The following is a 57,531-nucleotide window of genomic DNA, read 5'->3' as shown; positions in this document are numbered from 1 at the left end:
CCGTCGGCGCCGACGGCGTCATCATCGACGTCCATCCGCACCCCGAGCAGGCACTCTGCGACGGCCCCCAAGCGCTGGTCGACGGCGACCTCGAGGAGCTTGCGCGCGTGATGCGCGACTTCCCGCCCCTCATGGGACGCCTCCCCGCCGCCGCGCTCACCCCCGTGGCCTAGTACGCGGGCGCGGGGAGGAGCGCGGGCCGCGTTCTTCCCCGCACGGAGGCGACGGGAACAAATGTGTTGACGGCGGCGACGCCACTGGCCACGATCCGGGCATGGACCTGCACATCAGCACGCTCGCGGAGCGACCCGAGCTGGGACCGGCACTCTGGGCCATGGCCGACAGCTGGCCGCCGTATATGAAGGAGGACCCGGCCGCCAACCTGTACTACCCCATCGCGGAGACGGAGTTCGCGGAGTTCGTCCTGGTCGCCGTCGACCGTGACCAGCCCGGCAGCCTGGTCGCCCGTGCCTTTTCCGTGCCGTTCCTGCTCGGCGAGGAGGACCTGCCCGACAACGGCTGGGACGGCGTCCTGTGGCGTGCCACCCGGACGCGGCGGCGCGGGGACATTCCCGACACGGTCTCGGCGCTGGAGATCACCATCCGGCCCGACCTGCAGGGCAAGGGGCTGTCCGCGCTCATGCTCGGCGCGCTGCGCGACCAGGTCGCCCGGCTCGGGTTCGAGCAGCTCCTCGCCCCGGTGCGCCCCAACGGCAAGCACCTGCAGCCGTGGATGCCCATGACCGAGTACGCCGGGCTGCGCCGGGCGGACGGCCTGCCCATGGACGCGTGGCTTCGCGTGCATGTACGGGCCGGCGGGGTCATCACCAAGGTCGCCCCTCGGTCGATGGTGGTCGCGGGCAGCCTCGCCGAGTGGCGGAGCTGGACCGGCCTTCCCTTCGACGAATCGGGCCAGGTCGAGGTGCCTGACGCCCTGGTGCCGGTGCACTGCGACGTCGGCCAGGACCACGCGGTGTATGTCGAGCCCAACGTCTGGGTACGCCACTCCCTGCGCTAGCCGGGCGCCGCGGCACGAGACGCCCCGCGGACTCCCGGCCGGAGGTCAGTCTTCGAGCTTGTACTCCTGGATGGAGTCGGCGAGCTGGACGGCGAGCTCCTCGGCGTCGAGGCGCTTCTCGATCTGCCGCAGGTCCGCGATCTTGGCGTGGGTCTCGGCCCGGCGCGGGGTGAGCAGGGTGCAGCAGTCCTCGTCGGGCAGCTCGGAGATCTGGAGCGTGCCGATGCGGCGCGCGTCGGCCATGATCTCGGTCTTGTCCATGCCGATGAGCGGCCGCAGGATGGGCAGGCTCACGGCGTCGTCGAGCGCGGTGATGTTCTGCAGCGTCTGGGAGGACACCTGGCCGAGCGAGTCGCCGGTGACCAGCACGCGGCGCCGCAGGCGGTGGGCGACCTCCTCGGCCGTCTTGAGCATCAGGCGGCGCTGGGCGACCACCTGCAGCCGGTCGGCGCCGGACGCCTTGAGGGACTGCTGCGCCTTCCCGAAGGGCACCACGAACAGCCGCGCCTTCTCCTGGAACTTGCTCAGCGCCCGGACCAGGGCGTACGCCTTGTAGATCGACTCGGAGGTCGTGAACGGGATGCCGGAGAAGTGCAGGAAGTCGACCTGCAGGCCGCGGCGCAGCATGCGGTAGGCGGCGACCGGTGAGTCGATGCCGCCCGACATCAGCACAAGGCCGCGCCCGCTGGTGCCCACCGGCAGCCCACCCTGGCCCGGCAGCCCGTCGGTGAAGACGAAGACCTCGTCCCTGTCGACCTCGATGTGCACGGTCAGCTCGGGGTTCTTCAGGCGCACCGGCAGGCCGTACTTGTCGTTGATCTCACCGCCGACCATGCGGTCGAGCTCGTTGGAACGCAGGGGGAACCGCTTGTCGCGCCGGCGGGAGCGCACCGCGAAGGTCGCCTTGCGCTCGACCTCGGGGCGCCCGGCGACCAGCTCCAGCGCCGCCGCGGTGACGGCGTCGGGGTCCTTGGCGACGCGCCAGGCGCGGTGGATCCACACCAGGCCCATCACGTCGGTGAGCCGGTGGGCGAGGAGGTCAGCGGTCTCCACGCTCGTGCCCTCGGGCAGCAGGATGGCGATGACGCCGTGCCGCTGCCGGACGTCGACCTTCACGCCGAAGCTCTTGAGGGCGGCCTTGATGTTGAACTGCAGCTGCCGCTCGAACAGCTCGCGGTTCTTGCCCTTGAGCACTACCTCGCCGAGTTTGAGCAGCAAGCAGGGCTCGCCCAGAGCTGATGGGGGCAGGACGGACATGGAGTTGCCTCCGGGCGCTGGTCGGGGTCGGCGGCGTGCCGGGCGGAAGGTCGTTCCAGCACGCGGCACCCCTCAATTTATCCCGGATGGCGGGTTCCCGGATCCCCCGTGCCCGATCGGGTCCGTGGTGGAGGCGCTTCGACGGCATTCCGCCCGTCCATGGCCGAGGCGCTCCGACGGCATTCCGCCCTTCTCGCCCGAGGCGCTTCGACGGCATCTGACCCGTCCATGATCGAGGCGCTTCGACGGCATTTCACCTCGGCGTCACGCTTCGTTTCCTGGCGGCCCTTTTCGGTTTTTATGACAATTTCGGTCAAGTATCCCCGACATATAGATCATCACCGAATGGAGCCTTGGAACGCTACTACGTGGGATAACCTGCCAAGCCGAACATCGTTCGAGTTTCTGCGAGGAGAGCACGTGTCCCCTATCGACCACTTCTCAAACGGGGCGTTCACCCCCGTGCTCTCATATGTGATGTCGGTCGTCGGATCGCTTCTCGGCCTGGTGCTCGCCTCCCGGGCCCGCGGCGCGCAGGGCGCCGCCAGGATCCGGTGGCTGGCGGTCGCGGCGATCTCCATCGGCGGCACCGGCATCTGGGTGATGCACTTCATCGCGATGATGGGCTTCAGCGTGCGAGGTGTGGGGATCCGCTACGACGTGCCGCTCACCATCGTCTCCGCCGTCGTGGCGATCGTCATGGTCGGCGTGGGACTGCTGCTGGTCTCACGCGGCGGCGAGCGCCTCGTCCCCCTCGCCCTCGCGGGGCTGCTCACCGGGCTCGGCGTGGCGGGCATGCACTACATGGGCATGGCGGCCATGCACATGCCCGTCACCACCGGCTACGACCCCCTGCTGGTCGCCGCTTCGGTGCTGATCGCGGTCGTGGCCTCGACGGTCGCGCTGTGGTTCACCCTGCGGGTCGAGGGCGCGCTCGCGACCACGGGCGCGGCCCTGATCATGGGCCTCGCCGTCTGCGGCATGCACTACACCGGCATGTTCTCGCTCAGCGTGTCCGCCATGCACCCGGCGGACGGCGACGCCCTGGAAGGCGTCCCGGCGATCAGCTTCCTGCTCCCGATGCTCATCGGGATCAGCCTGCTCACGCTGGTGCTGCTGCTGACGGTCATGCTCTCGCCGTCCCGGCGCGAGCTGGAGACCGAGGCGATGCTCCTCGCCCAGCTGCGGGATGGGGGCACCGGGCATGCGCCCTCCACCCCGGCGCCGCCCGCCACCCCCTCGATGTTCGACAGTCGCCGTCCCGGCGGGTCCTGACGCGGCTCGGGAAGTAAGGCCCCCCGAAACGAACCGCACCGCCCCCGGCGCCAGTGCGGCCGGGGGCGGTGCGGCGAGGCGGGGACGGTCAGCCGAAGAAGACCTCGGCCTCCTGGTAACGCGACGGCGGCACGGTCTTGAGCTCGGAGGTCGCGGCGTCCAGGCCCACCCGGACGATGTCGGTGCCGCGCAGCGCGACCATCTTGCCGAAGTCGCCCTCGTGCGCCGCGTCGATGGCCTGCAGGCCGAAGCGGGTCGCCAGCACCCGGTCGTAGGCACTGGGGGTGCCACCGCGCTGCACGTGGCCGAGCACGGTGGTGCGGGCCTCCTTGCCGGTGCGCTTCTCGATCTCGTGGGCGAGCAGTTCGCCGATGCCGCCGAGGCGGACGTGACCGAAGGAGTCGAGCTCGTTGGCCTGCAGCGCCATCTGGCCCTCGATCGGGTGCGCGCCCTCCGCGACCACGATGATGGGCGAGTAGCGGATCTTGAAGCGGCTCTCGACGTACTCGCAGACCTTGTCGATGTCGAACGGCTTCTCGGGGATCAGGATGACGTTGGCGCCGCCGGCCATGCCGGCGTGCAGCGCGATCCAGCCGGCGTGACGGCCCATGACCTCGCAGATCAGCGCGCGGTGGTGGGACTCGGCCGTGGTGTGCAGGCGGTCGATGGCCTCGGTGGCGATGTTGACGGCCGTGTCGAAACCGAAGGTGTAGTCGGTGGCGTTGAGGTCGTTGTCGATCGTCTTCGGCACGCCGATGACGTTGACGCCGAGGTCGTACAGCTGCTTGGCGACCCCCAGCGTGTCCTCGCCGCCGATGGCGATGAGCGCGTCGACGCCGCCGTCGGCGAGGTTCGCCTTGATGCGGTCGACGCCGCCGTCGATCTTGATGGGGTTCGTCCGTGAGGAACCGAGGATGGTGCCGCCGCGAGGCAGGATCCCCCGCACCGTCTGGATTTCCAGCGGCATCGTGTCGCCCTCGAGCGGACCACGCCACCCGTCGCGGAAGCCCACGAACTCATGGCCGTAGACGGTCACACCCTTGCGGACGACCGCACGGATCACCGCGTTGAGCCCGGGGCAGTCTCCGCCCCCTGTCAGTACACCAATACGCATGGCGGGTTCCTCCCGATGGGATACAGAGTCAGACTATGTCGAGTCGCGCGGCCTCCAGAATGCGTTCGCGCATCCCCGATGTGGCCGCCACCGCATGGCATTGTGCCGCAGGTGCCAACATTGGTCTAGACCAAGTGTTCAGAGCGCCTTCGCCCCCGAGCCGGAGAGCGCCGCCGAGCGGGTCTACACCGCCACGGCCAGCACGCACGAAGGGCTGCCGACCTTGAAGGTCTCCCCCGTGGGCTCGGGCACCCCGTCGCGCATCAGCAGCGTGGCGACCGCGTCCGAGCGCTGGTTGGCGACGTACATGTGATCGCCCGCCACGGCGAAGTGCCGTGGCCAGAGCCCGCCCGAGCCCACCTCGGCGACCCGCGACAGGCCGGTGCCGACGCTCTGGGACTCCTGCTCGCCGTCCACCTCGAAGACGGCGATGGTGTCGGGCCCCCGGTTCGCCACGTACAGGTGGCGGCCGTCGGCGGACGGCTCGATGTGGGACACCTGGTTCGGGCCCATGGCGGCGCTGGCGGGTGTGCGGCCGAGCTCACGCCACTCGGCGTCGTAGACCGCGATCATGCCGTCCAGCTCGCCCGCGACGTACCAGCGGCCCTCCCGGTGCGCCATGTGCCGGGGTCCGCTGCCCGGCGCCAGCCGTACCGGGCCCTCGGGGTGCAGGTCGGGCTCGGTGCCGAGCAGGTAGCGGCGGATCTCGTCGGTGCCGAGGTCGGTGACGTGCAGCGCCCGGCCCGGGCCGAAAACGGCCTGGTGGGCGTGCGGCTCGGCCTGCCGCGCCGGGTCGGGCCCGTGTCCCCGGTGGGGGAAGAGCCGGGGCCGGCCGTCGAACAGGCCCGAGCTGCCGAGCCGGTACATCGCCAGCGTGCCGTCGCCGTAGTTGGTGACCGCGAGCCAGGTGCCGGTGGGGTCGACGGCCAGATGGCAGGGGTAGGACCCCCCGCTCGTGCCGTCGGCGAGCAGGCCGGGGCCGTACGGGTCGGCGGAGTAGGCGGCCACTCCGCCCTCCTCGCACTCCAGGACCGCGTACAGCACGGGCAGCCTCGGGTGCAGGGCCAGGAAGGACGGGCCCGGCGCGGCGCTCTCGGCCAGCGCCTTGAGTATCCCGCTTTCCTCCCTGCGGACCACCGTGAGCCCGGCGCCGGACCCTCCGGTGCCGGGTGTGTATCCGCCGATGTAGAGCACGTCGTACCCCGAAGTCATGTGATCGACAATAGCGCCACCGACCGGCTCCGATCTTGCTGCGGGGTACCGAATATCGCAAGTCCGGGTGAGCCGCGTCGAGTGCCGCACGCGGCGGGTCCCCACGGACAGGTCTAGATCTTCGGCCGGAACAATGCTTGACTGAGGCAAGGAATTAGTTGATTGGAGCAACGATGGACGACCTCGTCACCGACGTCCGCGCGTTCAACCGCTTCTACACGCGTGTGATCGGCGTGCTCGGCGCCGGAATGCACGACACCCCGTACTCGCTCACCGAGGCAAGGGTGCTGTTCGAGCTGGACGCCCGTGGCGAGATGGAGACCGCCGAGCTGCGGCGGCTGCTCGGCCTGGACGCCGGATACCTCAGCCGGATGCTCGCCCGCTTCGAGGCGGACGGGCTCGTCACGCGGGCACGCTCGGCCTCGGACGCCCGGCGCCGGCTCGTCCGCCTCGGCGAGAGCGGCCGGGCCGCCTACCGCACGCTCGACGAGGCCTCGGCGTCCGCGGTGCGCGACATGCTGGCGCCCCTCACGGAGGAGGACCGCCGCCGGCTCATGTCCGCGATGACCACCATCCAGGAGATCCTCGGCGAGGCCCCCGAGCGGGAGCCGTACGTCATCCGCCCGCCGCGCGCCGGCGACCTCGGCTGGATCGTGCACCGGCACGGGGTGCTGTACGAACAGGAGCACGGCTGGGACGAGACGTTCGAGGCGATGGTCGCCCGCATCGTCGCCGACTACGTCGAGGGCCACGATCCGAAGCGCGAGGCGGGCTGGATCGCCGAGGTGGACGGCGAGCCGGTCGGCTCGATCTTCTGCGTCCGCGAGGACGACCGCACGGCCCGGCTCCGGCTGCTCCTGGTCGAGCCGTCCACACGCGGCATGGGGGTCGGAGGCCGCCTCGTGCGGGAGTGCCTGGCGTTCGCGAGGCGGGCCGGGTACGAGCGCATCGTGCTCATGACCGTCGACGTGCTCACCGCCGCCCGGCGGATCTACGAGAAGGCGGGCTTCCAGCTCGACGAGCGGCACACCGAGCACAGCTACGGCACCACGGTCACCTTCCAGACCTGGTCCCGCGATCTGTGACCAGCGGCAAAGACCTGGCAAAGGGTGACAGGGCGCGTCCGCGCCCATCCGGGGACGGGCCCGCGATCTGGAAGCATCGTGCGAGCGCCGTATGCACGGCCCCGGCGGCCCAGGGGCACCGAGCCGGGCGCGCCCGGCCACTGGAGCCCGCCGATGACCTCGATGATCGTGTCCACCCCACCCGCTCCGACCATCAGAACGCGCAAGGCCCTGGTCTTCCTCGACCGCGAAAGCGGCGCCGGCGCCACGGGCGGGGCCGACCGCAGGCTCGTCCACGCCCTCACCGCCGAGGGGTACGCGGTCGAGACGGCCGAGTGCGACGCGGCCGACCACCGGCGCGTCGGCGCCTTCCTGGAAACCGTCGAGCCGGGCGACCTGCTCCTCGTCCGCTGGTCCACCGAGTCGGGATGGGGGCGGCGGGAGTTCGGCGCGCTGATGGACGAGTTCGCCCGGCGGGTCGAGCGGTCGGACGGCGCCGCGCTCCTGCTGATCGTCGACTTCGGGTGGCTGGTGACCGCCAACCCCGACCGGCCCCACGCGGCCGTGAGCCGCCTGCGGGTCAGGGGCGAGCCGGTGGCCGCCGCCGCGGCGCTCACCACCAGCGCGACCATGCCGGGGGTACGGCCAGGCCGCGCCGTCTCGCTCACCGCGATCCTCGCCGACGGCATGCTCTCGGGCGACGCGGACCTCGACCGTGACGGCACCGTCTCGGTGGGCGACCTCTACCGGTACGCGGAGGAGCGCTGCGCGGAGCTCGGCGCCGACCGGCGGCCCTGCCTGCTGACCTACGGAGAGGGCGAGCTGATCGGCGTCGCCTCGGCGAGGCGCTCCGTCCAGGACCTCGGGCTCGCCTTCGGGACGGCGCTCGCCCGCCTCGCCGTCGTCGGCGACGCGGTGCCCCCGTCCTCGGCCGGGGAACTGGTGAGCCGCGTCTACGAGGTCCACCTCGGGCAGGACGCGAGGGAACTGCTGCGCCGGGCGACCCTGCTGGCCGAGGACGAGCCGCTCACGCCCGAGGTGGCCGAGTTGCTCACCGAGGGCGCTTCGGCGGGTGAGGCGGTCCGGGAGCTGACGGCGTGGGGCCTGCTCGGGCAGGGAGCCCCGTTCGCCGACCCCGCGATCCGGCGGGCGGTCGCCGGGCGCCTGGACCCCGACGAGCTGTCCCATGTCTCGGCGCTGCTGCGCCGGTGGCGCGCCACCCGGCGGGCCGTGCCGCCCCGCACGCGGCTGACCGGTGACCGCTGGACGATCCAGGACAGGCTCGGCCACCGGGTGCACGCCGAGGCCATCGCGGCGTTCATCCGCCACCCCGACACCCGGCCGCCGCTGACGATCGGCATCAAGGGGCCCTGGGGCGCGGGCAAGACCTCGCTGATGCGCATGGTGCAGGACCTGCTGGACCCCGGCGCCGCCGAGGAGAGGCCCGCCGAGATCCATCTCAGCCGGCTGCGCGGGAGCTCGGCGAAGGTGACGAACGCGGAGGTGCTCGCCCAGGCCGGGGTGCAGCAGGACGGCGGCGCGGAGTACGCCGTCCCCGGAGAGCTCCCGCTGCGGCACGCCGACTGGCGGCCGACCGTCTGGTTCAACCCGTGGATGTACCAGAGCGGCGAGCAGGTCTGGGCGGGCCTCGCCCACGAGATCATCAGCCAGGTCACCGACCGCCTGCCCCGCGGCCAGCGCGAGCGCTTCTGGCTGGCGCTCAACCTCGCGCGCATCGACAGGGAGGCGGTGCGCAGGCGGGCGTACCGGCTGGCCGCCACCCGCCTGCTGCCGGTGGCCCTGGCGTTGTGCGCCGGCCTGCTCTTCACCGCCGCCGCGCTGGCCGCCGGGGCCCTGGTGCCCGCCCTCGGCTCGGTGCTTCGCGGTACGGCCGCCGCCGTCGGGTCGGGCGGCGCGGTCATCGCGGTCGCCGCCGCGGCCGTACGGCTGGCGCGGTTCCTCGGCGAGTCGGCCGACACCGGGTTCCGCAAGCTGGTCCGTCCTCCCGATCTGCTCGGCGTGTCACCCGAACTGGTCAAGGAGCTGACGCCCGACCCCGGCTACCGGTCGAGGACCGGGTTCCTGCACCTGGTGCAGACGGACATGCGCCATGTGCTCGGCATGGTCGCCACCGAGGAGCGGCCTCTGGTGGTGTTCGTGGACGACCTCGACAGGTGCTCGCCTGGCACGGTCGCGCAGGTCATCGAGGCGGTGAACCTGTTCCTCGCCGGAGAGTTCCCCAACTGCGTGTTCGTGCTGGCGATGGAGCCCGAGGTCGTGGCCGCGCACGTGGAGGTGGCCTACCGCGACCTGGCGCGCACGCTGCCGTCAGCCATGGAGGAGCGTTCCGGTCTCGGGTGGCGGTTCCTGGAGAAGATCGTGCAGCTCCCGCTCAGCGTGCCGCTGCTTGACGACGGCGAGCGCATGCCCGCCTACCTCCGTACGCTGCTCGACGTTCCCTCGGCTCCGCACGGCGGCCGGTCCGGCGAGCAGGCGGACCCCGAGCGGGCGCGGGCCCCTGCTCCACGGCTCGATCCTGAGCTGGTCGACCGCATGGAGGCGGCCATCAGAGCCCTGGGCCCCACGGCGGACGACCTCGACACGGTCGCGCGACGGGTCCAGCGGACGTTGGGCGACGCGATTCCTCCCGGCGGCGGGAGGGCACACGGCCCCTCCTCCGCGCCCGCGCCGCGAACCCCGGGCGACCCCAGCGCGATCGCCGCCGCCGACGACGCCATCGGCGGGCTGTCGGCGGCGGTGCGGCTCGCGGCCGACCGCGTCTACGACGACCTGTACAGCGACCAGAACGCGTACGCCGCCATCGAGCGCACGCTCCCCGCGCTGACGCTGAGCAATCCGCGGGAGCTCAAACGGTACGTGAACGTGTTCCGGTTCTACTCCTTCGTCACCTACCGGCGCGCTCTCGCGGGTGCGCCGCGGGCGACGGACGAGGAGGTGGCCAAGCTGGCGGTGCTGACGATCCGCTGGCCGCATCTGCTGTCCCTGCTCTCCCGGGAGCGGGACGCCCTGGGGCCGCCGCTCGCAGGGTCCCCGGACGGGGCGGACGCGGGCGGGGCGGGAGGGCCGGGACGCGCGGCCGGCGGTCAGACGGTGCTGGAGAGGCTGGAGCGGGCCGCGACGCGCCCCGACGAGTGGGAACGCGCGCTGATCGAGGCCGGCCTGCTGAAGAGGGCCGGGACGGCCCGCTGGGACGCGCTACGCGTCCTGCTGTCCGCCCGGCCCTCGATCGCGTACCTGGCCCGCGACCTGCTGTGAGGCCCGGTCCCGCGCCGGGACCCGCGCCCCGTCGCTCAGCGCTGTGCCTGGATCATCCAGTGCTGCTTCTCCAGGTCCTGGGTGATCTCGATGAGCAGGTCCTGCGACACCGGGTCGGCCTCTTCGGTGACGTCCACCCGGTCACGCATACGCGCGATGATCTCCCCGAGGATGTCGGTGAACGCGGCGACGACCTTGCCGTCCTCGATGTAGCCGGCGTCCAGCTGGTCTACCTGGGAGGCGCGGGCCACGGTGGCCGCACGGCCGTCCGGGTTCACCCCGAGGGCCACCGCGCGCTCGGCCGCGTCGTCGGCCCGGGTCCGCGCGATGCTCACGATCTCGTCCAGCTGAAGGTGCAGTGACCTGAAGTTGCGCCCGATCAGGTTCCAGTGGGCCTGCTTGCCCACGAGCGAGAGGTCGATCAGGTCGACGAGCGCGCCCTGCAGAGCCTCACCGGTGATTCTCTGATTGTCGCCTGACAGAGGGCTGGTGATCTGGGCCATGAACGGTCTCCCCCTCAAGAGTTTCTGGCCTCCTACCTACAACGCCCTAACCGGTCTGAACCGCTCCTAAACGTTGACACTGTAATGATTGCAGTGTCAGTATCGGACTATGAGCGACAGCTGGACGATCGGCGAGCTCGCGGAACGGGCGGCGAGCACGCTCGGCCCCACCTCGCAGCGGCCCAACGGCCGGGTGCGGGACGTGCCCAATGAGCGGGTCATCCGCTGGTACACGACCATCGGGCTGCTCGACCCGCCGCTGACCCGCCGTGGCAGGATCGCGCTGTACGGCAGGCGCCACCTCCTCCAGCTCATCGCCGTCAAGCGCAGGCAGGCCGACGGGCGTTCGATCGCCGACATCCAGGCCGAGCTCGCCGGCGCGACCGACACCACGCTCGAAACGATCGCCCGGATCCCCGCCGAGACCATGCGCGCACCCGGCGGCGCCGAGTCCGACGGCGATCACCGGGCCGCGGCCGTCGCCGCGCTCCCGCCCGCGCGGCCACGCTTCTGGGCGGAGCGACCGGCGGTCGTCCCCTCCCTGGCCCGCGACGGCTCCTCCCCGGGGCCCCATCCCGCCGGGCTGGTGCACGGTCTGCGGCTGGCGCCGGGCGTCACCTTGATGCTCGAAGGCCGGGCCCCCTCATCCGACGACATCGCGGCACTCCAGGAGGCCGCCGCACCGCTGCTGGCCGTGCTCCGCGACCGCGGGCTCTCCGGCCCGCTCCACCCCGATCTCGACCGATCCCCGTCCGAAGGGATGCAAGCATGACTGTTCAGATCACGTCGTTGAAGCCCGGTGAGTACACCCCGCTGCCCGACGCGGGGCTGGGCGCGCTGCGGACCGGCAAGGGAAACCTGCCGCTCGAAAGCGTCGAGGTGGACGCGCGGATCACCGCCCTCACCTCCGGCGTCGAGGTCGCCCAGGGCTTCTGCAATCCGTACGACGTCCCGCTTGAGGCGACATACATCTTCCCGCTGCCCGACCGCGCCGCGGTCACCGCCTTCCGCATGGAGGCCGACGACCGGGTGGTCGAGGGCGTACTCAAGGAACGCGGCCAGGCCCGGCAGGACTACGACCAGGCCATCGCCGAGGGACGGCGGGCCGCCATCGCCGAGGAGGAGCGGCCGGACGTCTTCACCATGCGGGTCGGCAACATCATCCCGGGTGAGCGGGTGACGGTACGGCTGACGCTCAGCCAGCCGCTCCCGTACGAGGACGGCGCGGCGACCTTCCGCTTCCCGCTCGTCGTGGCGCCCCGCTACATCCCCGGCACGCCGCTGGACGACCGGTCCGCGGGCGACGGCGTGGCGCCCGACACCGACGCGGTGCCGGACGCCTCGCGGATCACTCCCCCGGTGCTGCTGCCCGGCTTCCCCGACCCGGTACGGCTGTCGCTCACGGCCCGCGTCGACCCGGCCGGGCTCGACCTGCGGGAGATGAGGTCCAGCCTGCACGTGGTCACCCAGGAAGAGGGCGTCGTCCGGCTCCAGCCCGGCGAGCGCCTCGACCGTGACTTCGTGCTCCGCCTGGACTTCACCGCCTCCAGTTCGCTGACCCTCGTCCCGGACCGCGAGCGGACCGCCGGCGGCGAGGACGAGCACGGGCCGGGCCAGGACGGGACGGACGGCGAGGGCACCTTCACGCTCACGGTCCTGCCGCCGGCGCCCGATGACCAGGCCACGCGGCGGCCGAGGGACGTGGCACTGCTCCTCGACCGCTCCGGCAGCATGACCGGATGGAAGATGGTCGCCGCGCGGCGGGCGGCGGCCCGCATCGTCGACACGCTCACCTCGGCCGACCGGTTCGCGGTGCTGTCGTTCGACACCGTCGTGGAACGCCCGGAGACGCTGGACGCCGGGCTCGTTCCCGCGACCGACCGCAACCGCTACCGCGCGGTCGAGCACCTCGCCCGGCTGGAGGCCCGGGGCGGCACCGAGATGCTCCAGCCGATGGAGCAGGCCCTCGGCCTGCTCGGCGATTCCGGCAGGGAGCGGGTGCTCGTCCTGGTCACCGACGGGCAGGTCGGCAACGAGGACCAGATCCTGGAACGCCTCGGCACCCGGCTCTCGGCCGTGCGCGTCCACACCGTGGGCGTCGACCGGGCGGTCAACGCCGGGTTCCTCGGCAGGCTGGCCGGGCTGGGCTCCGGCCGCTGCGAGCTGGTGGAGTCGGAGGACCGCCTGGACGAGGCGATGGAGCACATCCACCGCCGGATCGGATCCCCGCTGGTCACCGGCCTGTCGCTCAAGCCGGACCTGCTCGAGGTGCTGCCGGGCACCGTGACCCACCTCGGGTCGCTGTACTCCGGCGTTCCCCTGACCGTCTCCGGCAGGTTCCGTGGCCGGGCTCGGGGCGCGATCACCGTCCACGGCCTCGGCGCGGACGGGAAGCCGTGGGAGCGGCGGCTCGAAGGCACCCCCGCGGAGGGCCCCGCACGGGCCATCTGGGCCCGGGCTCACCTGCGCCGCCTGGAGGACCGCTACGCGATCGGCGACCACCACCTGGAGCGGGAGATCGTCGACACCTCGCTCCGGCACGGGGTGCTGTGCCGGTTCACCGCCTTCGTGGCCGTCGACACGCGTGTCGTCGCCGAGGGCGGGGCGAGCCACCGGGTCGTGCAGCCGGTCGAGATTCCGAGCGGCTGGGACATGTCGGGCCCGCCCATACCGATGATGGCCGCCGCCCCGGTCGCGTACACCACCGCCGCCGCACCGGCGATCTTCAGCGTCGGCCGGCAGAACGATCTCATCGCCGGTGGGCCGATGCCGGTCCCGGGCGGGCTGGCGGGGCCGGTGGGCGCCACGGACGCCGGGCCCTTCCCGGCGCCCGAGGCCATGGCCCCTCGGGGAAGGCTCTTCGCCCGGTCCGCGGCCGCGAAGATGGCCCCGCCCGCGCCGCCGGTGCCACACTCTGTGGACCTGGTCCGGCCGCAACTGGTGGAGGAGCTGGCGCGGCTGCACGCGCGGGCGTCGCTGCCCGGTCCCGAGCGGCTGCGGTACCTGGCCGACCTGGGCAGCCGCATGGCCGCCCTCGCCACCTACGTCGGCGGCGAGAACCAGCTGTCGGCCCTGGCCCGCGAGCTTTCGGCCTGCGAGAGGCCGGACGCGGACGTGGACGCCCTGTGGCTCCGCGCGGTGACGGTGCTCACCGAGCTGACCGGCGGCCACGGTGGCGTGCCTGGCGGCCCGGATGAGTCCGGCGGCCCGGGGCCGGGGGCAAAGGACCGGCCACGCGGCCCGAGACCCTCCTTCTGGAAGCGCTCCTCCTGACGCCGGAGGGGTGGCCCGACACGGCAGGGGCTCAGGCGCCCCGCCGGAACGTACCGCTAGGGCCGGGGACCCAGCTCGCGGTAGGCGGGGCGGAGGATGTCCATCAGCGGGATGTGCCGGACCTTGATCGGCGGCGGCTCCAGGGCGCGCAGCAGGAGCTCGGGAGGCGCCGCCGGGGTGACGGCTCGTGGCCGCAGGCGGCTCAGCGCGACCGTGGCCGAGTAGAAGTCGTTCACGCGCTCGCCGAACGGCACCTCGTCGACGTGCAGCGGGTCCACGGGCTCCTCATCCTTCTCCGGCATCTCCCGAAGGGCGTCCAGCAGGTCCTCCTTGACCCGGCCGCGCCAGGCGAGCACCAGGAAGGGGTCCTTGTCGAACGCCTCGGCCAGCAGGTAGAGCACGGCCGACAGGTGCTTGCACGGCAGGCCCCAGTCGGGGCAGGAGCACTCCATGTCCAGCTCGGCGGGGAAGAGCGGCAGGCCGAGCGCGTCGAAGACCTCCACGATCTCCGGCGGCATCTCACCGGCCAGCAGCTTCGCGCGGTACAGCGCCTGCCCCGCCAGCGACTCCTGGACCCCCGCCCAGTCGGACTCGCCGTACGCCGCGATCCTGACCTCCAGCAGGTAGGGGTCGGGCCGTGACCCCTGCACCCTGGCCTTGACCAGGCCGGGCGACAGATCGATCTCCAGCACCTGGCCCTTCCTGGCGTACGAGCGGCCCCGGCTGAGCCGTCCGGGGTCGCAGACGCTCTCCAGGATGTCGATGAACCGGCGTGACCACCACTGCTCGCCGATCGACCCGCGCTTGCTGCGTGCCTGTATGCCCCCCTCCACCCGGATGGGCGCGGAAGCCTCGAACCAGCCGCCCTTCCCCACCGGCATCTCAGCTCACCGCCTCGGGGCTCAGCCGGAACAGCTCGCGAAGCTGCTCGGTCGACAGGCCGGTGATCCAGTCCTCACCGGTGCCGACGACGCTTTCCGCCAGGGCCTTCTTGCGCTCGATCATCTCGTCGATCCGCTCCTCCAGCGTTCCCACGCAGATGAACTTCCTGACCTGCACGTTCCTCTTCTGCCCGATGCGGAAGGCCCGATCGGTGGCCTGGTCCTCCACGGCCGGGTTCCACCACCGGTCCACGTGGATCACGTGGTTGGCGGCGGTGAGGTTCAGGCCGGTGCCCGCCGCCTTGAGGGACAGCAGGAAGATCATCGGCTCGTCGTCGTTCTGGAAGCGCTCGACCAGCGCATCGCGCTTCTTCTTGGGAAGCCCGCCGTGCAGCCAGAGCACGGGACGGTCGAGGTGGGCGGCAAGGTAGGGCTGGAGCAGCGAGCCGAACTCGGCGTACTGCGTGAAGACCAGCACCTTGTCCCCCTCCTCGACGATCTCCTCGGCCAGTTCCTCCAGCCGGGCCAGCTTTCCCGAGCGTCCTGCCAGCCGGGAGCCGTCCTTGAGCAGGTGGGCGGGGTGGTTGCAGACCTGCTTGAGCCGGGTCATCGTCGCGAGCACGTTGCCGCGCCGCTCGATGCCCTCGCTGTCGTCGATCCTCGCCATCATGTCGCTGACGACGGCCTGGTAGAGGCTGGCCTGCTCGGGCGTGAGCGTGCACCAGACCTTCATCTCCAGCTTCTCGGGAAGGTCGGAGATGATCGTCTTGTCGGTCTTCAGCCGTCGCAGGACGAACGGCCCGGTGGCCCGCTTGAGCGCCCTGGCGGCGTCCTGGTCGCCGCGCGCCTCGATCGGCTCCTGGTACCGCTCCTTGAACCTCTTGGCCGGTCCGAGCAGGCCGGGGTTACAGAACTCCATGATCGACCAGAGCTCGGCGAGGTGGTTCTCCACCGGGGTGCCGGTCAGCGCCAGCCGCGTGCGCGCCGGGATGGACCGTACCGCCTGGGCCTGCCGGGCGGCGCTGTTCTTGATCGCCTGTGCCTCGTCGCAGACGACCCTTCCCCAGGCGAATCCCGCGAGGATCGCGGCGTCCCGCAGGGCCGTGCCGTACGTCGTGACGACCAGGTCGGTCTCCCCCACCACGGCCACCAGTTCCTCGTCACGCTTGCGCGTGCCACCGTGGTGGACGTAGACGCGCAGCGAGGGCGCGAACCGCGCCGCCTCCTTCTGCCAGTTGCTCACCAGCGACATGGGGCAGACCAGCAACGTGGGCGGCACCGGTCCACCGGCACGCTCCTCCAGCATCAGCGACAGGGTTTGGGCGGTCTTGCCCAGTCCCATGTCGTCCGCCAGGATGCCGCCGAGGCCCACCCGGGACAGGAAGCTCAGCCACGACAGGCCGCGTTCCTGGTAGGGACGCAGGCTGCCGTTGAACGTCTGCGGGGTACGAAGGGCGGTGAGGCGGCGGTCGGCCTCGCCGGAGAGCAGGTCGCCCAGCATGCCGTCGGCGTCCACCTCGACCAGCGGCAGGTTCTCGTCGCCGCCGCTCACGACCTCCTGGATCACCTCGGCCACGGTCATCTGGCCGGCCCGGCGCCGTTCCATGGCCGACAGGGCCGCCTTGAGCTGGCGATCGTCCAGCTCGACCCACTGGCCGCGCACCCGTACGAGGGGGACCTTGAGCCGGGCCAGCTCCTCCAGTTCCTCCTCGCTGATCGTGTGATCACCGACGGCCAGATCGACCTTGAAGTCCACCAGCGCGCCCAGGCCGAACCCGTGGTCCGCCGCCGAACGGGCCGCCGTGGCCGTATGGGACCGGGTGGTCAGCTTCAGGCCGAGCCCCTTGCGTCCCGCCCACGCCGGGAGCCGGACGCCGTACCCGGCGGCCTGGAGCAGCGGCGCCGCACGGCGCAGGAAGCCGAAGGCCCAGGCCGTGTCCACCAGCATGCTGGACGGCCGCGCGCTGTACAGGGCCGTGTGCAGTTCGGGGCACAGCCGTACGGCCCGGCCGAGCCCGGCGAGGAGCGTCTCGTCGGGGCGCTTCGGCAGGCCGGGGATGCGGCCGCCGTCCCAGAGCATCGACGCGGGCACGTACAGGCTCGGGTCCTCGACCGACTGCAGCGCGAACTCCAGCTCCCAGGTGTCCTCCTCGCCCTCGGGCTCGATCAGGCGGAAGCAGACCCGGATGGGCCCGTCCATCTGGTGTGCCGACTCCATCCAGCCGTCGAGTGCCCGGATGAGCGGCTTCGCCTCTCTGGGGTCGACCTCGGGGATCACCGGCTCGTCGCCGGTGAGGGCGAACAGCCAGCGATCGGCCAGCAGGCTCTTCGGGCCCGCCCGGTTGCCGAGCAGCAGCCTGCCGGGCAGCGCGCGGCGCACCGAGGCGTCGGCGATGCCCGCGAGAGCCTGACGCAGCACATGTGCGGCGGGGCGTTCCTCTCCCGCGCCACCTCCGTCACCTGTGGTCACGGCCCGGCAGACCGGGGGCATCGCGGTGGCGAGCTCCCTGAACGCGGTGGCGTCCGCGCCGGCGAGCACGGGAAGCCAGCGGGCGGCGTGAACGCCGTCCTCGACGACGAGCTGGGGCAGCACGCGTCCGCGGCGGACCAGCGAGCGGGAGTGCTCGGCGACCACCGCGAGATAGCGGAGCGAGGTGCCCGGCCCCCACTCGGGCGCCCCCGGTGCTCCGGCGGGCGGGGCGGATAACGCGTCCAGCAGGCCGAGCGCCTGGGGGGAGTCGAAGAGCAGCACCGGGACGCGCCAGGGAGAGATCTTGTGAGCGCGGCCCACGCTCGGCAGGCCCGACTCGGGCGAGGGCAGCGGGCCGCCGCGCGCCGAGCCGGGAAGCCGGAAGATCAGCTCCGCCGCCACGGCCTTGGCCGCGAGCTCCCCGAGCGCCGCGGCCAGAACGGGCGACGGCGCGGCGAAGGGATGCGGGTGAGGAGCGCCACGGGCGGAGGAAGCCCGCCGCGGCGGGAGGGCGCCGGGCCGAGACGCGGATTCCGGAGGCGGTGGGTTCCGCGGCGGCGGTGAGGCGGTGTCCGTCGGCGGTAGGTTCCGCGGCGGCGGTGAGGTGTCCGTCGGCGGTGAGGTGGTGTCCGTCGGCGGTAGGTTCCGCGGTGGCGGTGAGGTGTCCGTCGGCGGTGAGGCGGTGTCCGTCGGTGGTGAGGCGGTGTCCGTCGGTGGTGAGGTGTCCTCGGCCCACAGCGCCAGCCGGGCGTCCATCCAGGCACCGTGAACCACGAGCACGCAACCACCCCTGTCTGCCGACGCCGCCCGACCGTTGCGAGATCGGCCGTCCCCCGCCGCTCCGTTACACGGCACCGGGTCCTTTCCCGCCCCTGCACGGTACCGGCACCCGAGCACGCGCACTCCGCGACGAGCCGGGCCGGGGGCGGGACGCCGGGTGGTGGCACGCGCGCGATCCTCGGTGCCGCCGGGCATCTTCCATGGTCACCGGAGTGTGGCCGGGGCTCCATGGACGGGTCGTGGGCACTGTCCGACCTGACCGGACGGTGGACGTGGACACTGTCTGGCCTGACCACACATAGGGTATATGCGTGAGTTCCCAGCCCGAAGAGACCGATGTCATGATCCTTGATGGCGGCCTCGCCACCCACCTGGAGGCGCTCGGCTGCGACCTGCGTGACGAGCTGTGGTCCGCCAGGCTGCTCATGGAGAACCCCGAGGCCATCCTCCAGGCCCACCTGGACTACTTCGCCGCCGGCGCCGACGTGGCGACCACGGCGAGCTACCAGGCGAGCTTCCCCGCGTTCGTCCGGCGCGGCAGGGTGGAGCACGAGGCCCAGGCGCTGATGCAGCTCTCCGTGGAGCTCGCGAAGGAGGCGAGGGACCGGTCGGGCGGGGGCATCGTCGCCGCCAGCATCGGCCCGTACGGCGCCTATCTCGCCAACGGCGCCGAGTACACGGGTGACTACGACCTGGACGAGGACGGTCTGGTCGACTGGCACCGGCCCCGCTGGGACGTGCTGGCGAACAGCGGCGCCGACCTGCTGGCGTGCGAGACCATCCCCTCCTACCCGGAGGCGAGGGCGATCGCCCGCCTGCTGGAGCGGACCCCGCACGTCAACGCCTGGGTGAGCTTCTCCTGCCGCGACGGTGAGCACCTCAGCGACGGAACCCCGCTGCAGGAGTGCGCCGCCCTGTTCGCCGGCAATCCGCAGGTCGTGGCCGTCGGGATCAACTGCACGGCTCCCAGCCTCGTCAAGAACCTCATCGGCCACATCGACGGTTCCCCCATCGTGGTGTACCCCAACTCCGGCGAGATCTGGGACGCCGAGAACCACCGCTGGCTGGGCCTCGCCGACCCGGTGGAGTTCGGCGCCGCCGCGCGTGAGTGGCGCGACGCCGGGGCCTCGTTCATCGGCGGCTGCTGCCGCACCACTCCCGAGCACATCCGGCAGATCCGCGCCAGCCTCGAAGCATCCGCGCCGACCGGCACCGGTGGGGTGGCAGGGGACGAGATAGTGGCCCGCGAGTAACACCGCGGTCATCCACGAGCACCATGGCGGCAACATTGTCGCGGTTCACTCCTGACAGACACCGATCCACGGCTGTCAACGGGAGGCGCGATGACGTCCCTGCCGCTTCCGCCCGACCAGCGGGCCGGAAGGCAAGGGGGACTCTCCGGCGCCGGGGTGATGGTGGACGCCACCGCCCTGAGCACCCGGGAGATCAACCGATCGCTTCGGGCGCTGTCGTACGGCAGCGCCGTCGTGATCAACCCTGCCGGGCGGCACAATCTCGCGGTCGGACTGGACGCGCCGGTACGAGTCGAGATCGACGGGCCCGCGGGCTTCTACGCGGGCGGTCTCGGTAAGCAGGCCCACGTCACCGTGGACGGGACGGCCGGATGCGGCGTGGGCGAGAACCTGATGTCAGGCCATGTCCACGTACGCGGATCGGCGGGCCAGAGCGCCGCGGCCTCCGCCCGGGGCGGGACCGTGGTGGTCGACGGCGGATGCGCGCCGCGCGCGGGGATCTCGCTGAAGGGCGCGACGCTGGCGATCGGCGGCGACGCCGACTCCTACTGCGGTGTCCTGGCCCAGTCCGGTGTCATCCTGATCGGTGGCGACGCCGGGCCGTGCCTCGGGGACTCGCTGTACGAGGCGGTGCTCTACGTGGGCGGGAAGATCGCCGGGCTCGGGGCCGACGCCGTCGTCGATGAGATGACCGACCACGACGTGAGGTTCGTGAAGGTCCTCGCGGACGAGTGCGGTTTCGACCACGTGTCCCCGGCGGACGTCACCAAGGTCATCTCCACGCGACGGCTCTATCAGCTTCACAGCCACGACCACGGGACGTTCTGATGAGCCATACCTTCCCAGCCGAGGTCATCGCCCAGATCCAGGAGCGGGCCAGGCTCGGCGGCGGCGAGGTCCGCGGCTGGGGCGCCAGACGGGTGGTCCCGGGGTTCGACGACCTGCTCATCCTGCCGGCGAGCCTCTCCCTGGCCCCTCTGGAGGGGTACCGCGAGCGGTGCGAGACCCGGACCGTCCTCGGCACCAGGCACGCCGAGGAGCCCGTCGTACTGGACATCCCGATCACGATCGCCGGCATGTCGTACGGCGCGCTGTCCGCCGGGGCGAAGGAGGCGCTCGGCCGGGCGGCGACCCTCACCGGCACCTCGACGACGACCGGCGACGGCGGCATGGCCCCAGAGGAGCGGAACGCCGCGAAGACGCTCGTCTACCAGTGCCTGCCCTCGCGGTACGGCTTCGACCCGGACCACCTGCGCTCGGCCGACGCCGTCGAGGTCGTGCTCGGCCAGGGCGCCGCGCCCGGCGGCGGGAGCGTGCTGCTCGGCCAGAAGATCACGACGCCGGTGGCCTTCATGCGCGACCTTCCTGAGGGCGTGGACCAGCGCTCCTCGAGCCGCCACCCCGACTGGAGCGGACCGGACGGCCTGCGTATCAAGATCGAGGAGCTGCGCGAGGTCACTTCCTGGCGCATCCCGGTGTACGTGAAGATCGGCGCGTCCCGGGTGGCGCCGGACGTCCGGCACGCGGTCGAGGCGGGCGCGGACGTGATCGTGGTCGACGGGATGCAGGGCGGCACCGGGGCCGCGCAGGACGTCTTCATCGAGCACACCGGCATCCCCACGCTCGCGGCGACCCGGCTGGCGGCCGACACGCTGCGCCGCCTGGGCGTCGAGAACGAGATCCAGCTCGTGATCTCCGGAGGCGTCCGCAGCGGCGCCGACGTGGCCAAGGCGCTGGCGCTGGGCGCCGACGCGGTGTCCGTCGGGGTCGCCGCGCTCATCGCCCTGGGCTGCAACTCCACCTCCGACGACACCGGCGCGGACGTGAGCCTCGGATACCGCGCCCTGGGCACCGTGCCCGGCTCCTGCACGGCCTGCCACACCGGCGGTTGCCCCGTCGGCATCGCCACCCAGGACGACATGCTCGCCGACCGCCTCGACCCGGACTTCGGCGCGGAGCGGGTGGCCAACTACCTGCGCGCCCTCGCCACGGAGGCGGCGATGCTGGCCCGGTCGTGCGGCAAGTCGTCCGTCCACCGGCTCGACCCGGACGACCTGGTCGCGCTGACCGTGGAGGCCGCGGCGATGGCCCGGGTACCCCTCGCGGGCACCTCCTGGATCCCCGGCGTCCCCGAATGACCCGGCATCCCCGCTCGAAACGACGGACGCCGCGCGCGACCGCCTTCTGCGCCCGTCGTGTCCGCCTTGGGCCCGGCTCGGGCGCCGTGCCAGGCGGGCCGGGGCTCAGCCCGCCGAGCGGGCGAGGTCGTCGGAGACCGGGCCGCCGGACGGCCGGACCGGACGGCCGCGCCCGGGGATGAAGTAGGTGATCAGCGCGCCCAGGACGGCCACCCCGGCCGAGATGATGATCGCCACCTGCAGCCCCCGCAGCGAGGGCAGCACGAACGAGCCCACCGAAACGGTCATGTGCGCGAGCACGACGCTGATCACGGCGCTGGAGGCCGAAGTGCCGATCGACCGCATGAGCGCGTTGAGCCCGTTGGCCGCGGCGGTCTCCGACGGCGGGACCGACGTCATGATCAGCGCGGGCATGGCCGCGTAGGCCAGACCCACTCCGGCGGCGATGACCGAGGAGCCGATGACCACCTGCCAGGCCGAGCGCATCAGGCCGAGCGTGACGGCGTAGCCGAAGGCGATCACGACCGTGCCCATCATCAGCGCCACCTTGGGTCCCCAGCGCCGGGTGACCCGGGCGGACACCGGCGAGAGCACCATCATGACCAGGCCGCCCGGGGCAAGGCACAGGCCGGCCTCCACCAGGGACAGGCCGAGCCCGTACCCGGTGGCCCGCGGGCTCTGCAGGAGCGTGGGCAGCACGAGGGACATCGCGAACATGGCGAAGCCGACGACCACCGAGGCCACGTTCGTCAGCAGGACCTGGCGGCGGGCGGTGGTCCGCAGGTCCACGAGCGGATCACCGACCCGCAACTCCATGAGGCCCCAGAGCAGCAGGATCACCACGGCGGCGGCGAACAGGCCGAGGGTCACGCCACTCCCCCAGCCCCAGTCGCCGCCCTTGGTGATCGCGAGGAGCAGGCAGATCAGGCCCGCGGTGAGCCCGATGGCCCCGGGCACGTCGAACCGGCCCGACGCGCGTACCGGGGACTCGGGCACGACCAGCGCGACCAGCAGCAGGTCGAGGGCTCCGACCACCGCGGCCATCCAGAACAGCGCGTGCCAGTCGGCGTGCTGGGCGACGAACGCCGCGAGCGGGAGGCCGATCGCTCCGCCGACTCCCAGAGTCGCGCTCATCAGCGCCATCGCCGACCCCAGGCGTTCGGGCGGCAGCTCGTCCCGCATGATGCTGATCCCGAGGGGGATCACGCCGATCGCGCACCCTTGCAGCACCCGGCCGGCCACCACCGGGACCAGTCCGCTGGACACCGCGCAGATCACCGACCCGGCCACCATCAACCCGAGGCTGACGAGCATCACGCGCCGCTTGCCGTACAGGTCGCCGAGCCGCCCGCTGACGGGGTTGCAGACGGCGGCGGCCAGCAGGGTGGCGGTGATCACCCAGGAGGCGTCGGACGCGGAGGTGTGCAGCAGGCGGGGAAGGTCGGGCACGAGCGGTACCACGATGGTCTGCATCAGCGACACGACGATCCCGCACAGCGCGAGCACCGCCACGACCAGGCCTGACCCCTTCGCCTCGGTGCCGGGAGAGCCGCCGGGCAAAGGTGAATCGGTCACTGGCAGGCCTCCGATACTCGATCACCGTGACGTATGCACCATACAGATCGCGTTGGCAGCGATCGGAGCCAGGCCACACGACCGCCCACCCTGATCGCCACGAGCCTCCCGGCCCACCGGCCGCGCGCCGGCACGGCCACCCACCCCGCGCGCGCCGCCGCGGGTCAGCGGAGGAAGGCCGCGGGTACGCCGGCGTCCACCGGGATGTGCAGGCCGGTGGTCAGCGGCAGGTTTCCGCTGGTCAGAGCGAAGATCGCGGCGGCGATGTGGTCGGGGAGCACCTCGCGCTTGAGCAGGGTCCGCTGGGCGTAGAACTCGCCCAGCCGTTCCTCGGGCACCCCGTACACCGCGGCACGGTTCGCACCCCAGCCGGAGGCGAAGATGCCGGAGCCGCGGACCACCCCGTCGGGGTTCACCCCGTTGACGCGGATTCCGTACGCGCCCAGCTCGGCCGCGAGCAGGCGGACCTGGTGTGCCTGATCGGCCTTGGCCGCGCCGTACGCCACGTTGTTCGGCCCCGCGAACACGGAGTTCTTGGACGAGATGTAGATCAGGTCCCCGCCCATGGCCTGGTCGATCATGACCCGGGCCGTCTCGCGGGAGACCAGGAAAGATCCCCTGGCCATGACGTCGTGCTGCAGGTCCCAGTCGGCCGCCGTGGTCTCCAGCAGCGAGCGCGACAGCGACAGCCCGGCGTTGTTGACCACCAGGTCGACCCCGCCGAACGCGAGCACCGCACGGCGTACGGCCGCGCCGATCTGCTCCTCCGACGTCACGTCCACCTCGACGGCGATCGCCACGTCGCTCGAACCAAGCTCGGCGGCGACCTTCTCCGCCGCACCGAGGTCACGGTCGGCCACCACGACGCACGCGCCCTCGGCCGCGAGCCTTCTGGCGGTGGCCGCGCCGATGCCCGACCCGCCGCCGGTCACGACGGCCACGCGGGTGGCCAGCGGCTTCGGCGGGGGCATCCGCCGGAGCTTGGCCTCCTCCAGCTCCCAGTACTCGATGCGGAACTTCTCCGACTCCTCGATCGGCCGGTAGCTCGACAGCGCCTCGGCGCCCCGCATGACGTTGATCGCGTTGACGTAGAACTCGCCCGCCACCCGCGCGGTCTGCTTGTCCTTGCCGAAGCTGAACATGCCGACCCCGGGGACGAGCACGATGGCCGGATCCGCGCCGCGCATCGCCGGTGAGCCGGGCACGGCGTGCCGCTCGTAGTAGGCGCGGTAGTCGTCGCGGTAGGCGGCGTGCAGCTCGCGCAGCCGGGCGACCACCTCCTCCAGCGGAGCGTCCGGCGGCAGGTCGACGACCAGCGGGGCCACCTTGGTGCGCAGGAAGTGGTCGGGGCAGGAGGTGCCGAGAGCCGCCAGGCGGGGGTGCTCGGCGCGGGACAGGAAGTCGAGCACCTCGGGTGTCGCGGTGAAGTGGCCGACCTGCCGGGCGTCGGTGGAGCACAGCCCTCTGACCACCGGGAACAGCGCCGCCGCTCGCTCCGCCCGCTCCGCCTCCGCGAGCGGCCGGTGGATCACCGGCCCGAACGGCTCGGGACGGCCGTGCTCGGCGATGTGGCGCTCGGCCGTACGGATGATCTCCAGGGACCGCGCCTCGCACTCCTGGCCGGTCTCGCCCCAGGCGGTGATGCCGTGGCCGCCGAGGACGACGCCGATGGCACCGGGGTTGGCGTCCTTGAGCGCGGCGATGTCGAGGCCGAGCTGGAACCCCGGGCGCCGCCAGGGCACCCACAGCACCCTGTCGCCGAAGATCTCGCGGGTCAGCGCCTCGCCGTCGGCGGCCGTGGCGATCGCGATGCCTGCGTCCGGGTGCAGGTGGTCGACGTGGGCGGCGTCGACCAGGCCGTGCATGGCCGTGTCGATGCTGGGCGCCGCGCCTCCCTTGCCGAAGGCGCAGTAGTCGAACGCGGCGACCATCTCGTCCTCGCGCTCGACCCCCGGGTAGACCCCGGTCAGGGAGCGCAGCAGGTCGAGCCGGAGGACGGCGAGGCCGGCCTCGGTCAGCGTGCCGAGGTCGCCCCCGGAGCCCTTCACCCACATCAGCTCGACGTCGGCTCCGGTCACCGGATCGGTCGCGGTGCCCTTGGCCGAGGCGTTGCCCCCGGCGTAGTTGGTGTTGCGCGGATCGGCGCCGAGGGCGTGTGCCCGGTGCAGCAGGTCACGGACGACGGGAGGGGTTCCGGCGGTCATCTCAGGCCCCCCATCCGGCCTGGGCGCCGCCCACGCGTTCGGCGACGATCTTCTCGGGGTAGCCGGAGCGCCGGTAGGCGCCCATCGGGTCGGGATCGAGCCCGGACTCCTCGCGCAGCTCCGCCAGCAGCGCGCGGACATCGGTGTTGTAGGCGTCCATGAACACGCCGTTGGCGCCGAGCACGTCCCCCTCGGCCTGGGCCTTCGCCAGCGCGTCGCCGTCGACGAGCAGCGCCTTGGCCGTCGCCTCCTGGACGTTCATGACCGACCGGATCTGACCGGGGATCTTGGGCTCGATGTTGTGGCACTGGTCGAGCATGAACGCGATGCGCTCGTCGTACCCGCCGCCGCGGATGACCTCGTACATGATGCGGAAGAGCTGGAACGGGTCGGCCGATCCGACCATGAGGTCGTCGTCGGCGTAGAAGCGGGAGTTGAAGTCGAACCCGCCGAGCTTGCCCTCACGCAGCAGGAACGCGACGATGAACTCGATGTTGGTGCCCGGGGCGTGGTGGCCGGTGTCCACGACGACCTGGGCCTTGGGCCCGAGCTTGACGCAGTGGGCGTACGCCGTGCCCCAGTCGGGGACGTCCGTCGTGTAGAACGCCGGTTCGAACAGCTTGTACTCCAGCAGGAACCGCTGCCCCTCGCCCAGCCGGTCGTACACCGCCGCCAGCGCCTCGGCCAGCCGGTCCTGCCGGGAGCGGATGTCGTCCTGCCCGGGGTAGTTGGTGCCGTCGGAGAACCACAGCTTGAGCGTGTCGGACCCGGTGAGGTCCATGATGTCGACGCACTCAAGCAGGTGGTCGAGCGCCTTGCGCCGCACGTCGGCGTCGGGGTTGGTCACGCTGCCGAGCATGTAGTCGTCGTCCTGGAAGACGTTGGAGTTGATCGCGCCGATGCCGACACCGGCCTCGCGGGCGTGCCGTGCCAGGTCGGCGTAGTCGTCCACCTTGTCCCACGGGATGTGCAGGGCCACGGTCGGGGCCACGCCGGTGAACCGGTGCACCTGCGCCGCGTCGGCCAGCTTCTCGTACGGATCTCGTGGCACGCCTCGCTGGGAGAAGACCTTGAAGCGCGTGCCCGAATTGCCGAACGCCCACGAGGGCGTCTCGATGCGCTGCCGCCGCAGTGCCGCCTTGATGTCCGTTGCCATTGGGGATCCCCGATCAGTCGAGATGGAAAACTTCGTCGAGCGTGAACATGCCTTCGTCGGGACGGCGCCCGTCGAGGTCCTCGAAGAACGGCGCCATCTCCGCCTGCCAGCGGGCGTTGACGTCCGTCTCGGCCATGGCCGCGAGGGCGGCGTCGAAGTCGGGGGTCTCGAGGTAGCCGACCAGCAGGCCGTCGCCGCGCAGGAAGAGCGAGTAGTTGTGCCAGCCGGTGGCGCGCAGCGCGTCGAGCATCTCCGGCCAGACGGCATCGTGGCGGCGGCGGTACTCCTCGAGCCGCTCGGCCCTGACCTTCAGCAGGAAGCACACACGCTTCATGATCAACACTCCTCACGTACGGCTCGCGCGGGCACCGCCCATGCCGGCGGGGGGACCTGCTCCCCGGCCGCCCAGTGCGGTGTCCCGCGCGAGCCCTGCACGACGGCCGGAACCCGGCCGGCCGCCGATCGGTCTAGAAGTCGAACTGGTCGATGTTCGAGGCCTCGAAGGTGAAGGGCGGGCCGAGGATGATCTCGCCGTCCTTGCCGATGGTCCTCTCGCCGAGCTTGCCGGCCTTGAGTACCTCGCCCTCGGCGCCGGTGATCTGCCCGGAGGACAGCGCGGCGGCGGCGTAGGCGGCCAGGTAACCGAGGTCCTTGGGGTTCCACAGGGCGAACTTCTGGACGGTGTCGTCCTTGACGAACTGGCGCATCTGGTTCGGCGTGCCGAGCCCGGTCAGCACGACCTTGCCCTTGTACTTCGAGCCTGAGATGTAGCGGGCGCCCGCGGAGATGCCGACCGTGGTCGGGGAGATGATGCCCTTGAGGTTCGGGTACGCCTGCAGGAGACCCTGGGTCTGCTGGAAGGACTTCTGGTCCTCGTCGTCACCGTAGGCGACCTTGACGAGCTTCATGTCCTTGTATTCGGGCTTGGTCAGCTCGTCCTTCATGAACTTGATCCACGTGTTCTGGTTCGTGGCGTTCGCGGTGGCCGAGAGGATGGCGATGTCACCCTTGTGGCCGATCATGTCGGCGAGCAACCGCACCTGGCTGCGGCCTACCTCCTCCGAGCTGGCCTGGTTGATGAAGATGTCGCGGCAGTCCTTGGAGGCGTCGGAGTCGTAGGCCACGATCTTGATGCCCTTGGCCCTGGCCTGCTTGAGCGGGCCGCAGACCGCGTTGGCGTCGTTGGCCGCGATGAGGATGGCGTCCTGGCCCTGCTGCGTGAGCGTGTTGATGTAGGAGATCTGCGACGACGCCGAAGCGTCCGAAGGGCCGACCTCCTTGGCAGTGCCGCCGAACTCCTTGGCGGCCTCGATGCCCGCGTTGTCGACGATCGTCTCGTACGGGTTGTTGATCGCCTTGGGCAGGAAGGCCAGCTTCAGCCCCTGCTTGATCGGCGCGTTGGGGTCGGCCGCGGCCGACGACGCCGCGGACTGGGACGGAGCCGCCGACGACTGGGCGGAGTCCTTCGTCGTGCCACCGCCACAGGCCGCGAGGCCGAGCGCGAGGAAACTCGTGGCGAGGACCGCGGAGGCGAACCGCCGTGAAGAGTGCGTCATCATCGATTTCTTTCTTCCGTGGACGAGCGGGGGGTGTGCGAAGAAGGCGCGCGGCGTCGCTGTCGCAGGACGGCGGCGAGACGCGGGGTGAGCACAGAGACGATGAGGAGCAGGCCGGTGACGATCGACTGGATCTCGGTCGCCACGTCGTTGAGCATGAGCAGGTTGCGCAGCAGCCCGATGAGCAGCACGCCGGCGATGACCCCGCCGAGCGTGCCCTTGCCGCCGTCGAAGTCGACACCGCCCAGCAGCACGGCCGCGATGACGGCGAGCTCGACGCCGAACCCGTTGTCGGCGCGGGCGCTGCCGTACCTCAGGGTGTAGATCACGCCGGCGAAGGCGGCCATCGTGCCGGACACCACGAAGAGCACCAGCTTGATGCGCTTGACGCGGATGCCGGCGAAGAAGGCCGCCTCCTCCTGAGCGCCGATGGCGAACAGCGAGCGCCCGACGCCGGTGGCGTGCAGGACGACGCCGGTGATGATGGCGAGGAGGATGAACAGGGCCACGGGATACGGGATCGGAGTGCCGGGGACGTCCCCGGTCACCAGGTCGGTGTACTGCTGAGGGAACTCCGCCACCGCCTTCTCCCCGAGCACGACGTACGCCAGGCCGCGGTAGAGCGCCAGCGTGCCGATCGTCACCGCCAGAGAGGGCAGGCCGAGCCGGGTCACCAGCAGGCCGTTCACCAGCCCGCAGACCGCGCCCACGACCACCACCACCGGGATGATGGTCTCGATCGCCCACCCGCTGTCCCACAGGGAGCCGAGCAGGGCGCTGGACAGCCCGAGCACCGAGGCCACCGAGAGGTCGACCTCGGCGGCCACGACCAGCAGCGTCATCGCCAGCGCGATCAGCGCGATCTCTCCGAGGTCGCCCAGCGCGAACGACAGGTTGCCGGTGCCGGCGAAGTCGGGCGATCCGGCCGACCCGGCGAGGAACACGGCGATGAGCAGCGCGGTGACCAGCACGTCCCAGCGGGCGAACCGGCCGATGCCGGACCGGCCCCCGGCGGCGGGCCCGCCGGCCTTGCCGGTCTCGGCGGTCGTCATGAGGTCAGGCGCCATGGCGGGCGTTCCTCCTGCGCAGCAGCCGCGTGACCCGCACCGCGAGCACCCGGTCGACGGTGATGGCCAGGAGCAGCAGGGCACCGGTGAGGGCCTGCTGCCAGAACGAGTTCACCTTCAGCACGACCAGTGCGCTGCCGATGGTGGTCAGCAGCATCGCGCCGAGCGCCGCGCCGTACACCGTGCCGACGCCGCCGACGATCGCCACGCCGCCCACCACGACGGCGCTGACGACGAGCAGTTCCCATCCCCGCGCCGAGTCGGCGACGACCGTGCCGAACCTCGCCAGCCACAGCACCCCGGCCAGCCCGGCGAGCGCGCCGCTGAACAGGTAGGCGGCCAGGATGCGGCGGCGTACGGGCACCCCGGCGAGGCGCGCGGCCTCGGGGCTGGAGCCGATCGCGTAGAAGTCGCGGCCCGAGGGATAGGAACGCAGGTAGTAGCCGGTGGCCAGCATCACCACGACGGTGATGATCGGGAGGTAGGGCACGCCGAGCACGCCCTCGTTGCCCAGGTGCAGCAAGGCGGGCGGCAGGTTGACGGCGTTGATCTGCTGACCGTGGGCGATGTAGTGGTCGAGGCCCTGGATGACGTAGAGCGTGCCGAGGGTGACGACGAGGGCGGGGACCCGGAGGAAGCTCACCAGCAGGCCGTTCACCAGCCCGCAGACCGCGCCGATCGTGATGCCCAGGACCAGCGCGACCACGACGCCCCGCCCGCCGGGGTCGGCGGCGAGGAACTTGCCGGTGCAGAAGGCCACCAGCCCGACGACGGACCCCACGGACAGGTCGATGTTCCGGGTGATGACGACCAGCGACTGGCCGACGGCGAGCAGCGCCAGGATCGAGGTGTTGAGGAAGATGTCCTTGACGCCCTGGCCGGACAGGAAGTTGGGGTTGACCGCGGTCGTGACGAGCACCAGGGCCGTGAGCGCGACCACCAGGCTGAGCTCGCGCGCCCGGAACACCAGCTCCACGATGCCCCGCGCGCTGCGCCCTGCGACGGCGCCGTCCACCGCTCCGACGGCCGTCATGCGGCGGCTCCCGGGTCGCGGCCGGTGGCGGCCGACATCACGCTTTCCTCGGTGGCCTGCTCGCGCGGGATCTCCGCGGCGAGCCGGCCCTCGTGCATGACGAGCACGCGGTCGGCCATGCCCAGCACCTCCGGCAGGTCAGAAGAGATCATCAGGATGGCGATGCCGCGCCCGGCCAGCTCCGACAGCAGCCGGTGCACCTCGGCCTTGGTGCCGATGTCGATGCCCCGGGTGGGCTCGTCGACGATCAGGACGGCGGGGTCGGTCGCCAGCCATTTGGCCAGCACGACCTTCTGCTGGTTACCGCCCGAGAGGACGTTCACCGCGTCGCCCAGCCGCGTGAACTTGAGCTGCAGCCGCGCCGCCCAGTCGCGAGCACGGTCGTGTTCGGCGGCGCGGGAGATCACCGGACCCCGGCTCACGCGCTTGAGCCCGGTCAGGCCGATGTTGCGCTCGATCGACAGTTCCATGACCAGGCCCTGCTGGCGGCGGTCCTCGGGCACCAGCGCGAGACCGGACGCCATCGCGGCGGTCGGGCTCCCGGCCGGCAGGCGGCGGCCTCCGACCTCCACAGAACCCGCGTCCCATCGGTCGACCCCGAAGATCGCGCGGGCGACCTCGCTGCGCCCCGCCCCCACCAGGCCGGCCAGGGCGACGATCTCGCCCCGCCGCACCTCGAAGGAGATGTCGGTGAACACCCCCTCGCGGGTGAGACGGCTCACGGTCAGCGCGACCTCGCCGGGGGTGGTGTCCTGCTTGGGGTACAGCGTGTCGAGGTCACGGCCGACCATCCGCCTGACCAGGTCGTCGGGGGTGACGCCGGAGATGTGCTCGCTCGCCACCCAGGCTCCGTCGCGGAGGGTCGTGACGCGCTGGCAGAGCTCGAAGATCTCATCGAGCCGGTGGGAGATGAACAGGACCGCGCAGCCGTGCTCCCGGAGCGTCTTGACCACGTTGAACAGCCGGGCGACCTCGTTGCCCGAGAGCGCTGCGGTCGGCTCGTCCATGATCAGGACGCGGGCCTGGCGGGACAGCGCCTTGGCGATCTCGACGAGCTGCTGGTCGGCGATCGACAGGCCACGCGCGGGCCTGCCCGGATCGAGCGCCACGCCGAGCCGTTTGAACAGCTCCGCCGTCTCGGCGTGCATGACGCGCCGGTCGATGCGTCCCAGCCGGGCACGCGGCTGGCGGCCCATGAAGATGTTCTCCGCGACCGACAGGTCGGGGAACAGCGTGGGCTCCTGGTAGATCACGGCCACCCCCGCCTCCTGGGCGGCGGCGGGACCGTTGAACTCCACGGGCGCGCCGTCGAGCAGCACCTCGCCCCCGTCGGGGCGGTGGACGCCCGAGAGGGTCTTGACCAGGGTGGACTTGCCCGCGCCGTTCTCACCGGCGAGGGCATGGGCCTCACCGGCGAACAGCTCCAGCGAGACCTCCCGCAGGGCCTGGACCGCGCCGAAGGACTTACTGACCCGCCGCAGTGCGAGCACCGGCGTCGCCGCGCCGGCGTCCGGCCCCCGAGGGGCCCCGGCCTCGCTCGGATCGTTCACCTGGCCCGTCCCTTCCGCCCGCTTGGCATTGGTGGCCAAAAACGTTTTAATGGCCTTGCCCGGACGCTACGGCGGCTCGGCCGACCATGTCAATGGGGGGTGAAGTCGCTGTTTCCAGAGCGTTACCGGGGCCGCTTCCGAGCACCCTCGCCGCATCCAGGGCCCCTGTGCGATATTCATACGAGGTCTGGTGCACGCCGCCGCTGGCACGTTTTAATGAACGCCGACCACAGAAGGAGTCCGGATGACCACGGGGAGCGCCGGGAGCACGGTGAGCATCAAGGAGGTCGCCGCTCAGGCCGGGGTGTCCCCTGGCACGGTCTCCAACGTGCTCAACCGCCCCCACAAGGTGGCGTCCGAGACCCGCTCCCGGGTCGAGCAGGTCATCAGGGAGCTCGGCTTCGTGCGGCACGGCTCGGCGTCCACGCTGCGCGCCGGGCACAGCCGCACGATCGGGCTCTCGGTCATCGACATCGGCAACCCCTTCTTCACCGACGTCGCCGCGGGCGTGGAGGACATGGCCAGCGAGCTGGGCTACGCCGTGATCCTGGGCAACTCCTCGGGAGACCGCGTCAAGGAGGAGCGCAACCTCCGCGTGTTCGCCGAGCAACGGGTCCGCGGCCTGCTGATCACTCCCTCCGACGAGGATCCCAGGCGGCTCGACGTGATCCGCGACCGCGGCATCAGCGTCGTGCTCGTCGACCACCCCGCCCACCGTCCCGACCAGTGCTCGGTGGCCGTCAACGACATCACCGGCGGACGCATGGCGGCGAGCCACCTCCTCGACACCGGGGCCGCCACGATCGGGTACGTCACCGGTCCGCTGACCATTCGCCAGTGCCTCGACCGCCGGAGCGGCGCCGAGCAGGCCGTGGCGGCGGCCGGGCTCGATCCCGCCCGCGCGCTGAAGGTCGTCGAGATGCCCGCCATGAACGCCAAGGCCGGGCAGCGCGCGGCCGAGAAACTGATCGCGGGAGGGCGCCTGCCCGACGCGATCTTCTGCGCGAACGACCTGCTCGCCCTCGGCCTCCTGCGGGGGATGCTCCAGGCCGGCCTGCGGGTGCCCGACGACGTGGCCCTCATCGGTTACGACGACATCGACTTCGCCGCGGCGTCCGCGGTGTCGCTCAGCTCGATCCGCCAGCCCACCTACAAGCTTGGCCGGATCGCCACCGAGCTTCTCCTCGACGAGTGCGACAACCCGGAGAGCCATGCCCACCAGCAGATCATGTTCCAGCCCGAGCTCGTCGCCCGCGAGTCGACCCGGCGCGCCTGAGGGCACCGTCGCGGCCGTCGACCTCGGGGCCTCCAGCGGGCGGGTGATGACCGCGCGCATCCACGCCGACAGGGTCGAGCTGTCGGAGGTCCACCGGTTCGCCAACCGGCCGGTCCGGGCCGCAGGCACCCTTCACTGGGACATCCTGTCGCTCTACCAGGGCATCCTCGACGGGCTTCGCAAGGCGGGGCCGGTCGGCTCCATCGGCATCGATTCCTGGGCGGTCGACTACGGCCTGCTCGACTCCTCCGGACGGCTGATCGGCAACCCGGTGCACTACCGCGACGACCGCTCGTCTGGGGTGATGGAGCGCGTGGTGGCCGAGGTCGGCGCCTCGGCGATGTACGAGGTGAGCGGGCTGCAGTTCCTGCCCTTCAACACCGTCTACCAGCTCATGGCCGACCGCGGGTCGCTGGAGCGGGCCGAGACGCTGCTCATGATCCCCGACCTTCTCACCTACTGGCTGACCGCGTCGATCGGCGCGGAGGTCACCAACGCCTCCACCACCGGGCTGTACGACGTCCGCACCGGCGACTGGGCACGGCCGCTGATGAGCCGCCTCGGCATCCCCGACACGATCTTCCCCCCCCTGCGCCGGCCCGGGTCCCCCGCCGGGACCCTGCGCCCCGGCGTCGCCACCGAGACGGGCCTCACGAGCGTGCCGGTCATCGCGGTGGCCTCCCACGACACCGCCTCGGCGGTGGCCGCCGTGCCCGCCGCCGGCCCGCGGTTCGCCTACATCTCCTCGGGCACCTGGTCGCTGGTCGGTGTCGAGCTGCCGGCGCCGGTGCTGACCGACGAGAGCCGCACGGCCAACTTCACCAACGAGGCCGGGCTCGACGGCACCACCCGCTACCTGCGCAACGTCATGGGCCTTTGGATCCTCCAGGAGTGCCTGCGCGCCTGGGGCGACCCGGAGCTGTCCGGCCTGCTGGCCGCCGCCGAGCGGGCGCGCCCGTTCGGGGCGCTGATCGACCCCGACCACCCCTCGTTCCTGCCGCCAGGCGACATGCCGGGGCGGATCGCCGCCTACTGCGAACGCACCGGCCAGCGCGCTCCCTCCGGGCCGGCGGAGGTGGTGCGCTGCGTGCTCGAAAGCCTCGCCCTCGCCTACCGGCGTGCCCTGGGCGACGCCGTACGGCTCAGCGGCCACGACGTGAAGGTGATCCACATCGTGGGCGGCGGTGCGCGCAACGCGCTGCTCTGCCAGATGACCGCCGACGCGACCGGCCTTCCCGTGCAGGCCGGGCCGGTGGAGGCCGCCGCGCTCGGCAACGCCCTGGTCCAGGCCCGCGCCCAGGGCCTGGTGAGCGATATCCGCGAGCTCGTACGCCGGAGCGAGCCCATCACCGCCTACGAGCCCAGCGGCGACCAGACCGCCTGGTCTGCCGCCGCCGGCCGCCTGTCCGGCCACTAGGGACGCCACAGCGGCGGTGCCCGCACCTGATCGATGAGCGGTACGGCTCAGGCCGTGCCTGGAGGGAGCAGTCGTGCTGTCATGGGGTATCGCGGCCACGGGCGGGATCGCCCGGGTGGTCGGAGAGGTGATCGCGGCGGAGCCCGGCATGCGGGTGGCCGCCGTCGGGTCCCGCGACCTCGAACGGGCGCGCGGGCTGGCCGCCGACCTCGGCGCGCCCCGTGCGTACGGCTCGTACGCCGAGCTGGTGGTCGATCCCGAGGTCGACGTCGTCTATGTCGCGACGCCGCATTCGCATCACCTCCAGGTCGCCGAGCTGGCCATCGCCGCCGGGCGGGCGGTGCTCTGCGAGAAGCCGCTGGCCGGGACCGTCGCCGACGCCGAGCGCATGGTGAAGTCGGCGCGCGAGGCCGGGGTCTTCCTGATGGAGGCCATGTGGATGCGGTTCAACCCTCTGGTCCGGCGGTTGCACGGGCTCGTGCGCGACGGGAGCTTCGGCACCCTGCGGTCGGTCTCCGCCTCCTTCGGGTTCCCGCTGCCCTACGACCCGGCGCACCGGCTGTGGAATCCCGATCTCGGCGGCGGGGCGCTGCTCGACCTGGGCGTCTATCCGATGGCGCTGTCCCAGCTCCTGCTGGGGGAGCCGGACACGATGACCGTGACCGGCGCCCTCGCCCCGTCCGGGGTGGACGCCGAGGCGGGGCTGCTGATGTCCTGGAACGACGGAGCGCGGGCGCTGCTGGACACCTCGCTGCTCAGCCCGCTGGCGAACACCGCCTCGGTGACCGGCACCAGCATGCGGGCCGACCTGGACGCCCCCTTCTTCGCCACCCGCCGCCTGGTCCTGCACACCGCCTCGGGCGAGTCCGAGGAGCATGTGCCGGCCGCGTCCGACAACGGGTACGCCGGGGAGATCCGCGAGGTCCACGACGCCCTGTCGCGGGGCCTGGTCGAAAGCACGATCATGCCCCTCGACGACAGCCTGGCCATGATGCGGCTGGTGGAGGAGGCGCGAGCCCGCGTCGACGCGTTCGCCCCCCGCGAGCGGTGATCTGCGATGCGAGGATGGAGTAATGGTTAGTTTTACTTCATATGACGGGACCGTGCTCGTCTGTCATGAGCGGGGAGAAGGGCCGGCGCTGGTCTGCTTGCCGGGCGGGCCGGGGCGGTCCTCGGGATACTTGGGAGACCTCGGCGGTATCTCGAAGCGCCGTGGCCGGGCGGCACGATGGGGCGCTGCTGCGCCTGGCCCCGGGCGTGGTGCTGCCCGATGCATACCGTGTCGCCCTGTCCCATGCGGTGAACGTCACCAGCCGGACCGCCCAGACGAACACGCCCCGGCCTCATTCGCGCGCGAAGCCGTCAGGGCTCTCTCTCGGCGACGACGTGGATGCGGACCTTCACCTCCGGGTTGACCCGCAGCATCAGCATCTTCGGCGGGCGCAGGCCGAAGTCGCGGACGTCGAAGACCTGCTCCCCCTCGATCACCAGGGTGCGCTCGTCCGGCGCCGAGAGCTCGATCTCGCCCTCGACGGGCCGGGTCACCCCGTGGAAGGTCAGGTCGCCCCGTACGCGATAGCGACCCGGGCCCGCCAGCGCCTCGACGCCGGTCGCCTCGCCGGCGATCCGCGGGTACGACCGGACGTCGACGCGCCGTCGCAGCTCGGTGTCGTAGAGCGGATTGCCCGACCGCAGGCGTTCGACGGGAAGCTCGATCCGCAGGCGTGGCGCGGTGGCGAGGTCGAAGCGGCCATCGGTGACGGCCGCCTCGACGAGACCGGTCAGGCCGCCGGCCTCTCCGTGGATCGGATGCAGGCTGCCGCTCGCCTCGAAGGCGATCGTCGACCGCGTCTCGGAGATCCGGAAACGTTCGGTCATGTCCTCCAGCCTAGGACCGCCCGAGGCGAGGGCCTAGGAAGGCGGGGAGGTCTTCGCCGCGCGGGCCAGCTCCACCTTGGCGCTGGCGGCGTACTTGTCGACGTACTCCTGGCCGGAGAGCTCCATCAGCGCGTACATGATCTCGTCGGTGACGGCGCGGAGCACCAGCCGGTCCTCTTCCATGCCGTAGTAGCGCGAGAAGTCGAGCGGCTTGCCGTACTTCACGCCGGGCCGGATGCCGAGCTTGGGGAACTTGCGGCCGGGCGGCATCATCTCGAACGTGCTGATCATCGCCCAGGGGATGACCGGCACCCGGGACTCCAGCGCCAGGCGGGCCACTCCCGTCTTGCCCTTGTACAGGCGCCCGTCGGGCGAGCGGGTGCCCTCGGGGTAGATGCCGAGGACGTGCCCCTCGCGCAGGATGCGCAGGCCGGTGCGCAACGCCGCCTCGCTGGCCTTGCCGCCGGACCGGTCGATGGGCACGGTGCCGACACCGGTGAAGAAGGCCCGGCTGAGCATCCCCTTGATGCCACGCCCGGTGAAGTATTCGGCCTTGCCCAGGGAGATCACCTTGCGGGGCAGCGGCAGCGCGCCGAAGAAGTGGTCGGCGAACGACAGGTGGTTGCCCGCCAGGATCGCCGGCCCCTGCCTCGGGACGTGCTCGGTACCCTCGGTCCAGGGGCGGAACACCAGATGGAGGAACGGCGCGAGAATGGCCTTCACCACCCAGTAGAACACTCGGCACCTCTTCTCTGGATCTTTCGTGGTTGACATCGCTGTAACCGGCGTGGCGTCATCTTCGCACGCCTCGCCCACCGCACCTACATCTCGGCGCCCACCGACCGCGACACCGGGCACCCGGATCTCGCGGCGGAGCACCCGAACGTGCGACGATCAGGCGAGCCGCATCAGGAGAGGAACCCATCATGCCGCTCATGCCCGGCTCCGAGCCGTATCAGCACGAAGGTGGCCAGGTCGGGGTCCTGCTCTGCCATGGTTTCACCGGGACGCCACAGTCCCTGCGTCCCTGGGGACGGCACCTCGCGGCGGCGGGCCTGACCGTATCACTGCCCCGCCAGCCCGGACACGGCACCACCTGGCAGGAGATGAACCGCACCCGCTGGGAGGACTGGTTCGCCGAGCTGGAAAGGGCCTTCGAGAGCCTCAGGAGCCGGTGCACGGAGGTGTTCGTCATGGGCCTGTCCCTCGGGGGCTGCATGGCGCTCCGGCTCGCGGAGGTGCACGGCCCGTCGGTACGGGGCGTGGTCGTGGTGAACCCGTCCATCGTGAACGACGCACCGATACTGAAGCTGGCCCCCGTGCTGAAGTTCGTGCTTTCCTCGGTCGAGGGGGTCGCCAACGACATCAAGAAGGAGGGGGTGACCGAGCTGGCCTACACGCGCACTCCGGTCAGGGCGGCGGCCACGCTGCCGAAGCTGTGGTCGCTGGTCCAGTCGGAGCTCGATCGCGTCACCCAGCCCGTGCTCGTCTACCACAGCCCCGAGGACCACGTTGTGAAGCCGGCGAGCGTCAAGCTGCTGAAAGAGGTGCTCGGCGACAACCTGACGGTCCGGGAGTGCCTCGACAGCTACCACGTGGCGACGCTCGACAACGATGCGCCGCAGATTTTCGAGGGGAGCCTCGACTTCATCAGGACGCACGCGTCGGTACCCTTGCATAGAGACTGATCCGGCCTCAGCGAGCGATTCGCGTGCGAGGCGGCGATGCACGTGCCGTCCGGCCGCCGAGCGAGCGATCACCCGCGACCCAGTGACCATGGCCCAGCGAGCACGAGCGACCCAGCGAGCACGAGCGAGCACGATCATGCGTAAAGGAACGAATCGAAGTGACCGGTGACGCCACAGAGCGATGAGGACGAGGTCTGGCGTCAGATCGTCGCCTCCTTCAACGAGACCGCCGAACCGACCTCGGCCGATCAGCCATGGCCGGACCGCGAGAACGTCCCCGCGGAGGAGCCGCCCCAGCCGGTGAAGGCGGAGGCCGCCGTGCAGACCCCGGCGGAGACCCGGGAGGAAGAGCCGCCCGCCGCCCCCGAAGAGGACGAAGGCGATCACTACGTTCCCCCGCCCCCTCCCCCGCTGCCGAAGATGGACGCCGGCACCAAGATCGCTTGGGTCGCGTTGTTCGGCGGCCCCGCCTATCTGCTGCTCGCCGCGCTCCTCGCCTGGCCGATGGACGGCTGGATCGTCTTCGCGGCCATCGCGGCGTTCATCGGCGGCTTCGTCGCGCTGATCGTCCGCATGGGTGACGGCCCGCCCCCCGACTCCGGCTGGGACGACGGCGCGATCATCTAGAAGGTGACCGGCGGGCGGCCCCGCCGCCGGAGGCGGGGACATCGGCCCGGCCGATGCGCCGGGCCGCCCGACCGGCCCGGGTCATCGCTCCGACGGAGGGCTGCTCGTCCCGTTGGTCACGGCGCTCTTGGAGGTGTTCGGCTGGAACCGTTCGACCACGTCGGTGTACCGGTCGCCGGTGTCCACCACGTGTCCGACGGCCAGCGTCAGGTCGCCGACGTGGGTGACGGCCTGGAGGCGGATGGTGCGCGGCTTGGCCGAGAGCTCGCCCCGTACGACGCGCCACCCCGATGCGCCGCCCCGCAGGAGGAACGCCTCGCTGGGGTGCTCGGAGTCGAAGCCCGACACCCAGAAGTGGCCCTTGCCGTCCCCGGTGACGCCGTACAGCTCGGCGTGGCGATCGGGCACCGAGGCGCGGCTCCAGCGCTTGCCGTTCCAGGTCAGGATCAGCGGCCCGATCTTCCCTCCGTCGTGGTACACGCCTCCCACCGCGACGGCCTTCTTGGGGCCGTCGATGTAGACGTCGCGCAGGAATCCTCCTTCGACGGAGGGCACCGTGACCGGCTTCCACGTGCTCCCGGTCGACCGCATGATCAGCGGCTCGGTCCCCCTGTCGCCGACCGCCCAGCCGTCACCCTTCTGCGCCAGCGCGACACCGTACAAGGCGCCCCTGGCCCCGCCGCCGACGGCGGTCCAGCCCTTGGCGGTGGCGGTCGCGATGAGCGTCGTGGTGCCTCGGTCGCCCGGCTTGGCGCCCGGGTCGCTCGGCTTGATGTCGCGGCTGCCCACCGCGACCATGCGGCCGGGAAGCGCGGAGGCGCCTCCGAGCCAGTCGCCCGTGCCGAGCTGCGGCACGCTGACCCGGTCGAACGCCGAGCCGTCACCGCGCACGACGTAGGGCAGGCCGTCGTGCCCCTCGCCGACCGCCCAGATCTCCCGCGGCGAGGCGATCGCGACCGACCGCAGGTGCCCGGCGCTGGAGGCGTCGTTGCGGATGCCGAACCGTGACCAGGACGCCCCGTCCCAGTGGGTGATCACTCCGCGGTTCTGCCAGGCCTCCCAGACGTCCTCCTGGCCGACGGCCCAGACGTTGGACTTCGACAACCCGGCCACGTCGGACAGGGAGCCGTCGGTCTGCAGCCGAGCGGTCGCCGACTCCTGGAGCAGCACCGGGCCGCGCTCGGCGGCACGGGGACGTGAGGGGTCGGCATGGGCGTGCGCTGCGGGTGTGGCGCGCGTGAGGGCACTGGTCAGCACGCCGGTCAGCAGCACGCACAATGGCAACGCACGCCGCGACAAGCGGCGGGACATGACCAAATCGTACGTGTCCTGCCATCCCTCGCGAGGCACGTACCCCAGTGTTGACCAAACGGTCACCTGAACTCAGCGCATCCGTCAACTCGCCAGCAGCTCGGCGACGACGGGAAGGTGGTCGGTGGCGGCCCGCAGGTCGGCGGCCGCGGCCTCCACGCCGCCGCACGACCGGACCGTCAGCCCTGGGGAGGCGAAGACGACGTCGAGGCGCTTGCCCGGGCTCCTGGCGGTGAAGGTGAGGCCGTTCCCCCGGGGGGCGAGCGGGTAGCAGTCGGCGAGGCGCCGGGTGAAGTAGCGGAACACGGCCCCGCCCGGCTGCTCGTTGACGTCCCCCGCGAGCACGATGGGCGCGCCGTAGCGGTCGGCGACGTCCTCGACCAGGCGCATGATCTCGACCGCGTGGCACAGCCGGGCGGCGGGGACCAGGTCGAGGTGTACGGACGCGACCGTGGCCCTGGTGCCGCCGCACTCCACCACCGCGATGGCGACCCCCCGCCGCTCCAGGCCCACAAAGGGCCGCAGCAGGTGGCCCTCGGTGTGGACGACCTGCGTCCCGGGCGCGGCCAGTACCGCCACGCCGCCCCAGCGCCGGCCCGCGACGACCCGCAGGCCCGCCGCCTTGGCCAGGTCGGCGCGCCTGCGCCGCCAGCGGAGCAGGCGCGGGGCCTCCTGGACGCACAGGACGTCGGGGGCCATGGCCCTGATGACCCGTGCCAGCGCGGCGTTGTCGTCGTACATCGACCGCACGTTGTAGGTGCCGACACGGATCACCATGGAGCGCGAACAATCATGTTTCCCAGGCGACCGGTCAGGGATGCCTGGCGAGATCGGCCGCGCCGACCAGACCGGCGGACGGGCCGAGCTCGGCGGGGCGGATGTCGGCGTGCGGGCGGTGCTCGCGTGCGGTCAGCGCGCGGAGGTAGGACGCCCGGGCCTGGTCGATCCACAGGTCGATGGCGCGGGAGACGCCGCCGCCCAGGATGAAGCAGCCCGGGTCGAGCACGGCGGCGATGTCGGCCATGCCCTGGCCGAGCCACTCGGCCATGCTCGCGAAGGCGGTCAACGCGGCGGCGTCACCCTCGCGCGCGGCCTTGGTGACGTGCTCGCCCTCGATGTCGGAGACCGAACCGCCGGCGAGCTCCAGCATGCGGGCGGCGCGGTCCGGCTCGGCGGCGGCGACCACCCGGGCCTCGTGGACCAGGGCGCTGCCGCTGGCGTACTGCTCCCAGCAGCCGAGGTTGCCGCACCCGCACAGCCGGCCCGCGGGGACGACCTGCATGTGACCCATCTCGGCGCCCATGCCCCACCGGCCGCGGAAGAGGGCACCGCCGAAGACCATGCCGCCGCCGATGCCGGTGCCGACGGTCACGCACACGACGTGGCTCTCACCTCGCCCGGCCCCGAAGCGGTACTCGCCCCAGGCCATGGCGTTGGCGTCGTTCTCCACCACGACGGGCAGGTTCACCCGCTCGGCGACCTTCTTCTGCAGCGGCTCCTCGCGCCAGGCGAGGTTCGGGGCGAACCGGACGATCGAGCGGGTCTCGTCGACGAATCCCGCGGCGCCGAGCCCGACGGCCTCGACGTCGTGACGTCCGGCGAGCTCGAGCACCGCCTCGGAGATCGTGTCCGCCACCTCATCGGGGCTGTCCGCGGGGGTGGGCCGCAGCAGGTTCTCCACGATGTGGCCGTCCTCGTCCACGACCCCGGCAGCGATCTTCGTCCCACCGACGTCAACGCCGATCGTCAGCGCCATTTCTCATCCCTTCTCCCCGAGAGTCCCGCCAGGCCCTCAGCCCAGGTCGATGTGCTCTACTCGGGTGTCCGTGTCGCCGGGGCGCTTCGGCGTGGCGGGTCGCGACATGGCGTCCACCGCCTGGCGGAACGCGGCGAAAAGCTCGCCGCCCGCCGTGATCAGATGGTCGGTGACGTCGCCGCCGGCGTCACGCCGTGCGGCCTTGAGCCGGCAGACGGGGCAGGCCCGGCAGATGTACTCATCGTCATCATGCCCGGCCACCGCCTCGCTCCACACATCGGCGGTGCCGCGCCTTCCCCCGCCGAGGGCCTGTCCCAGCCCCTGGCCGATGCCGCTCACGCCGCCCTTGACCACGCCCTTGCCGATCTCGCGGCCGACCCGCTGCTGCAGCGTGTCGAAAAGCTTGCGCGCCTCCTGAGTGACCGCCCCCAGGGGGTCGGATCCCTGGTCGGGGGTGCCACCGCGCCGGTCGTCGCGCGCGTCCTGCCACCTGTCACGGGCGGCGGCTCGCCGGGCGTCGTCCGCCGCGCGGCGGGCGTCCTCGGCGGCACGCCGGATGGCGTCCCGCTCCCGCAGCCACTCGTCACGGCTGACGCTCCGCCGGGCGTCGTCCTGGTCGACGGCACCGCCGTTCGCGGACTCACCGCGGGGCTCGCCGGCGTCGCTCCCGGCGACGTCGTCGTGCCGATCTTCCCGCCCGTGCTCGGGCAGGTCACTGTTGTTCTCGTTCGTTTCAGTCATCAGGCCCCTCCTGCCTCGAACCGTACCCGGAGGTGGCCGTCGCGGAGCGCCGCGTCGCGCACCGATCTGCGGGCGAGCGCGGCGGGCAGCGCGAGGACCCGGCGGTACGACCCGGCGGTGACGATGAGCTCGTCGCCCTTCCTCGCGAGGTCGACCTCGCTCTTGTCCGCCAGCGGCAGGGCCAGCGTCAGCTCGTGGACGTCGCCCTCGGACCGGATGGTCAGCGGCGGCTCGCCGGTGGGCGCCGCGAAGGGATCGTCCGTGCCGTACAGCTCCTCGGCCAGCACGGCGAGCGCCTCGGGCCCGACCGGCTCGGCGGCGAGGTAGGGCACCTTGTGGACGGGCAGCGGCGCGAAGGACTCCTCGACCGCGGCCAGGTGCCTGGCCTGCGCCTCGACCCAGCCGCGCCGCCACTCGTCGGATCCGCCCTCGGGGAAGACCCGGTTGGCGACGACGGCGTCGACGCGGTAGCCGTACAGGCTCAGGGAGGTGAAGGTGCGGCGGGCCTCCGCGACGACGACCGCCTCGGGAGTGAGCACGAGCCGCACCGAAGCGTTGTCGCCGGTCAGCAGCCCGCGCACGCCCATGAGGCCGGTGTGCAGCCGCTCGCCCGCGCTGACCACGCTGTCCTCGGGCACGCTGAGCCGGGCGACGTGCCGGATCACCGGGGCCAGCGCCCGCATCAGCCGGCGCCCCGCGGGCAGCAGGCGGTTGACGTGCCAGTCGAGGGCTTCGGGAAGGGCGAGCAGGCGGAGGGTCTCGGCGGTCGGGGCGCAGTCGACGACGACCACGTCCCACCGGCCCGTGCGCACCTGCTCACGCAGTTCGAGCAGCGCGATGACCTCCTCGGCGCCGGGCAGCACCGTGAGCTCCTCGGAGGTGACCTCGTCGAGGCCGAGCTCGGCGAGCAGGCCCCTGGCGTACTCCTGGAGATCGCCCCAGTGGCGCTCGAGGGCCCGCTGGGTGTCCACCTGCTGCAAGTAGAGGCCAGGCGCGGCCTCGGTGGGCTCACCGGAGCCGGGCACGCCGAGCGCGTCGGCCAGTGAGTGGGCCGTGTCGGTGGAGACCACCAGTGTCTTGAGCCCCCGGCGGGCGGCGAGCGTGGCGGTGGCCGCGGCGACGGTGGTCTTGCCCACTCCTCCCTTGCCGGTGAAGAGCAGGATCCTCGGGCTGCCGGTGCTCATCGGCCCTCGACGCGCTTCTTGAGACCCTTGAGCGCGGTGTCGACGATGACCTTCTCGGCCTTGCGCTTGATCATGCCGATCATGGGCACCTTGAGGTCCACGGCGAGCTCATAGGTCACGTCGGTGCGCCCGTCCACGCCCGCGAGCCGGTAGCTGCCGGTGAGACCGGAGACCATCTTGCCGGCCTCGACGATCTGCCAGTCGACGGCCTCGTCGCCGCTCCAGCGGTAGCCGAGCGTGTACTCGTCGCTGATCACGCCGGCGTCGAGGACGAACCTGACGGTGGCCGGGCGGCCGTCGTCGCCGGTGGTGAGGACCTCGGCGGACTTCACCTGACCTGCCCACTCGGGGTAGGCGGCGAAGTCGGCGATGACCGCCGTGATGGTCGACGGGTCGGCGCCGATCGTGATGCTGGACGTGGTGCGATCAGCCATGGGCTTACCGTACTCGTTCGCCGTTGCCGTGCGAACGTCCGAGGGGCCGATCTTCGAAGTCGGGGCGCGGCCGGGTTCAGAGGTCGAGCGCGAAGGGGCGGCCGCGGCCCCGGAAGTGGCCGACGTTGACGCATTCGGTGCGTCCGATGCGGGTGCGGGGGGCCAGCGGCTGGTGCACGTGGCCGAACAGCGCGTACCGGGGCTGGGTCGATCTGATCGCCTCCAGCGTGGCCTCGCTGCCCCGCTCGAACCGGCGCGCCACCACGTCGTACAGCAGGTCGGGCACGGCGGGCGGGATGTGGCAGCAGAGCACGTCGACGGCGCCGACCGCCTCGACCTTGCGGGCGAACTCCTCGTCGTCGATCTCGTTCGGGGTGCGGTAGCGGGTGCGCAGGCCGCCTCCGACGAAGCCGAAGGTCAGCCCGCCGATCTCGGCGGTCTGGCCGTCGAGCACGTGGTGGCCGTCCCTGAGATAGTCGCCCCACAGGCCGGGCAGGTCGACGTTGCCATAGGTGAGGTAGGCCGGGGTGGGCATGGCGGCGAAGATGCGCGTGTACTGCTCGCGGACGGCGCGCTCGATGTGCTCGCGCGGCTCGCCGCCGAGGGACTCCCACAGGGCGGCGGACATGCTGCGCGCCTCGTCGAACCGGCCGGCGGTGCGCAGCCGGATGAACTCCCCCGCCCGCTCCGCGCCGAACAGGTCGGCGAAGATGCCCTGTGAGTGGTCGTCGTAGTCGACGAAAAGGATCAGGTCGCCGAGGCAGATGAGCGCGTCGGCCCCCTCCCCGGCGTGTGCCAGGGCGTCCGCGCGCCCGTGAACGTCACTGACGACATGGACCCGCATGACGGACATGGTAGTACCCGCCACACCCCCAACCTAGCGCTTGTCCGCAGGCCTGCGACACGCGGCGGAGTCGCGGCTTGAGCGCACGGTCACGCCAGATGACACTGATAGCGTGGATTTGCCCTTGATAAAGGGTGGGTGACGGATCTACCCACGCGTAACTCGACGCGGTACCGTCCAGGCAGCTTTAGCCAACACAGTCATCATGCGTGCACCCAGAGGAGTCCCCGTGCGCGAGTACAGCGTTCCCGTGCTGGTCGACGTACCCGCATCGGCCAACTGCGTCGACACCGTCTTCCGGCGGGGCGAGCAGGAGCCCGACGCTGTGGTGATCAGCCGCAACACCGGCGACGGCTGGACCCCCGTCACGGCCGCGGAGTTCCGCGACCAGGTCGCAGGCGTGGCCAAGGGCCTGATCGACGCGGGCATCCAGCCGGGCGACCGGGTGGGGCTCATGTCACGCACCCGCTACGAGTGGACCGTGGCCGACTACGCCATCTGGGCGGCCGGAGCGGTAAGCGTGCCGATCTACGAGACCTCCTCCGCCGACCAGGTGAACTGGATCATGTCCGACAGCGGTGCCAAGGGCATCGTCGTCGAGACCGAGGCGCACGAGGAGACGGTCCGCGAGGCGATCGCCGACCTCCCCGGAGCGCCGGCGATCTGGCGCATCGACGGCGGCGTGTTCGCGGAGCTCACCGCCAACGGCGCCGACGTGCCCGACGAGACCCTGAAGGAGCGCCGGCTCGCCCGGGGCGGCTCCGACCTCGCCACGATCATCTACACCTCCGGCACGACGGGCCGCCCCAAGGGCTGCCGCCTCACCCACGACAACCTGATGTTCACCGCGCACAACGTCGCGAACGGCCCGCTGGAGGCGATGTTCGAGCACGACGGCCGCGCCGCGCTGCTCTTCCTGCCCCTGGCCCACAGTTTCGCCCGCATCATCGAGGTCGTGCTGATCGAGACCGGCACCGTTCTCGCCCACACCCCGAACATGAAGAACGTCGGGCCCGACCTCCAGGCGTTCCGGCCGACGTTCCTGCTCGGCGTGCCCCGGGTGTTCGAGAAGGTGTACAACGCCGCCGAGCAGAAGGCCGCCGCCGGCGGCGGGCTCAAGAGCAAGATCTTCCACAGCGCGGTGGACACCGCGATCGAATGGAGCCGCGCCGAAAGCTCCGGCGGTGCGGGGCTCGGCCTCCGGGCCAGGCGCGCCGCCTTCGACAAGCTGGTGTACGGCAAGCTGCGCGCGGCCACCGGCGGCCGGCTCAGCGCGGCCGTGTGCGGTGGCTCGGCACTGGGCGAGCGGCTCGGCAACTTCTTCAGGGGCGCGGGCATCGAGATCTTCGAGGGTTACGGGCTGACCGAGACCTCCGCCCCCTCGACGGTGAACATCCCGGGCGCCAACAAGATCGGCACCGTCGGCAAGCCGTTCCCCGGCGTGACGGTCGGCGTCGCCGAGGACGGAGAGGTGCTCGTCAAGGGGCGCCACGTCTTCGACGGCTACTGGAACAACGAGGAGGCCACCGCCGAGGCCATCGACACCGACGGCTGGTTCCACACCGGCGACGTCGGCGAGCTGGACAAGGACGGCTACCTGCGGATCACCGGCAGGAAGAAGGAGCTCATCGTCACCGGGGCGGGCAAGAACGTCGCGCCGGCGCCCCTGGAGGACCGCATCCGGGCCAACCCGCTGGTCAGCCAGGCCATCGTGGTCGGTGACGACCGGCCCTTCGTCGCCGCCCTGGTCACCTTGGACCCCGAGGCGCTCGACCAGTGGAAGGACGCCAACGGCAGGTCCGGCGCCTCGCTCGCCGAGCTCTGCTCCGACCCGGCCGTGATCGCGGCCGTCCAGAAATCGGTCGACGACGCCAACGCCCTGGTCTCCAAGGCCGAGCAGGTGAAGAAGTTCGTCATCCTGGACAGCGACTTCACCGAGGAGAGCGGCCACCTCACCCCGTCTTTGAAGGTGAAGCGCAACCTGGTGACCCGCGACTTCGCCAAGGAAATCGACGCCCTGTACAGCTGAGCGACAGCTGAGCGGCCTGCGGACCGGCCCGCGCCAGGCGCCGGCCGGGTGCCGCGGGTATACCGGTACGGTGGCCGGATGTGGCTGAAGGCGTGCCTCAACGGCAACCGCGCGCCAGGCGCGCATCCGGCGCTTCCCCTCTCCCCCGCCCAGCTCGCGGCCGACGCGGCGTCCGTCGCCCAGGCGGGGGCGTCCGCCGTCCATATCCATCCGCGCGACACGGCGGGGCGCGAGTCCCTGGCCGCCTCCGACATCGGAGCCGCCGTCGCGGCCGTCCGTGCGGCGGCGCCCGGGATGCCGGTCGGGGTCTCCACCGGGTTGTGGATCACCGGCGGCGACGAGGCCGCGCGCCTGCGGGCCGTACGGGCGTGGGCGGCCCTTCCCGCGCGCGAGCGCCCCGACTTCGCCTCGTGCAACGTGTCCGAGCCGGGATTCCGTGAGCTCACGCTCGCGCTGCTGGACGCCGGGGTGGGCGTCGAGGCGGGGGTGTGGTCGGAGCGTGACGCCAGGGCGCTCGCCCGATCCGATGTCGCCGACAAGATCATGCGGGTGCTGATCGAGATCATCGACGTGCCGGCGGGCAGGGCCGTCGCCGAGGCCCGCCGCGTGCTCGACCGGCTGGAGGCCCTGGGTGTTCAGGCGCCGCGGCTGCTCCACGGGGAAGGGACGGCGACCTGGCCGCTGCTCGACGAGGCCGTGCGCCTCGGCCTGCCCGGCCGCATCGGGCTTGAGGATGTGCTCCATGGACCGTCCGGTGAGCCGGTGAGCGGCAACGGCGAGTTGGCCGGCCTCGCGCTCAGCCGCGCCCGTGACCTCTAGCATTGTCCACTCGGCCGGTTCTCCCTGGCAGGACCTCTCTATACGATGACTTAGCCAGGTGTTGGCGAGAACCCATAAGGGCGGACATGATTGAGAACGTAAGCACCGCCAAGCGCGGCCGAGTCTCCAGGAGCGGCGCGGGCGGCCCCGAGGTCGACCTGCGGCAGTTGCTCGCGGGGCTCACGGCGGTTCGCGACGGTGACTTCGGCACACGCCTGCCCGAGGACGGCGACGGCCTGTACAAGGAGATCGCCACCGTCTTCAACGGCATGGTCGACCAGCTTTCCCTGTTCACCTCCGAGGTCACCCGCGTGGCGCGTGAGGTCGGCACCGAGGGCCAGCTCGGCGGCCAGGCCGAGGTGCCCGGGGTCTCCGGCACCTGGAAGGACCTCACCGACTCGGTGAACGCCATGGCGGGCAACCTCACCGACCAGGTCCGCAGCATCGCCCAGGTCACCACGGCCGTGGCCAAGGGCGACCTCTCCCAGAAGATCACCGTCTCCGCGCGCGGCGAGATCCTTGAGCTGAAGAACACCATCAACACCATGGTCGACCAGCTCTCCTCCTTCGCCGACGAGGTCACCCGCGTGGCCCGCGAGGTCGGCACCGACGGGCGGCTCGGTGGCCAGGCGCAGGTCACCGAGGTCGCCGGCACCTGGCGCGACCTGACCGACTCGGTGAACTCCATGGCCGGCAACCTCACCGACCAGGTCCGGAACATCTCGCAGGTCGCGACGGCCGTGGCGCGCGGCGACCTGTCCCAGAAGATCACCGTCTCCGCGCGCGGCGAGATCCTGGAGCTCAAGAACACCCTCAACACGATGGTCGACCAGCTCTCCTCGTTCGCCGACGAGGTCACCCGCGTGGCCCGCGAGGTCGGCACCGAGGGGCGCCTGGGCGGCCAGGCCGACGTCAAGGGCGTCTCCGGCACCTGGAAGGCGCTAACCGAGTCGGTGAACGTCATGGCCGACAACCTCACGGCCCAGGTGCGGAGCATCGCCGAGGTGACCACGGCGGTGGCCAAGGGCGACCTGTCGCAGAAGATCCGGGTGGACGCCCGCGGCGAGATCCTGGAGCTGAAGGAGACCATCAACACCATGGTCGACCAGCTCTCCGCGTTCGCCGACGAGGTGACCCGCGTCGCCCGCGAGGTCGGCACCGAGGGCAACCTGGGCGGCCAGGCCACCGTCCGCGGCGTGTCGGGCACCTGGAAGGACCTGACCGACAACGTCAACGTCATGGGCTCCAACCTGACCAGCCAGGTGCGGTCGATCGCCCAGGTGGCGACCGCCGTGGCCAGGGGCGACCTCTCTCAGAAGATCACGGTCGAGGCCAAGGGCGAGGTCGCCGCGCTCGCCCAGACGATCAACACGATGGTGGAGACGCTGAGCGCGTTCGCCGACGAGGTCACGCGAGTGGCCCGCGAGGTCGGCACCGAGGGCGAGCTGGGCGGCCAGGCGCGCGTGCCGAACGTCGCCGGCACCTGGAAGGACCTGACCGACAACGTCAACTCCATGGCGAACAACCTCACCAGCCAGGTCCGCAACATCGCCCAGGTGACCACGGCGGTCGCCCAGGGCGACCTCACCAAGAAGATCGACGTCGACGCGCGAGGCGAGATCCTGGAGCTGAAGACGACCATCAACACGATGGTCGACCAGCTCTCCTCCTTCGCGGCCGAGGTCACGCGAGTGGCCCGCGAGGTCGGCAGCGAGGGCAGGCTGGGCGGCCAGGCCGAGGTCGAGGGTGTCTCCGGCACCTGGAAGCGGCTCACCGAGAACGTCAACGAGCTGGCGGGGAACCTCACCCGGCAGGTGCGGGCGATCGCCGAGGTGACCAGCGCCGTGACCTCGGGCGACCTCACCCGCTCGATCACCGTCGACGCCTCCGGCGAGGTGGCCGAGCTCAAGGACAACATCAACTCCATGGTGAAGTCCCTCAGGGAGACCACGCGGGCCAACCAGGAGCAAGACTGGCTCAAGACCAACCTGGCGCGCATCTCCGGGCTCATGCAGGGCCACCGCGACCTCGCGGTCGTCGCCGAGCTGGTCATGAACGAGCTGGCGCCGCTGGTCTCCGCCCAGTACGGCACCTTCCTGCTCGCCGAGGAGGCACAGAGCCGCACCGAGCTGCGGGTCGTCGGCAGCTACGGCCACCAGGAGGTGTCCCGCCGCTACGCCCTGGGCGACTCGCTGGTCGGCCAGGCCGCGCTCGCCAAGCAGACCATCCTGGTCGAGGACGTCGCGCCCGGATACCTGACGATCTCCTCCAGCCTCGGCCAGGCCGGCCCGGTCAACCTGGTCGTGCTCCCCGTCGTGGTCGAGGACCAGGTCCTCGGCGTCATCGAGCTGGCCAGCCTCAACAGGTTCACGCAGGTGCACCGCGACTTCCTCGAGCAGCTCGTGGAGACCATCGGCGTCAACGTCAACACGATCGTCGCCAACGCCCGCACCGACTCGCTGCTGACCGAGTCGCAGCGGCTGGCGACCGAGCTCCAGGTCGGCCAGGAGGAGCTCCAGCGGTCCAACGCCGAGCTGGAGGAGAAGGCCGAGCTGCTCGCCCAGCAGAACCGCGACATCGAGACCAAGAACATCGAGATCGAGCAGGCCCGCCAGGAGCTGGAGGACCGCGCCCAGCAGCTCGCGCTGGCCTCCAAGTACAAGAGCGAGTTCCTCGCCAACATGAGCCACGAGCTGCGCACCCCGCTCAACTCGCTGCTCATCCTCGCGCAGCTCCTGGCGCAGAACCCCGCTCGCAACCTCACCGCCAAGCAGGTGGAGTACGCCAACGTCATCCACTCGGCGGGCACCGACCTGCTCCAGCTCATCAACGACATCCTCGACCTGTCCAAGATCGAGGCGGGCAAGATGGACCTGGCGCTGGAGCCGTTCCACATCCGGCAGCTCCTCGACTACGTCGAGGCGACGTTCCGGCCGCTGACCACCGAGAAGGGGCTGCGGTTCGACGTCGTGGTGGCCTCCGACGTGCCCACCCAGCTGATGATGGACGAGCAGCGTCTGCGGCAGGTCCTGCGCAACCTGCTCTCCAACGCGGTGAAGTTCACCGAGGAGGGCTCGGTCCAGCTCCGGGTCGAGCGAGCGGGCGAGATGGACCTGCCGACCGGTTCCAGGCAGCAGGTCCTCGCGTTCCACGTCGTGGACACCGGCATCGGCATCGCCGAGGAGAACCTCTCCCAGATCTTCGACGCCTTCCAGCAGGCGGACGGCACCACCAGCCGCAAGTACGGCGGCACCGGCCTCGGCCTGTCCATCAGCCGCGAGATCGCCGCGCTGTTCAACGGCGAGATCCGCGCGGTCAGCGCTCTGGGTGAGGGCAGCACGTTCAGCCTCTACCTGCCGATGACCCACTTCTCCGAGGATTCCGTCCTGCCGGCCTCCTCGGCGATGTTCACCCGGGCGCACCCCTTCGACGAGCCCACCCAGGCGGTGGCGGTGGAACTGCCCGTCTCCTCATCCGCCCTCTCCAACGGCGTCACCGAGGACGACGGGCGCCGCCTGCTCGTCGTGGAGTCCCGGCCCAACGGGCTGCTGTCCCAGCTGGCGCAGAGCGTGGTGGCCGATCTGAGCGAGACGCACGGTGCGGTTCGCGTCACCACCGCGAGCAGCCCCGACAGCGCCCTGGCCGCGCTGGGGCGCCATGGCTTCCACTGCATCGTGCTCGACCTCGGCATGCCCCACGACGCGGCGGCGGAGTTCCTGCGAAGGCTCGACGAGGACAGCACCCTGCGCTCGCTGCCGGTGCTGGCCCATCACACCCGCAAGCTCACCCGTCCCCAGGAGAACCTGCTGCAGGGACGGTCCCGCACCCAGCCGCTGGAGCGTCTCCCCAGCTTGGACGAGTTGCGCGAGCGCATCACCCTCCACCTGACGGCGAAGGGGCCTGGCGACGTCCTGCCCCTGGTGCAGGCCACCCCGGAGGAGGCGTCCCGGGACGTCGAGAAAGTCGACAGCGGGCTGCTCGGCCGCAAGGTCCTGGTGATCGACGACGACGTCCGCAACGTCTTCGCCCTGACCAACATCCTGGAACTGCACGGCATGCAGGTGCTGTACGCCGAGAACGGCCGCAAGGGCATCGAGGCGCTCATGCGCAACGACGACGTCGACCTCGTGTTGATGGACATCATGATGCCCGAGATGGACGGATACGCCGCGACGGCCGCGATCCGCGAGATGCCGCGCTTCGCCCATCTGCCGATCATCGCCGTCACCGCCAAGGCCATGCACGGCGACCGCGAGAAGACCCTGTCCTCGGGTGCCAGCGACTACGTCACCAAGCCCGTCGACGCCGAAGAGCTCATCGACCGCATGCAGCGCTGGCTCGACCTGTAACCGCCCGACGGCCAGAACGGCGAGCGACCAGACCCCTTCGGCGGACCCGGTGGGCTCACCGGACCCCTTCGGCGGACCGATGGGCTCACCCGAGCCCTTCGGCGGACCCGGTGCGCTCACCGGACCCGTTCGGCCGAGCCGGTCCCGGGGGTACCGGGGCCGGCGAGCACTTCGGCGAACCGCTCGACCACCAGGTCCCAGCGCCACTCGCGTTCGATCCAGGCCCGGCCCCGCTCCCCCATCGTCCGGGCGAGGGCCGGGTCCCTGAGCAGGGTCGTCACGGCCGAGGCCACCGCCCGCGGGTCGTCGCCGTCCACCACCAGACCCGTCTCGCCGTCACGAACCGCGTCGGGGGCTCCCCCGGAAGCCCCCGCGACGACCGGCAAGCCGGTCGCGGAGGCCTCCAGGTACACGATGCCGAGGCCCTCCACGTCCAGGCCTCCCAGCCGCGTACGGCAGGGCATGGCGAACACGTCACCGGCGTCGTAGTAAGCGGGCAGGCTGCTCCACGGCACCGGCCCCGTCATGATGACCGAGTCCCCAAGGCGCCGCGAGGCGACCGCCCGTTCGAGGCTACGGCGGGACGGCCCGCCGCCGACCAGCAGCAGCACGGCGTCCGGAACCTCCCGGAGCACCTCCGGCCAGCACCGCACCAGCGTGTCCTGCCCCTTGCGGGCGACCAGCCGGGAGACGCACACCACGACGGGCCGCTCGCCGATCCCCAGCGACAGCCGTATCCCGGCGCCGCCGGCCCCGCGGTGGAAGACATCGGTGTCCACGCCCGGCGCCAGCCGGACGAGCCTGCCGGGCGGCATCACCCGGGCCAGCCTCTCCCGGGTGTAGTCACCCAGGTAGGTGATCGCGTCCGCGTGGGCGCCGATCCTGGCGAGAAAGCCGCGGGCGAGGGGCACACCCGCCCAGCCGGCCTCGTGGCCGTGGGTCAGCATGATCATGCGACGCGCCCCCGCCGCGCGCATCGCGGGGGCGAGCAGCCCGAGCGGCGCCGCCGCGCCGAACACGACGGTGTCGCACTTCTCCTTCCGCACCAGCGCCGCGGCCCTCCTGGCGACGTCGGGCACGGGCAGCATCAGCGAGGTGGGGTGGCGCACCACCCGGTACGGCTGGCTCGCGTCGAAGTCCTCCCAGCCGGGCCACCGGGAGGCGTACACCACCACCGAGCCCGGTGGCAGGCGTACGGCGAGCGCGTGCACGAATGCCTGGATGCCACCGGGCCGAGGCGGGAAGTCGTTGGTCACGATCAGCGTCTTCACCGGGCCGGGGTCGTGCTCGGGGGCGGTCACGGCTCCGGCAGCCCGTGCAGCCGGGCCCAGGAGCGTGCCAGGGCCAGACGCTGCGGGGTCGTGGGATGCGACGCGTACAGGACGTACTCGAACGCGCTGGGGGACAGATCGGAGATGTTGGTCACGGCGAGGCGTTTCTGCATCGCCGCGAAGGTCGCCGGATCGCGGGTCAGGTCGAGCGCGTGCACGTCGGCCCTGGCCTCGATCTGTCGGCTGACGACGTTCTGCGCCGGCCCCGCCAGCACGCCGGCCAGGCTCATCAGGCCGAGCACGAGCCCGACCGCGCGCGGATCGGCCACCGTCTCGACACCGGCCCGGCGCCTGATCGGGCGGAAGGAGACGACGAGGAACAGCAGGCAGGCGCCCGCCGCGGCGCCGAGCGCTCCCACCAGCGTGCCGTACAGGACGTCACCGTTCTTGGCGTGGCCGAGCTCGTGCGCGACGACCAGCTCGACCTCGTTCGCGGGGGCGCGCAGCAGCGTGTCGTAGACGACGATGCGCCGGGTGGCCCCGAACCCCGACACGTAGGCGTTCAGCGAGGTGGTCCTGCGCGAGGCGTCGGCGACCAGCACGTCCTCGACCGGAACGCCGTCACGGCTCGCCATGGCGATCAGGTCGCTCCGGAGCGGGCCGGGCGGGAGCGGCGTGAAGTCGTTGAACAACGGTTCCACGACGACGGGATAGATGAACGAGGCCGCCACGGTGAGCGCGAACGCTCCCGCCGCCGCCGGGATCCACCACCTGGTCGCGAAGCGCCTGGCCAGCCAGACGACCGCGAGCACCATGATCGCGATGAGCACGGTCTGGACGCCGAAGCTCTTGAGCCGGTCGGCGGACCACGCGGGCCACTCCTGCGTCGAGAGGCCGAATTCGCGCAGCCGCGTCTCGTACCACATGCCCAGCGGCCACTTGATCAGCAGGCTGACGGCCGAGAGCGCGAGGACGCCGAGCAGGGCGCGCACCCACCACGGCCCTCGGAGACGGGCCACCAGCCACGCCCCGAAGGGCGTCAGGATCAGCACGCCGGCGACGACCAGCGTCACCGCCAGCGACAGGTACACCGGGACGCTGACGGCGGCGTCGAACGCGTCCGCCCGGGCGATCTGCTGGGCGGTGAAGTCGCGCGCGGGATCGGGTGTCACCGCCGGGGCGGCCCCGGGCAGGGACTGCCATGGCGTGGTGACCGCCACGACCGCGGCGACGGCCGCGCCGAGGACGACGAGGGCGATCCCCGCCGCACGCCATCGTCCGCCCGCCCGCGGGCCACGGCGGCCCTGCTCGATCGACCGCGTCACGCGATCAGCCCCACCACTGGCGTCCGCCCCCTCGTCTCGACCCACCCCACTCACCCCCGGCCCCGTCATCGCGCCCGCCCCTCCCCCGGCACCCTCATCCGGCCCGCCCATCCCCGGCCCCGTGATCCCATCCGCTCATCCCCAGGCCCGTCATCGCGCCGGTGACGTCATGAGAGCTCGCTCCGGACGTACTCCCGCCAGGCGGCGGTGAATCGGGCCGTGGTCATGCCCAGCGTCCGGCGGAGCGCGGTCCGCGGGCCACTGCGCATGGACTCACGGTAGAGGGTCACCAGGGCACGCTCGCCGAAGCGCCCCGCGACATACCGGCACGCGAGCCACGCCTCCTCGTAAGCCTGTGCGAGCCGTGCCGAACCGGCGGAGAAGGCGTCAGCGCCGGGAAGCGCCGCCGGGAGCCGCCCGGCACGTACCTCGGCGGCCAGCTCGGCCGCGGCGGAGGCCACCGGGATCCCCGCCTGGAGATACCCGACGTAGTCGGCGAAGCCCTCCATCAGCCACTTGGGCGTACGCCCGTCGGTGGCCGCGCCGGTGGCGACGTGCGTGAGCTCGTGGGCGAGGACGACGTCACGGCCCGCGCCGGTCAGGCGGGCGAAGGAGCGCGGCTCGATGATCACCCGATCGGTGCCGGCCACCGCGGCCAGCCCGTTCACGGCCGCCGGGGCGGCGAGCGTGGCGGCCTGCTCGGTGGTCGCGGGGACCAGGATCAGCGGGCGTACCGGCCCGGCCACCCTGGCGACGATCAGGCTCGCCCTATCGGCCCTGCGCGCCAGGTCGGCAAGGCCAGGCGACCCGGACCCCGGCGTCCGGGCGGCGCCCGCGGTGACTGCGGCATCCGTGGTGTCCGTGGTGTCCCTGGTGTCCCTGGTGTCCCTGTTCGTGGTGTCTGTGGTGTCCGCAGTATCCGCGGCGACTGCGGCATCCGTGGCGTCCCGCGAGCCGATCACGATCGATCGGTCGCCCTGGACGACCCGCGCCCCGGCCCAGATCTCCGGATGCTCCCGGATCACCGCGTCCACGCTCCGCCGCGGGTCGCCGGTGACGGGCGGACCGGTCAGCGCGGCCAGCAGCCCCGCCAGTACGGCCCAGAGCCAGACGACGCGCATGCGGGCAATCTACCGGCTGTCGCCCCGGGGACAGCGCGGCCGGGAGACACACGATCCCCTGTGGCTCCGGGAGAGGGTGGTGGATGGGTGAAGGCCCCGTCCGCCTCGGGTTGGAGGCGGGCGGGGCCTTCACGGCCATCGGCGTGCTCAGCACAGACCTGAGGATGCTTCTCGGGAAATCGCTCCTGGGAAGTCCCCCGGTACACGGCTCACACGCCCGGGCGGACCGCTCCAACGAAGCTCGCCCTGCGGTAACCGCTCAGCGTGTCGATCCGGACCCGCGTACCGCTGTGCGGGGAGTGGATCATCTTGCCGTGCCCGACGTACATGCCGACATGGCCGAGCCCGCGGAAGAACATCAGGTCGCCTGGCTGGAGATGCTTCCAGGAGACCTTCTTCCGGACCGAGCGGAACTGGCTGGCGGCGATGCGAGGAAGCTTCACACCGGCCTTCCGCCAGGAGAACACGACGAGGCCTGAGCAGTCGAAAGCGCCTGGGCCGGCCGCTCCCCACCGGTACGGGTCGCCGATCTGCTTCTTGGCCACCGATACGGCCGTGCGCGCCTTGATCCGCTGTTTGGCGGCCTTGCTCAGCCTCGACGCGCTCTTGGCCTTGGTCTTCGACGTCGACGTGCTCTGAGCCTTGGTGGCCGTGGCGGCGTCCGCCGTCGTGGTGACCGTGGCGGCGTCCGCCATGGGGGTCACCGTGGCGCCGTCGGCCGTCGCGATCACCGGGGCGGCGTCGGCCGCCGAGGTCACCGTGGCGGCGTCCGCCGCCGTCGCCTGAGTCGCTACAGCCCCCATGGAGGCCGTCATGGTGAGCGCGACACCACCGAGGGAGAGGCGGGCCAAGCGAGACAGGCTAGGGTTTTGCGTGGTGCTGGACAGGATCTCTCCTTGATTCTTCCACTCACGCCTACCGGGTTAGCTGACGGATTCGGGCAGGGAAGTCGCCCTACGGCGCCATAGGCGCCGATTCACCCCCTGGCCCCACATTTAGGGCCAAATTGGGTCCCCGGCTCCGTGCTCCTTGCCGCACGGATTCGGCAGGTCACCGCCTCTGCGGTCCTGGGATCGCGCCTTAGTCGACGACGGTGACCATTTGGATTTTTTGTCGCACCGATCCGATCGTGACCGGTTTCACTCGCGACGGCATGGCGTGCTCGCCGCGGGCCAGAAACTACACAGATCCCTAAATGCAGGCAAAGGCACGGCAACGAAACGTAGATCAAAGACACCGATCGAGAACACGTAACCCCTGCATATCAGCGGCCCCTGTTACCCGAATGTGATTCCCCTCACATGTCCTGAAACGGGACCGGTCGTGAGCCACTCCTGTCACATCCGTCACACCCGTTAGTGATCTTCAACACCCGGCGAGGGGCCCGGAAAGGACGGCACGGCGCCGCCGGCGGCGCGCCGGACCTCTCGCGGTGGCCGCGTGAGACACGTCACACTTAGATGCGCAAGAACTCTTTCGCAATCGCTATTGCGCGATGATTGTTGCGGATGTCAGCCTGAAAGCATGGATCACGGGAACATTCGCAAGATCACCGACTCCCGGGTGCTGGCCGCCTTGGCCCATCCCCTGCGGCGCCGTCTCATGGACGTGCTGAAGGTCTACGGCCCCTCCACGGCCAGCATGCTCGCCGACCGCACCGGCCAGGCCGTCGCCAACGTCAGCCACCACCTGCGCGTGCTGGGCGCGAGCGAGCTGATCGAGGAGGCGCCGGAGCTGGCCCGCGACCGGCGTGAGCGGTGGTGGCGGCTGGTGTCGGCGGGTGTGCGCTGGACCACCGCCGACTTC

Annotated in this window: 47 protein-coding genes and 1 riboswitch (1 of these 48 cut by a window edge); of the genes, 20 read left to right on the top strand and 27 right to left on the bottom strand. The window is 71.6% G+C overall.

Annotation, left to right across the window (positions count from 1 at the left end; translation table 11 throughout):
- Positions 1-173: the end of a 3-deoxy-7-phosphoheptulonate synthase gene (aroF, locus tag ABD810_RS11290; protein WP_344937907.1), read on the top strand. 865 nt of this gene lie to the left of the window's left edge; the window shows 173 of its 1,038 coding nt (coding positions 866-1,038); the start codon falls outside the window, past its left edge; it ends in the stop codon at positions 171-173.
- 101 nt (positions 174-274) lie between these two features.
- Positions 275-1,018, top strand: coding sequence for an N-acetyltransferase (locus ABD810_RS11285; RefSeq protein WP_344937710.1), 744 nt, complete (start codon positions 275-277; stop codon positions 1,016-1,018).
- A 45-nt stretch (positions 1,019-1,063) separates the two neighbouring features.
- Here ABD810_RS11285 and thiI read toward each other — a convergent pair whose 3' ends face one another.
- Positions 1,064-2,275: a tRNA uracil 4-sulfurtransferase ThiI gene (gene thiI / locus ABD810_RS11280; protein WP_344937708.1), complete on the bottom strand. Its 1,212-nt coding sequence runs from the start codon at positions 2,273-2,275 to the stop codon at positions 1,064-1,066.
- Positions 2,276-2,695: 420 nt separating this feature from the next.
- Here thiI and ABD810_RS11275 point away from each other — a divergent pair, with 420 nt between their 5' ends.
- A complete protein-coding gene (locus tag ABD810_RS11275) occupies positions 2,696-3,550 on the top strand; it encodes an MHYT domain-containing protein (RefSeq protein ID WP_344937706.1) in 855 nt (284 codons plus the stop codon).
- Between the two features lie 88 nt (positions 3,551-3,638).
- Here ABD810_RS11275 and ABD810_RS11270 read toward each other — a convergent pair whose 3' ends face one another.
- On the bottom strand, positions 3,639-4,664 hold the full coding sequence (locus tag ABD810_RS11270; protein ID WP_344937704.1) for a 6-phosphofructokinase: 1,026 nt from the start codon (positions 4,662-4,664) through the stop codon (positions 3,639-3,641).
- Between the two features lie 183 nt (positions 4,665-4,847).
- Positions 4,848-5,876, bottom strand: coding sequence for a lactonase family protein (locus ABD810_RS11265; protein ID WP_344937702.1), 1,029 nt, complete (start codon positions 5,874-5,876; stop codon positions 4,848-4,850).
- A gap of 173 nt (positions 5,877-6,049) precedes the next feature.
- Here ABD810_RS11265 and ABD810_RS11260 point away from each other — a divergent pair, with 173 nt between their 5' ends.
- Complete coding sequence (locus ABD810_RS11260; protein ID WP_344937700.1) at positions 6,050-6,961, top strand: bifunctional helix-turn-helix transcriptional regulator/GNAT family N-acetyltransferase; 912 nt, start codon at positions 6,050-6,052, stop codon at positions 6,959-6,961.
- Between the two features lie 153 nt (positions 6,962-7,114).
- Entirely contained in the window at positions 7,115-10,216 is a 3,102-nt protein-coding gene (locus tag ABD810_RS11255; protein ID WP_344937698.1) for a KAP family P-loop NTPase fold protein, read from the top strand.
- A 35-nt stretch (positions 10,217-10,251) separates the two neighbouring features.
- Here ABD810_RS11255 and ABD810_RS11250 read toward each other — a convergent pair whose 3' ends face one another.
- The gene (locus ABD810_RS11250) at positions 10,252-10,719 is read right to left on the bottom strand and encodes a Dps family protein (RefSeq protein WP_344937696.1); all 468 of its coding nucleotides are present in this window, start codon (positions 10,717-10,719) and stop codon (positions 10,252-10,254) included.
- A 109-nt stretch (positions 10,720-10,828) separates the two neighbouring features.
- Between ABD810_RS11250 and ABD810_RS11245 the strand changes: the two genes are divergently transcribed.
- Together ABD810_RS11245 and ABD810_RS11240 are read left to right on the top strand one after the other, a co-directional pair.
- Positions 10,829-11,491: a MerR family transcriptional regulator gene (locus ABD810_RS11245; protein WP_344937694.1), complete on the top strand. Its 663-nt coding sequence runs from the start codon at positions 10,829-10,831 to the stop codon at positions 11,489-11,491.
- A complete protein-coding gene (locus ABD810_RS11240) occupies positions 11,488-13,992 on the top strand; it encodes a VIT domain-containing protein (RefSeq protein WP_344937692.1) in 2,505 nt (834 codons plus the stop codon). Before ABD810_RS11245 ends, ABD810_RS11240 begins: the two co-directional genes overlap by 4 nt.
- 56 nt (positions 13,993-14,048) lie before the next feature.
- Here the strand turns inward: ABD810_RS11240 and ABD810_RS11235 are convergent, their stop codons facing one another.
- Positions 14,049-14,873 carry an SWIM zinc finger family protein gene (locus tag ABD810_RS11235; protein ID WP_344937690.1) on the bottom strand — a complete coding sequence of 275 codons (825 nt, stop codon included), beginning with the start codon at positions 14,871-14,873 and terminating at the stop codon, positions 14,049-14,051.
- A 1-nt stretch (position 14,874) separates the two neighbouring features.
- Positions 14,875-17,745, bottom strand: a complete 2,871-nt coding sequence (locus ABD810_RS11230; protein ID WP_344937688.1) for a DEAD/DEAH box helicase — start codon at positions 17,743-17,745, stop codon at positions 14,875-14,877.
- 166 nt (positions 17,746-17,911) lie between these two features.
- Here ABD810_RS11230 and ABD810_RS11225 point away from each other — a divergent pair, with 166 nt between their 5' ends.
- The 4 genes from ABD810_RS11225 to ABD810_RS11210 all read left to right on the top strand — a co-directional run bounded on the left by ABD810_RS11225 (position 17,912) and on the right by ABD810_RS11210 (position 21,514).
- The gene (locus ABD810_RS11225) at positions 17,912-18,112 is read left to right on the top strand and encodes a hypothetical protein (protein WP_344937686.1); all 201 of its coding nucleotides are present in this window, start codon (positions 17,912-17,914) and stop codon (positions 18,110-18,112) included.
- 322 nt (positions 18,113-18,434) lie between these two features.
- A complete protein-coding gene (mmuM, locus tag ABD810_RS11220; RefSeq protein WP_344937684.1) occupies positions 18,435-19,376 on the top strand; it encodes a homocysteine S-methyltransferase in 942 nt (313 codons plus the stop codon).
- A gap of 90 nt (positions 19,377-19,466) precedes the next feature.
- Positions 19,467-20,204, top strand: coding sequence for a hypothetical protein (locus tag ABD810_RS11215; protein WP_344937682.1), 738 nt, complete (start codon positions 19,467-19,469; stop codon positions 20,202-20,204).
- Positions 20,204-21,514: an FMN-binding glutamate synthase family protein gene (locus ABD810_RS11210; RefSeq protein ID WP_344937680.1), complete on the top strand. Its 1,311-nt coding sequence runs from the start codon at positions 20,204-20,206 to the stop codon at positions 21,512-21,514. The genes ABD810_RS11215 and ABD810_RS11210 overlap by 1 nt, the downstream gene beginning before the upstream one ends.
- A gap of 105 nt (positions 21,515-21,619) precedes the next feature.
- Here ABD810_RS11210 and ABD810_RS11205 read toward each other — a convergent pair whose 3' ends face one another.
- From ABD810_RS11205 to ABD810_RS11170, 8 genes are all read right to left on the bottom strand, one after another.
- Positions 21,620-22,987: an MFS transporter gene (locus ABD810_RS11205; RefSeq protein WP_344937904.1), complete on the bottom strand. Its 1,368-nt coding sequence runs from the start codon at positions 22,985-22,987 to the stop codon at positions 21,620-21,622.
- A 266-nt stretch (positions 22,988-23,253) separates the two neighbouring features.
- Positions 23,254-25,293 (bottom strand): bifunctional aldolase/short-chain dehydrogenase, encoded by a 2,040-nt coding sequence (locus ABD810_RS11200; RefSeq protein WP_344937678.1) that lies wholly within the window; start codon positions 25,291-25,293, stop codon positions 23,254-23,256.
- Position 25,294: 1 nt separating this feature from the next.
- The gene (gene rhaI / locus ABD810_RS11195) at positions 25,295-26,449 is read right to left on the bottom strand and encodes an L-rhamnose isomerase (protein ID WP_344937676.1); all 1,155 of its coding nucleotides are present in this window, start codon (positions 26,447-26,449) and stop codon (positions 25,295-25,297) included.
- A 13-nt stretch (positions 26,450-26,462) separates the two neighbouring features.
- Positions 26,463-26,783 carry an L-rhamnose mutarotase gene (locus ABD810_RS11190; protein ID WP_344937674.1) on the bottom strand — a complete coding sequence of 107 codons (321 nt, stop codon included), beginning with the start codon at positions 26,781-26,783 and terminating at the stop codon, positions 26,463-26,465.
- Between the two features lie 133 nt (positions 26,784-26,916).
- A complete protein-coding gene (rhaS, locus tag ABD810_RS11185; RefSeq protein WP_344937672.1) occupies positions 26,917-28,008 on the bottom strand; it encodes a rhamnose ABC transporter substrate-binding protein in 1,092 nt (363 codons plus the stop codon).
- Positions 28,005-29,072 (bottom strand): ABC transporter permease, encoded by a 1,068-nt coding sequence (locus ABD810_RS11180; RefSeq protein WP_344937670.1) that lies wholly within the window; start codon positions 29,070-29,072, stop codon positions 28,005-28,007. Before ABD810_RS11180 ends, rhaS begins: the two co-directional genes overlap by 4 nt.
- Entirely contained in the window at positions 29,062-30,105 is a 1,044-nt protein-coding gene (locus ABD810_RS11175; protein ID WP_344937668.1) for an ABC transporter permease, read from the bottom strand. Before ABD810_RS11175 ends, ABD810_RS11180 begins: the two co-directional genes overlap by 11 nt.
- Entirely contained in the window at positions 30,102-31,655 is a 1,554-nt protein-coding gene (locus ABD810_RS11170; protein WP_425566880.1) for a sugar ABC transporter ATP-binding protein, read from the bottom strand. The genes ABD810_RS11175 and ABD810_RS11170 overlap by 4 nt, the downstream gene beginning before the upstream one ends.
- Before the next feature lie 244 nt (positions 31,656-31,899).
- Here ABD810_RS11170 and ABD810_RS11165 point away from each other — a divergent pair, with 244 nt between their 5' ends.
- From ABD810_RS11165 to ABD810_RS11155, 3 genes are all read left to right on the top strand, one after another.
- Positions 31,900-32,931, top strand: a complete 1,032-nt coding sequence (locus ABD810_RS11165; RefSeq protein ID WP_344937666.1) for a LacI family DNA-binding transcriptional regulator — start codon at positions 31,900-31,902, stop codon at positions 32,929-32,931.
- Positions 32,932-32,977: 46 nt separating this feature from the next.
- The gene (locus ABD810_RS11160; RefSeq protein ID WP_344937664.1) at positions 32,978-34,348 is read left to right on the top strand and encodes a rhamnulokinase; all 1,371 of its coding nucleotides are present in this window, start codon (positions 32,978-32,980) and stop codon (positions 34,346-34,348) included.
- 73 nt (positions 34,349-34,421) lie between these two features.
- Positions 34,422-35,399 (top strand): Gfo/Idh/MocA family protein, encoded by a 978-nt coding sequence (locus ABD810_RS11155; RefSeq protein WP_344937662.1) that lies wholly within the window; start codon positions 34,422-34,424, stop codon positions 35,397-35,399.
- 311 nt (positions 35,400-35,710) lie between these two features.
- Here ABD810_RS11155 and ABD810_RS11150 read toward each other — a convergent pair whose 3' ends face one another.
- Together ABD810_RS11150 and ABD810_RS11145 are read right to left on the bottom strand one after the other, a co-directional pair.
- Positions 35,711-36,226, bottom strand: coding sequence for a YceI family protein (locus ABD810_RS11150; protein ID WP_344937660.1), 516 nt, complete (start codon positions 36,224-36,226; stop codon positions 35,711-35,713).
- A 33-nt stretch (positions 36,227-36,259) separates the two neighbouring features.
- The gene (locus ABD810_RS11145) at positions 36,260-36,964 is read right to left on the bottom strand and encodes a lysophospholipid acyltransferase family protein (protein WP_344937658.1); all 705 of its coding nucleotides are present in this window, start codon (positions 36,962-36,964) and stop codon (positions 36,260-36,262) included.
- 188 nt (positions 36,965-37,152) lie between these two features.
- On the opposite strand from ABD810_RS11145, the gene ABD810_RS11140 reads away from it, so the two are divergent.
- Together ABD810_RS11140 and ABD810_RS11135 are read left to right on the top strand one after the other, a co-directional pair.
- Positions 37,153-37,914 (top strand): alpha/beta hydrolase, encoded by a 762-nt coding sequence (locus tag ABD810_RS11140; RefSeq protein WP_344937656.1) that lies wholly within the window; start codon positions 37,153-37,155, stop codon positions 37,912-37,914.
- A 165-nt stretch (positions 37,915-38,079) separates the two neighbouring features.
- Complete coding sequence (locus ABD810_RS11135; protein ID WP_344937654.1) at positions 38,080-38,541, top strand: hypothetical protein; 462 nt, start codon at positions 38,080-38,082, stop codon at positions 38,539-38,541.
- A gap of 81 nt (positions 38,542-38,622) precedes the next feature.
- Here ABD810_RS11135 and ABD810_RS11130 read toward each other — a convergent pair whose 3' ends face one another.
- The 7 genes from ABD810_RS11130 to ABD810_RS11100 form a co-directional block, all read right to left on the bottom strand.
- A complete protein-coding gene (locus tag ABD810_RS11130; protein WP_344937652.1) occupies positions 38,623-39,852 on the bottom strand; it encodes a beta propeller repeat protein in 1,230 nt (409 codons plus the stop codon).
- An 84-nt stretch (positions 39,853-39,936) separates the two neighbouring features.
- The gene (locus tag ABD810_RS11125; protein ID WP_344937650.1) at positions 39,937-40,629 is read right to left on the bottom strand and encodes an endonuclease/exonuclease/phosphatase family protein; all 693 of its coding nucleotides are present in this window, start codon (positions 40,627-40,629) and stop codon (positions 39,937-39,939) included.
- 34 nt (positions 40,630-40,663) lie between these two features.
- Entirely contained in the window at positions 40,664-41,608 is a 945-nt protein-coding gene (locus ABD810_RS11120) for an ROK family glucokinase (protein WP_344937648.1), read from the bottom strand.
- Between the two features lie 36 nt (positions 41,609-41,644).
- The gene (locus tag ABD810_RS11115; protein WP_344937646.1) at positions 41,645-42,349 is read right to left on the bottom strand and encodes a hypothetical protein; all 705 of its coding nucleotides are present in this window, start codon (positions 42,347-42,349) and stop codon (positions 41,645-41,647) included.
- Positions 42,349-43,533, bottom strand: coding sequence for an ArsA family ATPase (locus tag ABD810_RS11110; RefSeq protein WP_344937644.1), 1,185 nt, complete (start codon positions 43,531-43,533; stop codon positions 42,349-42,351). Before ABD810_RS11110 ends, ABD810_RS11115 begins: the two co-directional genes overlap by 1 nt.
- A complete protein-coding gene (locus ABD810_RS11105) occupies positions 43,530-43,967 on the bottom strand; it encodes an SRPBCC family protein (RefSeq protein ID WP_344937642.1) in 438 nt (145 codons plus the stop codon). Before ABD810_RS11105 ends, ABD810_RS11110 begins: the two co-directional genes overlap by 4 nt.
- Positions 43,968-44,043: 76 nt before the next feature.
- On the bottom strand, positions 44,044-44,835 hold the full coding sequence (locus ABD810_RS11100) for a metallophosphoesterase family protein (protein WP_425566879.1): 792 nt from the start codon (positions 44,833-44,835) through the stop codon (positions 44,044-44,046).
- Positions 44,836-45,040: 205 nt separating this feature from the next.
- Here ABD810_RS11100 and ABD810_RS11095 point away from each other — a divergent pair, with 205 nt between their 5' ends.
- The 3 genes from ABD810_RS11095 to ABD810_RS11085 all read left to right on the top strand — a co-directional run bounded on the left by ABD810_RS11095 (position 45,041) and on the right by ABD810_RS11085 (position 52,008).
- On the top strand, positions 45,041-46,840 hold the full coding sequence (locus tag ABD810_RS11095) for an AMP-dependent synthetase/ligase (RefSeq protein ID WP_344937640.1): 1,800 nt from the start codon (positions 45,041-45,043) through the stop codon (positions 46,838-46,840).
- Between the two features lie 78 nt (positions 46,841-46,918).
- Positions 46,919-47,659 carry a 3-keto-5-aminohexanoate cleavage protein gene (locus ABD810_RS11090; protein WP_344937638.1) on the top strand — a complete coding sequence of 247 codons (741 nt, stop codon included), beginning with the start codon at positions 46,919-46,921 and terminating at the stop codon, positions 47,657-47,659.
- Positions 47,660-47,745: 86 nt separating this feature from the next.
- Positions 47,746-52,008 carry a HAMP domain-containing protein gene (locus ABD810_RS11085; protein WP_344937636.1) on the top strand — a complete coding sequence of 1,421 codons (4,263 nt, stop codon included), beginning with the start codon at positions 47,746-47,748 and terminating at the stop codon, positions 52,006-52,008.
- A 116-nt stretch (positions 52,009-52,124) separates the two neighbouring features.
- Here ABD810_RS11085 and ABD810_RS11080 read toward each other — a convergent pair whose 3' ends face one another.
- The 4 genes from ABD810_RS11080 to ABD810_RS11065 form a co-directional block, all read right to left on the bottom strand.
- On the bottom strand, positions 52,125-53,309 hold the full coding sequence (locus ABD810_RS11080; RefSeq protein WP_344937634.1) for a glycosyltransferase family 4 protein: 1,185 nt from the start codon (positions 53,307-53,309) through the stop codon (positions 52,125-52,127).
- Positions 53,306-54,604 carry a M48 family metallopeptidase gene (locus ABD810_RS11075; RefSeq protein WP_344937632.1) on the bottom strand — a complete coding sequence of 433 codons (1,299 nt, stop codon included), beginning with the start codon at positions 54,602-54,604 and terminating at the stop codon, positions 53,306-53,308. Before ABD810_RS11075 ends, ABD810_RS11080 begins: the two co-directional genes overlap by 4 nt.
- 167 nt (positions 54,605-54,771) lie before the next feature.
- Entirely contained in the window at positions 54,772-55,725 is a 954-nt protein-coding gene (locus ABD810_RS11070; protein WP_344937630.1) for a gluzincin family metallopeptidase, read from the bottom strand.
- 209 nt (positions 55,726-55,934) lie between these two features.
- Positions 55,935-56,528 carry a C40 family peptidase gene (locus tag ABD810_RS11065; RefSeq protein WP_344937628.1) on the bottom strand — a complete coding sequence of 198 codons (594 nt, stop codon included), beginning with the start codon at positions 56,526-56,528 and terminating at the stop codon, positions 55,935-55,937.
- 94 nt (positions 56,529-56,622) lie between these two features.
- Positions 56,623-56,783, bottom strand: a riboswitch (cyclic di-AMP (ydaO/yuaA leader).
- Positions 56,784-57,249: 466 nt separating this feature from the next.
- On the opposite strand from ABD810_RS11065, the gene ABD810_RS11060 reads away from it, so the two are divergent.
- Positions 57,250-57,531, top strand: a 282-nt coding sequence (locus tag ABD810_RS11060; protein ID WP_344937626.1) for an ArsR/SmtB family transcription factor, incomplete at its 3' end; no start/stop codon positions are given.

This window comes from Sphaerisporangium flaviroseum (assembly GCF_039537005.1).
Taxonomy (GTDB): Bacteria; Actinomycetota; Actinomycetes; order Streptosporangiales; family Streptosporangiaceae; genus Sphaerisporangium; species Sphaerisporangium flaviroseum.
This window is presented reverse-complemented; position numbering and strand designations above follow the sequence as displayed.

Coding starts and splice junctions, on each gene's coding strand:
- ABD810_RS11245 (WP_344937694.1), top strand. CDS start 10,829: ATGAGCGACAGCTGGACGATCGGCGAGCTCGCGGAACGGGCGGCGAGC.
- ABD810_RS11260 (WP_344937700.1), top strand. CDS start 6,050: ATGGACGACCTCGTCACCGACGTCCGCGCGTTCAACCGCTTCTACACG.
- ABD810_RS11265 (WP_344937702.1), bottom strand. CDS start 5,876: ATGACTTCGGGGTACGACGTGCTCTACATCGGCGGATACACACCCGGC.
- ABD810_RS11215 (WP_344937682.1), top strand. CDS start 19,467: ATGACGTCCCTGCCGCTTCCGCCCGACCAGCGGGCCGGAAGGCAAGGG.
- ABD810_RS11065 (WP_344937628.1), bottom strand. CDS start 56,528: ATGGGGGCTGTAGCGACTCAGGCGACGGCGGCGGACGCCGCCACGGTG.
- ABD810_RS11140 (WP_344937656.1), top strand. CDS start 37,153: ATGCCGCTCATGCCCGGCTCCGAGCCGTATCAGCACGAAGGTGGCCAG.
- ABD810_RS11120 (WP_344937648.1), bottom strand. CDS start 41,608: ATGGCGCTGACGATCGGCGTTGACGTCGGTGGGACGAAGATCGCTGCC.
- ABD810_RS11240 (WP_344937692.1), top strand. CDS start 11,488: ATGACTGTTCAGATCACGTCGTTGAAGCCCGGTGAGTACACCCCGCTG.
- ABD810_RS11085 (WP_344937636.1), top strand. CDS start 47,746: ATGATTGAGAACGTAAGCACCGCCAAGCGCGGCCGAGTCTCCAGGAGC.
- ABD810_RS11205 (WP_344937904.1), bottom strand. CDS start 22,987: ATGCAGACCATCGTGGTACCGCTCGTGCCCGACCTTCCCCGCCTGCTG.
- ABD810_RS11235 (WP_344937690.1), bottom strand. CDS start 14,873: ATGCCGGTGGGGAAGGGCGGCTGGTTCGAGGCTTCCGCGCCCATCCGG.
- ABD810_RS11210 (WP_344937680.1), top strand. CDS start 20,204: ATGAGCCATACCTTCCCAGCCGAGGTCATCGCCCAGATCCAGGAGCGG.
- rhaS (WP_344937672.1), bottom strand. CDS start 28,008: ATGATGACGCACTCTTCACGGCGGTTCGCCTCCGCGGTCCTCGCCACG.
- ABD810_RS11285 (WP_344937710.1), top strand. CDS start 275: ATGGACCTGCACATCAGCACGCTCGCGGAGCGACCCGAGCTGGGACCG.
- ABD810_RS11190 (WP_344937674.1), bottom strand. CDS start 26,783: ATGAAGCGTGTGTGCTTCCTGCTGAAGGTCAGGGCCGAGCGGCTCGAG.
- ABD810_RS11200 (WP_344937678.1), bottom strand. CDS start 25,293: ATGACCGCCGGAACCCCTCCCGTCGTCCGTGACCTGCTGCACCGGGCA.
- ABD810_RS11125 (WP_344937650.1), bottom strand. CDS start 40,629: ATGGTGATCCGTGTCGGCACCTACAACGTGCGGTCGATGTACGACGAC.
- rhaI (WP_344937676.1), bottom strand. CDS start 26,449: ATGGCAACGGACATCAAGGCGGCACTGCGGCGGCAGCGCATCGAGACG.
- ABD810_RS11105 (WP_344937642.1), bottom strand. CDS start 43,967: ATGGCTGATCGCACCACGTCCAGCATCACGATCGGCGCCGACCCGTCG.
- ABD810_RS11110 (WP_344937644.1), bottom strand. CDS start 43,533: ATGAGCACCGGCAGCCCGAGGATCCTGCTCTTCACCGGCAAGGGAGGA.
- ABD810_RS11130 (WP_344937652.1), bottom strand. CDS start 39,852: ATGTCCCGCCGCTTGTCGCGGCGTGCGTTGCCATTGTGCGTGCTGCTG.
- ABD810_RS11070 (WP_344937630.1), bottom strand. CDS start 55,725: ATGCGCGTCGTCTGGCTCTGGGCCGTACTGGCGGGGCTGCTGGCCGCG.
- ABD810_RS11250 (WP_344937696.1), bottom strand. CDS start 10,719: ATGGCCCAGATCACCAGCCCTCTGTCAGGCGACAATCAGAGAATCACC.
- ABD810_RS11180 (WP_344937670.1), bottom strand. CDS start 29,072: ATGGCGCCTGACCTCATGACGACCGCCGAGACCGGCAAGGCCGGCGGG.
- ABD810_RS11115 (WP_344937646.1), bottom strand. CDS start 42,349: ATGACTGAAACGAACGAGAACAACAGTGACCTGCCCGAGCACGGGCGG.
- ABD810_RS11270 (WP_344937704.1), bottom strand. CDS start 4,664: ATGCGTATTGGTGTACTGACAGGGGGCGGAGACTGCCCCGGGCTCAAC.
- ABD810_RS11160 (WP_344937664.1), top strand. CDS start 32,978: ATGACCGCGCGCATCCACGCCGACAGGGTCGAGCTGTCGGAGGTCCAC.
- ABD810_RS11090 (WP_344937638.1), top strand. CDS start 46,919: ATGTGGCTGAAGGCGTGCCTCAACGGCAACCGCGCGCCAGGCGCGCAT.
- ABD810_RS11255 (WP_344937698.1), top strand. CDS start 7,115: ATGACCTCGATGATCGTGTCCACCCCACCCGCTCCGACCATCAGAACG.
- ABD810_RS11150 (WP_344937660.1), bottom strand. CDS start 36,226: ATGACCGAACGTTTCCGGATCTCCGAGACGCGGTCGACGATCGCCTTC.
- thiI (WP_344937708.1), bottom strand. CDS start 2,275: ATGTCCGTCCTGCCCCCATCAGCTCTGGGCGAGCCCTGCTTGCTGCTC.
- ABD810_RS11175 (WP_344937668.1), bottom strand. CDS start 30,105: ATGACGGCCGTCGGAGCGGTGGACGGCGCCGTCGCAGGGCGCAGCGCG.
- ABD810_RS11165 (WP_344937666.1), top strand. CDS start 31,900: ATGACCACGGGGAGCGCCGGGAGCACGGTGAGCATCAAGGAGGTCGCC.